The 50,112-nt window shown below is 71.4% G+C and carries 47 protein-coding genes (1 of these 47 cut by a window edge); 18 read left to right on the top strand and 29 right to left on the bottom strand.

Annotated features, from left to right (window positions below):
• A partial coding sequence (locus FOF48_RS36640; RefSeq protein ID WP_186002149.1) for a hypothetical protein occupies positions 1-489 on the top strand: 489 nt, incomplete at its 5' end.
• A gap of 545 nt (positions 490-1,034) precedes the next feature.
• Here FOF48_RS36640 and FOF48_RS31595 read toward each other — a convergent pair.
• Both FOF48_RS31595 and def read right to left on the bottom strand, forming a co-directional pair.
• Entirely contained in the window at positions 1,035-1,733 is a 699-nt protein-coding gene (locus FOF48_RS31595) for a sterol desaturase family protein (RefSeq protein WP_143907790.1), read from the bottom strand.
• A 39-nt stretch (positions 1,734-1,772) separates the two neighbouring features.
• The gene (gene def / locus FOF48_RS31590; protein ID WP_143907789.1) at positions 1,773-2,324 is read right to left on the bottom strand and encodes a peptide deformylase; all 552 of its coding nucleotides are present in this window, start codon (positions 2,322-2,324) and stop codon (positions 1,773-1,775) included.
• Between the two features lie 120 nt (positions 2,325-2,444).
• On the opposite strand from def, the gene FOF48_RS31585 reads away from it, so the two are divergent.
• The gene (locus FOF48_RS31585) at positions 2,445-2,927 is read left to right on the top strand and encodes a nuclear transport factor 2 family protein (RefSeq protein WP_143907787.1); all 483 of its coding nucleotides are present in this window, start codon (positions 2,445-2,447) and stop codon (positions 2,925-2,927) included.
• Between the two features lie 3 nt (positions 2,928-2,930).
• Here the strand turns inward: FOF48_RS31585 and FOF48_RS31580 are convergent, their stop codons facing one another.
• From FOF48_RS31580 to FOF48_RS31555, 6 genes are all read right to left on the bottom strand, one after another.
• On the bottom strand, positions 2,931-4,412 hold the full coding sequence (locus FOF48_RS31580) for a hypothetical protein (protein ID WP_143907785.1): 1,482 nt from the start codon (positions 4,410-4,412) through the stop codon (positions 2,931-2,933).
• Positions 4,413-4,514: 102 nt separating this feature from the next.
• Entirely contained in the window at positions 4,515-5,042 is a 528-nt protein-coding gene (locus FOF48_RS31575; protein WP_143907783.1) for a hypothetical protein, read from the bottom strand.
• 36 nt (positions 5,043-5,078) lie between these two features.
• A complete protein-coding gene (locus FOF48_RS31570) occupies positions 5,079-5,696 on the bottom strand; it encodes a DUF2378 family protein (protein ID WP_255442886.1) in 618 nt (205 codons plus the stop codon).
• 45 nt (positions 5,697-5,741) lie between these two features.
• Positions 5,742-6,854: a 3-oxoacyl-ACP synthase III family protein gene (locus FOF48_RS31565; protein WP_143907781.1), complete on the bottom strand. Its 1,113-nt coding sequence runs from the start codon at positions 6,852-6,854 to the stop codon at positions 5,742-5,744.
• A gap of 479 nt (positions 6,855-7,333) precedes the next feature.
• Entirely contained in the window at positions 7,334-7,849 is a 516-nt protein-coding gene (locus FOF48_RS31560) for a hypothetical protein (protein ID WP_143907779.1), read from the bottom strand.
• Between the two features lie 131 nt (positions 7,850-7,980).
• Positions 7,981-8,586 carry a vegetative protein gene (locus FOF48_RS31555; RefSeq protein WP_370456615.1) on the bottom strand — a complete coding sequence of 202 codons (606 nt, stop codon included), beginning with the start codon at positions 8,584-8,586 and terminating at the stop codon, positions 7,981-7,983.
• Between the two features lie 166 nt (positions 8,587-8,752).
• Here FOF48_RS31555 and FOF48_RS31550 point away from each other — a divergent pair, with 166 nt between their 5' ends.
• From FOF48_RS31550 to tkt, 3 genes are all read left to right on the top strand, one after another.
• Entirely contained in the window at positions 8,753-9,601 is an 849-nt protein-coding gene (locus FOF48_RS31550) for a MoxR family ATPase (RefSeq protein WP_143907777.1), read from the top strand.
• Between the two features lie 19 nt (positions 9,602-9,620).
• Entirely contained in the window at positions 9,621-10,826 is a 1,206-nt protein-coding gene (locus tag FOF48_RS31545; protein WP_143907774.1) for a VWA domain-containing protein, read from the top strand.
• Between the two features lie 142 nt (positions 10,827-10,968).
• Positions 10,969-13,029 (top strand): transketolase, encoded by a 2,061-nt coding sequence (gene tkt, locus FOF48_RS31540; RefSeq protein ID WP_143907772.1) that lies wholly within the window; start codon positions 10,969-10,971, stop codon positions 13,027-13,029.
• Positions 13,030-13,192: 163 nt separating this feature from the next.
• Here the strand turns inward: tkt and FOF48_RS31535 are convergent, their stop codons facing one another.
• The 4 genes from FOF48_RS31535 to FOF48_RS31520 form a co-directional block, all read right to left on the bottom strand.
• Positions 13,193-14,698, bottom strand: a complete 1,506-nt coding sequence (locus tag FOF48_RS31535; RefSeq protein ID WP_143907770.1) for a hypothetical protein — start codon at positions 14,696-14,698, stop codon at positions 13,193-13,195.
• Between the two features lie 208 nt (positions 14,699-14,906).
• Positions 14,907-15,503 (bottom strand): GNAT family N-acetyltransferase, encoded by a 597-nt coding sequence (locus FOF48_RS31530; protein WP_143907768.1) that lies wholly within the window; start codon positions 15,501-15,503, stop codon positions 14,907-14,909.
• A gap of 11 nt (positions 15,504-15,514) precedes the next feature.
• Positions 15,515-16,411 (bottom strand): tRNA pseudouridine(55) synthase, encoded by an 897-nt coding sequence (locus tag FOF48_RS31525; RefSeq protein ID WP_143907766.1) that lies wholly within the window; start codon positions 16,409-16,411, stop codon positions 15,515-15,517.
• Positions 16,408-17,517: an AAA family ATPase gene (locus FOF48_RS31520; protein ID WP_143907764.1), complete on the bottom strand. Its 1,110-nt coding sequence runs from the start codon at positions 17,515-17,517 to the stop codon at positions 16,408-16,410. The genes FOF48_RS31525 and FOF48_RS31520 overlap by 4 nt, the downstream gene beginning before the upstream one ends.
• Positions 17,518-17,894: 377 nt before the next feature.
• Between FOF48_RS31520 and FOF48_RS31515 the strand changes: the two genes are divergently transcribed.
• From FOF48_RS31515 to FOF48_RS31505, 3 genes are all read left to right on the top strand, one after another.
• The gene (locus FOF48_RS31515; protein ID WP_143907762.1) at positions 17,895-18,713 is read left to right on the top strand and encodes a hypothetical protein; all 819 of its coding nucleotides are present in this window, start codon (positions 17,895-17,897) and stop codon (positions 18,711-18,713) included.
• A 167-nt stretch (positions 18,714-18,880) separates the two neighbouring features.
• Positions 18,881-20,059: a hypothetical protein gene (locus FOF48_RS31510; RefSeq protein WP_143907760.1), complete on the top strand. Its 1,179-nt coding sequence runs from the start codon at positions 18,881-18,883 to the stop codon at positions 20,057-20,059.
• Between the two features lie 232 nt (positions 20,060-20,291).
• On the top strand, positions 20,292-21,860 hold the full coding sequence (locus FOF48_RS31505; protein WP_143907758.1) for an LVIVD repeat-containing protein: 1,569 nt from the start codon (positions 20,292-20,294) through the stop codon (positions 21,858-21,860).
• Between the two features lie 7 nt (positions 21,861-21,867).
• Here the strand turns inward: FOF48_RS31505 and FOF48_RS31500 are convergent, their stop codons facing one another.
• The 6 genes from FOF48_RS31500 to FOF48_RS31475 form a co-directional block, all read right to left on the bottom strand.
• Positions 21,868-23,901 carry a response regulator gene (locus tag FOF48_RS31500; RefSeq protein ID WP_143907756.1) on the bottom strand — a complete coding sequence of 678 codons (2,034 nt, stop codon included), beginning with the start codon at positions 23,899-23,901 and terminating at the stop codon, positions 21,868-21,870.
• A complete protein-coding gene (locus FOF48_RS31495) occupies positions 23,898-26,711 on the bottom strand; it encodes an ATP-binding protein (RefSeq protein ID WP_143907754.1) in 2,814 nt (937 codons plus the stop codon). Before FOF48_RS31495 ends, FOF48_RS31500 begins: the two co-directional genes overlap by 4 nt.
• On the bottom strand, positions 26,712-27,086 hold the full coding sequence (locus FOF48_RS31490; protein ID WP_143907752.1) for a response regulator: 375 nt from the start codon (positions 27,084-27,086) through the stop codon (positions 26,712-26,714).
• Between the two features lie 69 nt (positions 27,087-27,155).
• Positions 27,156-28,757: an ATP-binding protein gene (locus FOF48_RS31485; protein WP_143907750.1), complete on the bottom strand. Its 1,602-nt coding sequence runs from the start codon at positions 28,755-28,757 to the stop codon at positions 27,156-27,158.
• Positions 28,758-28,972: 215 nt separating this feature from the next.
• Positions 28,973-29,413, bottom strand: coding sequence for a helix-turn-helix domain-containing protein (locus FOF48_RS31480; RefSeq protein WP_143907748.1), 441 nt, complete (start codon positions 29,411-29,413; stop codon positions 28,973-28,975).
• A 60-nt stretch (positions 29,414-29,473) separates the two neighbouring features.
• Positions 29,474-29,851 carry a helix-turn-helix domain-containing protein gene (locus tag FOF48_RS31475; RefSeq protein ID WP_143907746.1) on the bottom strand — a complete coding sequence of 126 codons (378 nt, stop codon included), beginning with the start codon at positions 29,849-29,851 and terminating at the stop codon, positions 29,474-29,476.
• Between the two features lie 231 nt (positions 29,852-30,082).
• On the opposite strand from FOF48_RS31475, the gene FOF48_RS31470 reads away from it, so the two are divergent.
• The 3 genes from FOF48_RS31470 (at position 30,083) to FOF48_RS31460 (ending at position 33,370) form a co-directional block, all read left to right on the top strand.
• Positions 30,083-31,282 (top strand): serine/threonine-protein kinase, encoded by a 1,200-nt coding sequence (locus tag FOF48_RS31470; RefSeq protein WP_143907744.1) that lies wholly within the window; start codon positions 30,083-30,085, stop codon positions 31,280-31,282.
• Between the two features lie 115 nt (positions 31,283-31,397).
• Positions 31,398-32,717 carry a serine/threonine-protein kinase gene (locus tag FOF48_RS31465; protein WP_143907742.1) on the top strand — a complete coding sequence of 440 codons (1,320 nt, stop codon included), beginning with the start codon at positions 31,398-31,400 and terminating at the stop codon, positions 32,715-32,717.
• 242 nt (positions 32,718-32,959) lie between these two features.
• The gene (locus FOF48_RS31460; protein ID WP_143907740.1) at positions 32,960-33,370 is read left to right on the top strand and encodes a hypothetical protein; all 411 of its coding nucleotides are present in this window, start codon (positions 32,960-32,962) and stop codon (positions 33,368-33,370) included.
• Positions 33,371-33,512: 142 nt separating this feature from the next.
• Here FOF48_RS31460 and FOF48_RS36635 read toward each other — a convergent pair whose 3' ends face one another.
• Positions 33,513-33,932 (bottom strand): STAS/SEC14 domain-containing protein, encoded by a 420-nt coding sequence (locus FOF48_RS36635; RefSeq protein ID WP_161666289.1) that lies wholly within the window; start codon positions 33,930-33,932, stop codon positions 33,513-33,515.
• A gap of 169 nt (positions 33,933-34,101) precedes the next feature.
• Between FOF48_RS36635 and FOF48_RS31450 the strand changes: the two genes are divergently transcribed.
• A complete protein-coding gene (locus tag FOF48_RS31450; protein ID WP_143907738.1) occupies positions 34,102-34,785 on the top strand; it encodes a hypothetical protein in 684 nt (227 codons plus the stop codon).
• 24 nt (positions 34,786-34,809) lie between these two features.
• On the opposite strand, the gene FOF48_RS31445 is transcribed toward FOF48_RS31450, so the two are convergent.
• Entirely contained in the window at positions 34,810-35,223 is a 414-nt protein-coding gene (locus FOF48_RS31445; RefSeq protein ID WP_143907736.1) for an STAS/SEC14 domain-containing protein, read from the bottom strand.
• A 366-nt stretch (positions 35,224-35,589) separates the two neighbouring features.
• Between FOF48_RS31445 and FOF48_RS31440 the strand changes: the two genes are divergently transcribed.
• The 3 genes from FOF48_RS31440 to FOF48_RS31430 all read left to right on the top strand — a co-directional run bounded on the left by FOF48_RS31440 (position 35,590) and on the right by FOF48_RS31430 (position 38,745).
• Positions 35,590-36,543 carry an ArsA-related P-loop ATPase gene (locus FOF48_RS31440; protein WP_143907833.1) on the top strand — a complete coding sequence of 318 codons (954 nt, stop codon included), beginning with the start codon at positions 35,590-35,592 and terminating at the stop codon, positions 36,541-36,543.
• A complete protein-coding gene (locus FOF48_RS31435; protein ID WP_143907734.1) occupies positions 36,540-37,649 on the top strand; it encodes an ArsA-related P-loop ATPase in 1,110 nt (369 codons plus the stop codon). The genes FOF48_RS31440 and FOF48_RS31435 overlap by 4 nt, the downstream gene beginning before the upstream one ends.
• 115 nt (positions 37,650-37,764) lie before the next feature.
• On the top strand, positions 37,765-38,745 hold the full coding sequence (locus tag FOF48_RS31430; protein ID WP_143907732.1) for a CBS domain-containing protein: 981 nt from the start codon (positions 37,765-37,767) through the stop codon (positions 38,743-38,745).
• A gap of 56 nt (positions 38,746-38,801) precedes the next feature.
• Here FOF48_RS31430 and FOF48_RS31425 read toward each other — a convergent pair whose 3' ends face one another.
• The 4 genes from FOF48_RS31425 to FOF48_RS31410 form a co-directional block, all read right to left on the bottom strand.
• Entirely contained in the window at positions 38,802-39,602 is an 801-nt protein-coding gene (locus tag FOF48_RS31425) for a Rieske 2Fe-2S domain-containing protein (RefSeq protein ID WP_143907730.1), read from the bottom strand.
• Positions 39,599-40,174, bottom strand: coding sequence for a YceI family protein (locus FOF48_RS31420; protein ID WP_143907728.1), 576 nt, complete (start codon positions 40,172-40,174; stop codon positions 39,599-39,601). The genes FOF48_RS31425 and FOF48_RS31420 overlap by 4 nt, the downstream gene beginning before the upstream one ends.
• A gap of 78 nt (positions 40,175-40,252) precedes the next feature.
• Positions 40,253-41,047, bottom strand: coding sequence for a hypothetical protein (locus FOF48_RS37635; RefSeq protein ID WP_143907726.1), 795 nt, complete (start codon positions 41,045-41,047; stop codon positions 40,253-40,255).
• A 205-nt stretch (positions 41,048-41,252) separates the two neighbouring features.
• Positions 41,253-41,672 carry a nuclear transport factor 2 family protein gene (locus tag FOF48_RS31410; protein ID WP_235685909.1) on the bottom strand — a complete coding sequence of 140 codons (420 nt, stop codon included), beginning with the start codon at positions 41,670-41,672 and terminating at the stop codon, positions 41,253-41,255.
• Between the two features lie 501 nt (positions 41,673-42,173).
• On the opposite strand from FOF48_RS31410, the gene FOF48_RS31405 reads away from it, so the two are divergent.
• Both FOF48_RS31405 and FOF48_RS31400 read left to right on the top strand, forming a co-directional pair.
• Positions 42,174-43,031, top strand: coding sequence for a GNAT family N-acetyltransferase (locus FOF48_RS31405; protein ID WP_186002147.1), 858 nt, complete (start codon positions 42,174-42,176; stop codon positions 43,029-43,031).
• Between the two features lie 101 nt (positions 43,032-43,132).
• On the top strand, positions 43,133-43,909 hold the full coding sequence (locus tag FOF48_RS31400; protein ID WP_143907720.1) for a hypothetical protein: 777 nt from the start codon (positions 43,133-43,135) through the stop codon (positions 43,907-43,909).
• Between the two features lie 11 nt (positions 43,910-43,920).
• Here the strand turns inward: FOF48_RS31400 and FOF48_RS31395 are convergent, their stop codons facing one another.
• The 4 genes from FOF48_RS31395 to FOF48_RS31380 form a co-directional block, all read right to left on the bottom strand.
• Positions 43,921-45,396 (bottom strand): hypothetical protein, encoded by a 1,476-nt coding sequence (locus tag FOF48_RS31395; RefSeq protein WP_143907718.1) that lies wholly within the window; start codon positions 45,394-45,396, stop codon positions 43,921-43,923.
• A gap of 156 nt (positions 45,397-45,552) precedes the next feature.
• The gene (locus FOF48_RS31390; protein WP_143907716.1) at positions 45,553-46,662 is read right to left on the bottom strand and encodes a LysM peptidoglycan-binding domain-containing protein; all 1,110 of its coding nucleotides are present in this window, start codon (positions 46,660-46,662) and stop codon (positions 45,553-45,555) included.
• 103 nt (positions 46,663-46,765) lie between these two features.
• Positions 46,766-47,788 (bottom strand): cytochrome c, encoded by a 1,023-nt coding sequence (locus FOF48_RS31385; protein WP_255442881.1) that lies wholly within the window; start codon positions 47,786-47,788, stop codon positions 46,766-46,768.
• Entirely contained in the window at positions 47,785-48,363 is a 579-nt protein-coding gene (locus FOF48_RS31380; protein ID WP_143907714.1) for a cytochrome C oxidase subunit III, read from the bottom strand. Before FOF48_RS31380 ends, FOF48_RS31385 begins: the two co-directional genes overlap by 4 nt.
• Positions 48,364-48,522: 159 nt before the next feature.
• Between FOF48_RS31380 and FOF48_RS31375 the strand changes: the two genes are divergently transcribed.
• Positions 48,523-50,079: a glycosyltransferase family 87 protein gene (locus FOF48_RS31375; RefSeq protein ID WP_143907712.1), complete on the top strand. Its 1,557-nt coding sequence runs from the start codon at positions 48,523-48,525 to the stop codon at positions 50,077-50,079.
• Here FOF48_RS31375 and FOF48_RS31370 read toward each other — a convergent pair.
• Positions 50,076-50,112, bottom strand: the 3' end of a protein-coding gene (locus FOF48_RS31370; RefSeq protein ID WP_143907710.1) for a cbb3-type cytochrome c oxidase subunit I. The gene runs 1,697 nt beyond the window's last position; the window shows 37 of its 1,734 coding nt (coding positions 1,698-1,734); its start codon lies off the right edge, out of view; the stop codon is at positions 50,076-50,078. The two genes, FOF48_RS31375 and FOF48_RS31370, sit on opposite strands and share 4 nt — an antisense overlap.

The following is a 50,112-nucleotide window of genomic DNA, read 5'->3' as shown; positions in this document are numbered from 1 at the left end:
TTCCGCAATCCATTACTTCTTGGGCTTGCTATTTGGTTTTCAAAGACCGAGCCGCTTGTCCTGCCTCGCGACTTTTGTTACCGTTGCTTCGTCCCGCTTGCCAGTTTCTTTCCGACCGGCGGGGCTGCAGCTTCTATTTCAGTCCGCATCCGCCGTCAACTTCGCTTTTGCGTCCTGCGGGCTTCTTCGTTTCCCCGGCGCCGTCCAGTGACTTCCGCCGGTTTCTCGAAGGGGAGCGGCTTCTACTTCTTCGCCAGCATCCCGGTCAACCGCTTGTTGTCAGCTTTCCTCACCGCATTTCGTCCGAGTGCTGCCTTCCGGACTTCTTCGGTGGGGCGCGGCTTCTACCTCTTCGCCGCTTCCGCCGTCAACTTGCTTGTTGACTGCCCTATTTTCTTGTCGGAGATACACCTCTCCTCGAAGTACCTTCCGCGCCAGTGCGCGGGCTTCGAAGCGAGGGGCGCGGCTTCTACCACCGCCGCCTTCTGAGTCAACCCTTTCGGCTTGGCTCGTGCTGATGATCGGCGTCCGCGTTTGCTGCCCGCTTCCGTCGAGGGGCGCGGCTTCTACCACCGCCGCGTCTACTGTCAACCGCCCTGCCGTTGCTTCCCATTCCCGTCCAACACCGCCACCTGCTCCGCCTCCCATGAGGCGGCAACCCACACCTACACCATCAACGCCCGCTGTGATCGATGTCGATTCATGCTGCTTCCCGCACAGCTGTCCGACCTGCTGCCTTCGGATCCATCTTGGGCGGGACACGGCCTTCACTTCGCCGCGTTCAGGGTCACCACCTGCTTCGACCCTTTTTGCTTCATCCCCGTGCGCTCGTTCCGAAGCCGTGAGGCGCCGGTCCGTTGCGCGGGGGGGTCCACTGTCTAACGCTTCGGTTCCGTGCCGTCAAACCTTGAATGATCCGGGCCTGATCATTCCTTCGGCACCGCCGGGGATATGCGCACGCCGTCCCCAGGTGTGAACCCCTGTCTCCCGCCTTCTTCTTTCCGCCTTATCTCCCTCGGCGTGCCGCCTGCCCCTCACTCGGTGGGGCGGCGCTTCGTTAGGGGGGCTCCTCGCCAGCGCGTCCCAAAGAGCCCGTCTCCGAGGGGAAACGTGATGTTGAAGTTGTGGCGGCCCATCCGGCTCGGGTCGTGATGGACCTGGTGGTGCCTCCGGAGAAACGGGATGCCAGGCAGCTTTGCGCTCCAATGGTCGCCTGGCAGGTGCGTGGCGAAGTGCACCCACTCGTACGCGAGGTAGTACCCCAGCGCCGTGGCCCCGAAGAGCCAGCCCGCGTTGGCGGAGATCAGCAGGAAGCAGAGCGCTCCCAGCGGCGCGGCGACAGCGCCCAGGAAGAAGAGGAGCAGCACGGGCGGGAAGAGCACCATCTTGAAGTCCCGGCTGGACTCGTAGGCCATCGCTTCGTGGGTGAAGAAGCGGTGGTGCTGGGCGGTGTGGCGCTCGAAGAGGAGGCCCAACCCCCGTCTCCGGTGGTGCATCGGGCCCCGGTGGCCCAGGAATTCGACCGTGTTCGCGAACACGACCGCCACGGGGACCCCCAGCAGCTCCCAGAGGTGGGGGGCCTCCACCCGGCTCAGGGCCAGGGAGACTCCCCCGAGACAGACGAGGCTGGTGAAGGCGAAGTGGGCCCACCCCCTGTAGCCCGGTCCGATGGCCCGGGCCCGGTACTGCGCTCGGAAGGCCTGGACCAGGCGTGGGACGGGGGGCGGCGCCATGCGCTCGAGCGTAGCGCGCCCCTCTCCACCGCCGTCCAGCTAGGAGCGCTTCGAGCCCTTCCCCTCCGGGCCTGATTCCGGCGCCTCGTCCTTCCGGCGCGCGAGCGACTTCTGCAGCTTGCGCATGCGGTCCAGGATGAGCGTCCGCTTCAGGCTGGAGAGGTGGTCCACGAAGACGTGGCCATCCAGGTGGTCGATTTCGTGCTGGAGGACGTGCGCGAGCCGCCCTTCCGCCTCCAGTTCGTGCCACTGGGCCGTCCTGTCCTGGTAGCGGACCTTCACGCGCTCGACGCGGGGGCACTTCTCCCACACGTCCGGCACGGACAGGCAGCCCTCCTCCAGCTTCACGCTCCCCTCCTTGGATAGCAGCTGGGGGTTCACGATTTCGAACTGGGTGCCGTCCTCCCTGCCGACGATGGCCACCCGCAGGGGCACGCCGACCTGGTTGGCGGCGATGCCGATGCCCTTGGCCTCCGCCATGGACGCCGCCATCTCCTGGAGGAGCGTTTCGAGCGCCGGGCCAAAGTCGATCACGGGCTGGGTGGTCGTGGTGAGAACCTTGTGGGGCCAGATGACGATGTCGCGAGCCATGCGCCCGTACTTTGCCACGCGTCCCCCCCGTTGCTGAGCACTTCCGGCCAGTCCCGGTCCGGCGGCGGACGGCCTCCGGGCCTCGAGCGCGGCGCCCGGCGGTTCTGCTAGACGGGCGGGATGCACCCGCACTCCCAGCTCATCACCGACTTCTATTCGGCCTTCCAGCGGCGCGACGCGGACGGCATGGCCGCCTGCTACCACCCGGACGTGGAGTTCAACGACGAGGTGTTCCAGGGACTGCGCTACGCGGGCGCCACCTCCATGTGGCGCATGCTGCTGGAGCGCGGCCGCGACCTGGAGCTCACCTTCAGCGACGTCCAGGCCGACGACCGCGCCGGCCGCGCGCACTGGGATGCGCGCTACACCTTCAGCCAGACGGGCCGGAAGGTGCTCAACCGCATCGACGCGTCCTTCGAGTTCGCCGACGGCAAGATCATCCGCCACCACGACCGGTTCCCCTTCTGGACGTGGTCGCGGCAGGCGCTGGGGCCCGTGGGACTGGTGCTCGGGTGGACGCCGCTGCTGCACAACAAGGTGCGCGCCCAGGGCGCCGCGGGCCTGCGCAAGTACATGCGCGAGCGCGGCATCCAGGGCCCCTGACGCTCACCCGCCCAGGTCGAGCTGCCTCAACATCACGGGGCCACGGGCACCCTGACGTGCCAGGGTGGCCTCGCAGCGCACCTCGCCCATCCAGTCCGTGTAGCGCAGCGACGCCGTGCCATCCGCGTGCAGCCACAGCGTGGCGTGACCGTGATTGCCTCGGTCCTGGCGCACGCCCGTCCACTCCGGGAAGCGCGGCCGGGATTCGAAGAAGCGCACCGGCGCCACCGGGTGCTCCGGCGCGTCCTGCCGGGCGTAGGGGAAGCCTCCGTGGCCCAGGCTCGCGCCAAGGAAGGGCAGGCCCGGGGCCCGGTCATACAGCGCGCCCCCTCGGGCGCCGCCCCAGCACCAGAGGTCCACCCATTCGCGCCCCACCACCAGGGCCTTCAGGTCCTCCGACACGAGCGGAGCCAGCCGGACCGGGTCCTCTGGCCCGTAGGGCGCCGCGTGGCTCAGCAGGATGTTCATCGCGCCTCGCCTGCGGCCCTCCGACAAGCGCTGCTCCAACCACTGCAGGAGCGCGGGCTCGCGGTGGCGGCCCTCCTCGAACCAGGCGGTGTCCAGGCCGATGAGCTGGAAGCGCTCCGCGGCCAGGCAGAAGTAGCTTCCCTCTTGAGGGTGACGGGGGCCGGCGCCCCGCCGCTCATCCAGGTAGCGGAAGTAGGCCCCCGCTCCCGAGCGCATCTCCGGCGCCGCGTTCAGGGTCAGCAACGTCGTCGTCGCGAGCAGCGGCTCCAGGGGGCGTGCCACGTGCGCGTCGAACTCTCCCTGGCGGCCCGCGTAGAAGACGCCGCCCAGGTGCACCGCGCAGTCCAGGCGCTCGCCCCGCATCACCAGCTGCCGGGCGAGGTATCGCGAGGCGTACTCGCCCGTGCCGAAGTCCGCGAAGAGCGCCACCTCCACCGGGTGCCCCCGCTCCGGCTCCCGCAGCGGGTACACGAAGCGGCTCTTCGCCCCGAAGTGCCAGCGGAACGGGGCCTGCCGCGCCGCCGCGCCCTGCTCCAGCCACACCGGGCCGCCGAACAACAGCCACCCGCGCAGGTCCGCCCCCGGCTCGAAGCGCGTGCGCGTGGGGTCGATGGGGATCTCCTCCGTCCTCAGCGGGAAGGTGAAGTCCGCGGGCAGCCCTCCCGCGCCCTGCCGGCCGTGCCGCCCGGCCGCGTCCAGGCGCTCCTCCAGTTGGCCCGGGTCCGTGAAGAGCAGCTCGAGCTCGTGTAGCACCTCCACGAACGCGCCCACCGTGACCCTCGCGCCCAGGCCGCTCTCCGTCCAGCGCAGCACGTCCTCCGGCTCCCGCAGGAAGGCCGCCTTGAGCGCCTCCAGCTCCTCCGGCCCCAGGATGGGCAGGTCCGTGTCCACCAGGGGAACGGAGTCCGCCCGCCGCTTCGCCGGAGCCTCGGCTTCATTCGCGGGCGGCGCGGCCTTCGCGCCCGCTGGCGGACGGTAGCCGAGCGACTCGTAGAGTGGATTCCACCTGCCTTCCATGCGTCCCCCTCGCGATGCCATCGGATGCCCAGGGACGCATTCTCCCAGGCAACCCCGACATTCCCGCGCACCCCGGGGTGCCGGGAGGGGCCGGCTCGCCGCTCAGGGGTTGGGGGTCCGGAAGGTGTACAGCGTGTAGTACGAGCCGGTGGCGAAGCCGGGCAGCCTGAGCGGGTTGAACACACTCAGGTTGGACAGCACGCCGCCCACGAAGCCCGGCGGTACCTCCACCAGCTTGAGCGCGCCGCCGGCGAGCACCACGCCCGCCTGGGGCTGGTCGTTGCTCACCAGCGTGCACACCCCCGACGCGGTGAAGCCACCCACCGGCAGGAGGAAGCGCGCGTGGAAGGGCACCTGCGTGCCCGGGGTGAAGGCCCGGTCCGTCAGCCGGAAACAGGCCGTCGCCGTGCCCACCCTTTCGTAGCCGCCGTCCGTCACGGCCCTGCCGTCCACCACGCGATGGACGGGCACGTAGAGGCCCGCGCCCAGCTTCACGGTGGGCTCGAAGGGAGCCGCCGCGCACACCGCCTCATCCGGCGGCGTCGCGGCGTCCTCCTGCGAGCGGAACGCATACACCCACTCATCTCCGGACTGCAGTCGCACCGGGGCCCCTGCCTGTTCCCGCGACATGTTCGGCTCCATTCCCAGGTGAGGGGCGTGCTCGGGTCACTGCCAGGACAGCGCGTACTCCGTGTCCACCGTTCCGGTCTGACGGCCCTTCACCTGCACGCCCCGGGCGCCCAGCGCCTCGATGACCGCCTGGAGCACGCCCTCGTGGTACGCGGGCGGCATGAAGTCGCGCTTCATCAGCAGCCGGCCCGCGCGGTCGCCCTGCCACTCCACGCTGCGCTCGCCATAGCTCACCGCCGCGCGGTAGCCCGTGGGCAGGTTCGACACCAGCCGCTTCGGGCTGTCGCCCGCGAGCAGCAGCAGCGTCTTGCCCGCGGCCGACGACAGGAAGTCCGTGGTGGCCTGCGTGCCCATCTTGCGCAACATCGCGTCGAAGCCGCCCAGCTGCGGCCCCATCAGCTGCGCTCCCGCGAACGACAGCTTCAGGAAGCCCGACACCGGGTAGTTGAAGAAGTCGACGAACTTCTTCTCCGAGGACGCCGCCAGACACTTCTCCACGGCCGCGTCACCGCCCAGGATGCGCACCGCGTTCAGCGCGCCGTTGAAGAACATGCCTCGGGCCGTGTCATCCGGAGTCGCCAAGGCCAGGCGTTTGTCCAGGTCCTGGGCCACGGCCGGATCCAAGCCGACCACTTCCTTGCGCTGCTCACTCATAGAGGGGAAAATCTCCGGGGGGGAGGAGATGAACACCCGTGCGCGCTACAGCCGCACGAGCTGGGCGCCATAATGAACGTTGGCGCCCACCGCCGCCACCACCACCAGGTCCCCACTGCCGAGCGCCACGCGCCCGTGCTCCAAATCGTCCGCCAGCAGAATCAGCATCCCCGCCGCGGACGTATTGCCAATGCGATCCACGTTGCAGGCCACGGCCTCCTTCGGAAGACCCGCGCGGGTCACGAATGAATCCATCACCCGCTTGTTGGGCTGGTGGAAGTAGTAGCGCTTCACCTGCGCGCGCAGCTCGGGCGTCGTGAGCACCGTGTCCAGGCACTTCTGCATGTACTCCGGGTAGCTGCGCGCCACCTTGAAGCCATCCACCACGAAGGCCATGTCGGATGGGCGCGTGCGACCTGGCTGGTAGGGCAGCTTCAACATGCCGCCCCCCCGGCGCGTCACCAGCTCCGCGTACGCGTTGCCAGAGAAGGAGGAGAGGATGCCCGGGCCGGCTTCGTCGCCCTCCTGCCTGCGCAGCACCACCGCGCCCGCGCCGTCCCCGAAGACATACATGGACAGGTAGGCATTGAGCGCCTTGGGGCGACCCGGCGTGGGCGGGAGCTCGTCCGTGTAGACCTCCCGGTTGAGCAGCGGCGAGGTGAACGCCGAGGCCACCACCGCCACCGTGCGGAAGCGGCCGCCCTCCATCATCTTGCGCACCAGGTCCAGCACGTAGGGCGTGCCGCCGCAGCCGTCGTCCACCACCAGCGCGAACGCGTCCTCACGCAAGCCCAGCCGCTCATGCAGCGCCATGGCGTCGTGGTTGAAGTGCGGCGCGTCCGGGGTGCACGTCACCACGAACAGCGCGTCCAGCTCCTTCGCCTCCACCCCGCCGCGCGACAGCGCCTGGCGCAGCGACAGCTCACACATGTCCGTGTTCGTCGCCGGGTAGAAGCGGCCCAGCACGTCGTCCGGCGGGGGGATGGCCCGGCCCGTCTCGTCGTCGAAGTCCCAGAGGAAGCGGCGCTCCCGGATGCCAATCTTCTCCTCGATGCGCTCCGCGGACCAACCGGGGATGGCCCGTGCGATCCGCTCGTTGCTGATGGTCCGCGCTGGGACGAAGGAACCCGCGCCCACCACACAAACCCGTTCGGTCATTTCCGTGGCCTCGTGATTTCACAGCCTTGCCGGACGGGATGGATTCCCTGGCAAGGATGGATAGAGCACGTTCCAGGCCAATTCCTAAGCCCTTGGAAATACGGAGTTTCTCTGGCTGGCCACGTCAATCGTGAAGTACAGGCCAGGACAGAAGAGCCCCCTGAGCCTGATAAATCCGTGGGATGCGCAACGCTTCAAGAGTGAAGCAAACCACGTGGAATGAATCACACGCGAGGTGGGGCTTCACTTCGAGTGACCGCCGAAAGCACGCGCGGTGTCTACTATTGGCTGAAGAATGTCAACGGATTGCTGAGCGACAAGGGTCCGCCGCTCCGGAGCGGCGAGCGGCGGACTTCGACGACGGGCCCGCCGCGCCTCCCCCCCGTTTCAGCAGGTCGCATTGGGCCCCGCCCTCACTACGCGGGGCGCGCGGAATTGGATTTCAGCCCGTGAGTCACCCGAACGGATGACCCGGCTGTTCAGAAGGGGATGTTGTCGTCGTCGTTGGGCGGCGGGATGTCGCCGTCGTCCGGCGGATTGCCGTAGCCGTAGCCGCCCCGGCCTCCGCCACCGCCGCGGGGCTCGCCCCCCCCGCCGCCACCCTCGCCGCGCTGGCGGGCGATCTCCGCCTCGATGGAGGCCAGGAGCTGACGCTCCTTGTCGTGCCAGCGCGACTTGCTGGGGTCCGCCAGCGAGCGGCGCGCGCCGTTCGCGTAGAACTCCAGGTCCTGGAGGCTGGCGCCGTAGACGGGCGCGCCCTTGCTGCGGCCGTAGTTGGGGAGAAGCATGCCGTCGCCGCCGCCGCCACCGGACGGCGCGCCCGAGGACGCGGGCCGGCGGGCCGCAGGGGCCGCCACCGGCGTGGCGCTCATGGACAGTTCGCCCAGTTGCAGCGTGAAGCCTTCGCCGTTCCTGTACGCCGTGCCTACCCGGACCTGCTCCACCTGACCATCGGGACGGCGGACCGCGACGGTGACTGGATATTGCTCGCTCATGCGGCCCGGATTCACACCGGCGCGGGCCTGCTGTCAACCGAAGGAAGCACCGCGTGTCCGTCCCGGGGTCCGCACGGTGGGCCGCCGCTCGCGACCCACCACGCTGGCAGCCCCATGGACGACTTCGTTCGTCAGGTCAGGGACACCAGACCGCCACTGGAGCCCTTCTTGCGCACCCAGGCCTTGGCCTTGGGCGGCGCGGCGGGAGCGGCGGGCTTCGCCACTTCCTTCAGCGCCTGGCTTCCCGCGCGGCCGCGCGGGAGCGTCACGTCCTGGACCGACTGCGGCCGGGCGCCATCCACCCACGCGTCCGGACGGCGGCCCGTGCGGATGAGCAGGCGCAGCTTCTGGTAGTGCGCCGAGCAGTAGCCCTTGGAGCGGCTCTGGCGCTTGCAGCCGATGACGGCGCAGGCCTGGCTGCCTTCCGCGGCGGCCGCACGCGCGGCCGGACGTCCCGCACCCTTCGCGGGCGCGGCCTTCGCGGAGCCCTTCACCGGCGCGGCCTTCGCGGCGGCACCCTTCGCGGGCGCGGCCTTCGCGGAGCCCTTCACCGGCGCGGCCTTCGCGGCGGGCGCGGCCTTCGCGGACGGCGGGCGGCCCGGACGGCGGCGCGCGACGGGCTCGGGCGCCAGCGTGGGCGTGCGCACGCCAGCGACGGAGCCCAGGCGGCTGGACAGCGGCGCCAGGCGGTAGGTCACGTCGCGAAGGGCATCCAGCGCATCCAGACCCTTGGCCATACGGGCCACGGCCTTCTGAACGGGAGCCAGTTGCAGTTGCAACTCGCGCCGGACCATGTCGCGAAGTTCGGTCTCAAGGGAAAGTGGGGCCATGTGGGGCAGGATATACACCCAACCGCCCGGGGCGGGAGAAACATTGCCGCCCGGAATGTTAAAGGAACCCATCATGACTCCGGTTCCCACTCCCGTCCGCTTCCGCGGCACCGACTCCTACCTCACGAGCGAGGGCCTGCAGGCCGCCGTCAACTGTGCCCTCACGCTCCAGCGCCCCCTGCTGGTCAAGGGCGAGCCCGGCACCGGCAAGACGCTGCTGGCGGAGGCCATTGCCCAGGGGCTGGGATTGAAGCTGCTCACCTGGCACGTGAAGAGCACCACGCGGGCCCAGGATGGGTTGTATGTCTACGACACCGTGCAGCGTTTGTATGACTCGCGCTTCGGCGACGGGGACGTGCGCGACATCCGGCGATACATCCGCATGGGGCCGCTGGGCGAGGCCTTCGCCGCCCCCGAGCGCGTGGTGTTGCTCATCGACGAGGTGGACAAGGCGGACCTGGAGTTCCCCAACGACCTGCTCCACGAGCTGGACCGGATGCGCTTCCGCATCTCCGAGACGAACGACGAGGTCGTGGCCCAGCACCGCCCCGTGGTCCTCATCACCAGCAACAACGAGAAGGAGCTGCCGGACGCGTTCCTGCGCCGGTGCGTGTTCCACTTCATCGACTTCCCGGAGCGCGAGCTCATGCAGCGCATCGTGGAGGTCCACCACCCGGGGCTGGACGCGGCGCTGGCGGAGCAGGCGCTCAAGGTCTTCTACGAGCTGCGCGCGATGACCCGCCTGCGCAAGCGGCCCTCCACCAGCGAGCTCATCGACTGGATCTCCGTGCTCAAGGCCAACGGCGTGATGGAGTTGAAGCTGGAGGAGCAGCTGCCGTTCCTGGGCGCGCTGCTCAAGAAGGAGCAGGACCTGGTGGCGGTGGCCGAGGCGTTCGGACGCGGCCGGCGGACCCGCGCGTAACGGCAAAGGACCCGGGCCCATGTTCCTGCCGTTCTTCTATGAGCTGCGAAAGCGCGGGGTGAAGGTGGGCGCGCAGGAGGCGCTCGCCCTGGCCGGCGCGCTGAAGGCCGGACTGCATGACAGCAGCCTGGATGGCTTCTACCACGTGGCGCGCGCGCTCCTGGTGCACTCGGAGACGCAGCTGGATGCGTTCGACCAGGCGTTCCTCGCGCACTTCCAGGGCGTCGCATCCAACGCGCTCAAGCTCACCGAGGAGCTGTTGTCCTGGCTGGAGGAGGCGAAGGAGCGCACGGACCTGAGCCCGGAGGAGCTGGCGCTCCTGGAGCAGTGGGACCCCGAGGAGTTGCGAAAGCAACTGGAGCAGCGGCTGAAGGAGCAGACCGAGCGCCACGACGGCGGCACGCGCTGGGTGGGCACGGGCGGCGCGTCTGCCTTTGGCAACAGCGGCATGGCGCGGCAGGGCGTGCGCATTGGCGGCACGGGCGGACGACAGGGTCAGGCGCTGTGGCAGGCCGGCGCGCGCAAGTACGCGGGCTACCGCGACGACGTGGTGCTGGACACGCGGCAGCTGGCGGTGGCGCTGCGCAAGCTGCGGGCCTTCGCGCGCGAGGGCGCCGCGGAGGAGCTGGACGTGGACGAGAGCATCTCCGCCACCGCGAAGAACGCGGGCGAGCTGGAGGTGGTGACGCGTCCGCCGCGCCGGCCCAACACGCGCGTGGTGCTGTGCATGGACGTGGGCGGCTCCATGGACCCGTACGCGCACCTGGTGAGCCGGCTGTTCAGCGTCGCCAGCCAGGCCACGCACTTCAAGGAGCTGCGCACCTACTACTTCCACAACTGCGTCTACGGGAAGCTCTACGCCACGCCCCAGCTCACCGGTGGCATCACCGTGCCGGAGCTCACCGCGCAGGTGGGGCGGCACCACAAGCTGGTGATGGTGGGCGATGCGTCCATGGCCCCGTACGAGCTGGGCATCCGCACGGATGCCAACGGCCAGTACCGGCAGGAGGGGCTGGACGGGCTCACGTGGATGATGCAGCTGGCGCAGCACTTCGAGCGCAATGTGTGGCTCAACCCGGAGCCGCGCGGGTCGTGGCGGACGGGCACCATCGCGACCCTGGCGACGGTGTTCCCCATGTTCACCCTCACCGTGGAGGGGCTGGGTGAGGCGGTGAACCACCTCACCCGGGGCAGGACACCCCGCGGGGCGATGGCTCGGCGGTAATTCCCGGGAGCGCCAGTGTCCCCTGCCTGACCGCCGGGCATACACCGCCGCCGGGCCGGTCCCGGGGGGCGTGTTTCGTGCGGCACGGCGCTTCCAGTTACGGCATGGTGCGCCCGCGACGCAGTCCGGCGAGGGAGGCCGCATGACGACCGAGAAGATCGATACCCAGGCAATCAACACCATCCGCACGCTGTCCATCGACGCGGTGGAGAAGGCCCACTCGGGCCACCCGGGCGCGCCCATGGCGCTGGCTCCCGTGGCCTACCAGCTTTGGCAGCAGGAGCTGCGGTACGACCCGGCCCAGCCCCTGTGGCCGGACCGCGACCGCTTCATCCTCTCCAACGGCCACGCGTCCATGCTGCTCTACAGCCTGCTGCACCTGGCGGGCGTGAAGCGCGTGGGCAAGGACGAGCGGGTCACGGACGTCCCCGCCGTGTCGCTGGAGGACATCCAGAAGTTCCGTCAGCTGGACTCGGCCACGCCGGGCCACCCGGAGTACCGCTGGACCACCGGCGTGGAGACCACCACCGGTCCCCTGGGCCAGGGCGTCGCCAACAGCGTGGGCATGGCCATCGCCAGCAAGTGGCAGGCGGGCCACTTCAACCAGCCGGGCTTCGAGCTGTTCACCCATGACGTCTACGCCCTCTGCGGCGACGGCGACATGATGGAGGGCGTGGCGTCCGAGGCCGCGTCGCTCGCCGGCCACCTCCAGCTGCCCAACCTGTGCTGGATCTACGACAGCAACCACATCTCCATCGACGGCAGCACCGACCTGGCCTTCACCGAGGACGTGGGCCGCCGCTTCGAGGGCTACGGCTGGCGCGTGCTCCACGTCACCGACGCCAACGACCTGGAGGCCCTGTCCAAGGCCTACCGCTCCTTCAAGGAGCAGCGCGGCAAGCCCACCCTCATCATCGTCAACTCGTTCATCGGCTTCGGCTCGCCCAAGAAGCAGGGCTCCGCCAGCGCCCATGGCGAGCCGCTGGGCGCGGACGAAATCAAGGGCACGAAGAAGAACTACGGCTGGCCCGAGGACTCGCAGTTCCTGGTCCCCGACGGCGTACGCGAGCGCTTCCAGGAGCGCATGGGCGCCCGCGGCAAGGGCCTGCGCGAGGCGTGGGACGCGTCCTTCGCGGCCTACCGCGAGAAGCACCCCGCGCTGGCGCACGAGCTGGAGCGCATGCTCAAGCGCGAGCTGCCGGAGGGCTGGGACAAGGAGCTGCCGGTGTTCCCCGCGGACGCGAAGGGCATGGCCACCCGTGAGTCGGGCGGCAAGGTGCTCAACGCGCTGGCGAAGAACTACCCGTGGCTGGTGGGTGGCTCCGCGGACCTGAACCCGTCCACGAAGACGTACCTGTCCGCCTCCACGTCCATGAAGCCGGGCGAGTACGCGGGCCGCAACATCCACTTCGGCGTGCGCGAGCACGCGATGGGCTCCATCGTCAACGGCCTCAACCTGAGCCACGTGCGCGCGTACGGCGCCACGTTCCTCATCTTCAGTGACTACGAGCGCCCCGCCATGCGCCTGTCGTCGCTGATGGAGCTGCCGGCCATCCACATCTTCACGCACGACTCCATCGGCCTGGGCGAGGACGGCCCCACGCACCAGCCGGTGGAGCAGCTGGCGTCGCTGCGCGCGGTGCCGGGCAACGTGGTGATGCGCCCCGGTGACGCCAACGAGGTGACGGAGGCGTGGCGCTACATCGCGCAGCAGCAGCACCACCCGGTGGTGCTCGTGCTGTCGCGGCAGCCGGTGCCCACGCTGGACCGCACCAAGTTCGCCCCCGCGTCCGGCGTGGCCCAGGGCGCGTACACCCTGCTGGAGGCCGAGGGCGGGACGCCGGACGTCATCCTCATCGGCACGGGCACGGAGGTCGCGCTGGTGGTGGAGGCCGCGGAGAAGCTGAAGGCCGAGGGCGTGAAGGCGCGCGTGGTGAGCATGCCGTCGTGGGAGCTGTTCGAGCAGCAGCCCCAGGAGTACCAGGACCGCGTGCTGCCCCCGTCCGTGAAGGCGCGCGTCGCGGTGGAGAAGGGCGCGGCGTTCGGCTGGGAGCGCTGGGTGGGGCTCGCGGGCAGCGTCATCGGCATGCGCAGCTTCGGCGCTTCGGCGCCCATCAAGGCGCTCCAGCAGAAGTTCGGCTTCACCGTGGAGAACGTGGTGAAGGAGGCGCAGGCCACCATCGCCAAGGCGAAGAAGTACTGACGCGCCTGCCTTGAAAATGAGAGGTGCCCCGAACCCTCCCCCGAAGGTCCGGGGCACCTCTGGGTTCACCGCCGGGCGACCGGCGGGAACGACCCGGGATGCGTGTGGCTGTCTCCCCCTCGCTTCAAATCCCCCCACTCCCCAACGAGACCGGCGGTGCCGCTCAGGCCGCGATGAACAGCGGGCGCGGCGGGCGCGGGTTGCTGACGAACTTCATCTCGTTGATCATCTTCTTGAAGTCTTTCGGGTCGATGCCGGTGGAGCCGCTGGCCTGCGCGCGGGTGGCGTACTTCTCGTAGGTGTCCACCACCTTCTTGGCCTCCGGCGTGAGGCGGTCGTAGTTCATGCGCGCCCACTTCATCGTGTCGGTGAACTCCGTGCCCGCCGCCTGTCCGTCCAGGTCGCCGGCGCCCTTCTCGATGGCGGCCGTCAGGTCGCTGCCGGAGATCTTCCCGCTCTTGGCGTCCAGTCCCTCCAGCGCGTCGCGCATGGAGCTGTCGTGGAAGGTCTGGAAGCGGCCCATCGCCTTGAACATGGCGTCCGCCTCCTTCTGCGTCAGGCCGTCCGGGCCGGCCTTCTTCGCGGCGGCCTGATAGGTCTTCAGGACCTCCTTCGCCTCCGGCGTCAGGCGGCTCTCGTTCTTCGCGGCCCACTTCTCGAACTCCTTCAGTTCGGAGGTGGTGGAGTGGGCATCCGTGTCGGAGATGCCTTCGCGGATGGCCTGGGTGAGGTCCTCACCGGAGATGGGGCCGTGCTGCTTGTCGAGCGCCTCCGTGGCCTTGCGGGCGCTCACGTCCCCGGAGCCCACGCGGCGCATCTCCTTGTTCAGCGCGGCGGTCTCCTGGTCCGTGAGGCCGCTGCGGCCCTGCGCCTGCGCCGCCTTGGTGTGCTTGCGGTAGACGTCCAGGACCTCCTTGGCCTCCGGAGACAGGCGGCTCTGGTTCTTCGCGGCCCACTTCTCGAACTCCTTCAGCTCCGCGCCGGCGGCCTGGCCGTCGTGGTCCGCGGTGCCGGTCTGGATGGCGCGGGCCATGTCCTGGCCGGACACCGTGCCGCCGTGGGTCTTGCTGTCCAGGTTGGCGAGCGCCTTCTTCGCGCTGGCGTCCCCCACGTCGCGCATCTCCGCGAGCATCTTCTTGAAGTCCCCCTGCGGGATGCCGGAGTCGCCGCGCGCCTGGGAGAGCGCCGCGTACTTGGAGTAGATGTCCATCACCTGGCGGGCCTCCGGGGTGAGGCGCTCGCGGTTGTTGGCGGCCCAGTCCGCGACGGTGCGGTACTCGCTGGAGGCGGCCTGGCCGTCCAGGTCCCCGACGGCGGCCTCGATGCTGTCCGCGAACTGCTCCGCGCTGATGGGGCCGGACGTCTGGCCCAGCTTGTTCATCTCCACCAGGGCGCCCAGGTCCTTGGGCTGCCAGTTGTCGGAGGCCGGCTTCACGCAGCCGCCGCCGCTGGCGGTGAACTGATCATGCGGGTGCGCCTTCAGGTCCTTGATCTGCGCCTTCAGCCCCTCCAGCTGCGCCTTCATGTTGTTCAGCGTGGCCGCCATCTCCGCCTCCTTGCGGCTGGCGGACGCGGGGCCCATCAGGCTCTGGAGCTCCTTCGCGCCGAGGGCCGGCTTGGAGTTGAGGGCGGAGGAGAGGGCGGTGGAAGCGGTCTGGGTGATGGCCATTTTGGATCTCCGGGAGGAGCGGCTTCCGTCGCGGAAGCGGTCATGCCGGGACCTATTGCGCGCGTCGTGCCAGCCCTGCCCCCCTGGCGACCCTCCGTGATTCCATGAGGTTACGCGGCGACAGCTTGAAATCCGGGGTGGTGACAACCGTCACCACCGGTGATGACAGTCATCATCCCCCCCACCCCCGGGGTGGTGACGGCGGACATCACTTCCCGCGCGGGGGCTTCAGCGGCTTGCGCACGCGCTGCTTGCCCGCGGGCCGGTCCCCGACGTGGACGTAGCCGCGCTTGAGGAAGAAGGAGAGCGTGCCCGTGTAGGCCATGCCGTTGGAGATGCGCGTGGCGCCCCGGGGCGGCTTCACCGGGTAGGCCTCCAGGGTGCGCGCGCCTTCGCGGCGCAGCGCGGTCTCCACGGCGGCGAGCAGCGCGGTGGCCACGCCCTGGCCGCGCCAGTTCCGGTGGATGAAGAAGCAGGGCACGGAGGCGACGGCGTCCGCGTCATCGCACTGGAAGCTGGGGGCCCGGTCCAGGCGCGAGAAGGAGCGGCGCGGGCCGAAGGTGGCCCAGCCCACCGGCGCTCCGTCCGCGTAGGCGAGGACGCCCTTCGCCTCGCCGCTGGCGACGAGGGCCTTGAAGCGGCGCTTCGCCTCCGGGCCGCGCACGTCGTCGTAGCGTTCGCCCTCCGGGATGCGCCAGTACATGCACCAGCAGCCGCCACAGGCGCCGTTGGGGCCGAAGAGCTTCTCGAGGTCCGGCCAGTGCGCCGGGGTGAGTTCGACGGTCTTCAGGTCGGGAGCGGCCATGGACGCCCGTTCTAGACGCCGCCGCGCAGCTCCGTCTCGGGCCACAGGGCGCCGTCGCGCGCGGTGAGCAGGAAGGTCAACCGTCCCTGGTGGAAGCCTCGCACCGGCGCCTGTGGCTCCGGGAAGCCCGGCGGTGGGCGCCAGTCCGGGGGCTGGAGGGGCACGCCAGCGATGGACTGGCCCTGACGCAGGGCCCCCACGTCCTGGTCGGTGAGCGCGCGGGTGGAGGCCCAGGGGAGCAGGTCGCGGCCGTGCAGCTCCACGCGGCGGCCGGGGCCCGGGTCCCTCCACGGTCCGATGGCCGTGCGCTTCAACGCGGAGAGGTGCGCGCCGCAGCCGAGCGCCCGCCCCAGGTCCCGGGCCAGCGACCGCACGTAGTAGCCGCCCCGGCAGGTGAGCTCCAGGACGCTGGCGCGGGGCAGGTCGTGCGCGAGCCAGCGCGCGGCGTGCAGATAGACGCGCGACGGGGGCAGGTCCACGGGCTCGCCCCGGTGGGCCTTGCGGTAGGCGGGCTCGCCGCCGAGCTTCTTCGCGCTGGTGGCGGGCGGCACCTGCTCCGTCCACCCGAGGAACGGGCGCAGCGCTTCATCCAGGCGCTCGGGCGTGAGCGCGGACGCGTCCCCCTGGTGCACGGGGCGGCCGAGCAGGTCGCCCGTGTCCATCTCCGTGCCCCACTCCACGCGGGCCTCGTAGACCTTGGGCGCGGCGTGCAGGTGCTCGAACAGGTGCGTGGCCGGGCCCACCAGCATGAGCAGCAGCCCTTCCGCGAAGGGGTCCAACGTGCCGCCGTGGCACAGCGCCGTGCGGCGCCCCGGCCGCGTCTCCAGCGCCTCCTCCTGGAAGGCGCGCACCACGGAGAAGCTGGTGGGGCCCACGGGCTTGTGCGTCAGGTAGAGGCCGGGTGTCATTCGTCGTCCCTGTTCCGCCGCACCGTCGTCGCGCCCTGCTGCTTCTCCAGGTGCACGGGCGAGATGCCGGCGCCGTCCGCGATGACGCGCGCCAGGGGCTCCGCGTGCGTCGTCACCCAGACCTGGCTGTACTCCGACGCTCTCACGATGAGCCGGCCCAGCGGCTCCAGCAGCTCCGGGTGCAGGCTGGTCTCCGGCTCGTTCAGCGCGAGGAACGGGGGCGGCCGGGGACTGAGCAGCGCCGCCAGCAGGCACAGGTAGCGCAGCATCCCGTCCGACAGCTCCGCCGCCGCCATGGGCCGGAGCAGGCCGGGCATGTGCAGGAACAGGCTGAAGCGGCCCTGGTCCTCGCGCACCTCCAGCCGCGCGCCCGGGAAGGCGTCGTCGAGGCCCTGCTCCAGGGCGCGCTCGTCCCCCACCTCCCAGATGGTCTGGAGCGCCGCCGCGAGGTCGCGACCGTCGGACGCGAGCACCGGCGTGCGCACGCCCACCTGCGGGTGCCGGGGCAGCGCGTCCGGATCCGTGCGGAAGTGGTGGTAGAAGCGCCACGCGCCCAGCGTGCGCCGCACCTCCGCCAGCCGGGGGAAGCGGTGCGGCTCCGCGAGCTGATCCATCACCGACTCCGACGACCACAGCTCCGTGGGGAACGCCACGCGCGTCCCGCTCGAGTCACGCAGGAAGGCCGTGCGGTCCTTGCGCTCCATCAGCACCACGCGCTGGCCCCCCGAGTGCGCCCAGAGGTGCTCTTCCTTCACCTCCGGATCCAACAGGAACATCGTGGGCGGCGGCTCCAACTGGGACGGAGACCCGGGTACCACGCCGCATTGCAGCTCGTAGGTGAGGTCGTCCAGGTCCACCGTCACGCGCAGCCGCACCGGCTTCTTGCCGTCGCGCGGGCCGGCCCACATCACGCTCGGCGTGCCGCCCTCGTCCGCCAGCGTGCGCGCCAGCCGCCCGTCCGCCGCCGTCGCGAGCAGGTACAGCGCGCGGTACAGGTTCGTCTTGCCGCTGCCGTTGGGCCCCACCACCACGGTCACGGGGCCCAGCTCCAGGTGGAGCTGGCGCACGGAGCGGTACCCAGCGATGTCCAGACGCGTCAGGGGCATGGTGTGTCCCCAGCCTACAACGTCACCCGCGATCATCGATGCAAGGACTTGGATGCCTTAATGGGTGGGGTGGACGCATGCGTGGAGGTCCGGAACACCCAGGGCACTCCCAGCCCCGTGCTGCGCGCCGTCACCGCACGACGCGCAGCATGAGCCCCATCAAGCATCGCGCCGCGTCGTCTTGCTGAATGTTTACAGGCGCACTGTCCGCACACTAGGGTCCCGGGCAAATGCTGCAAGCGCGAGTGGTTCGTTTGTTCGTGCTGGCGGCGATCCTCGCGTTGCCTGGAATTGCCCGCGCGCAGGTCGTCGTCGGCCTCTATCCGGTTCAGGGAAAGCTTGAGCCTGGGCTCCTCAGTGACGCCGAAGGGCTCATCGTGTCTGGAGTCCGAGCCAGTGACCGGCGGCGTGGGACGTTCATCCTGCGCGGCCCCGTGCCCTTGAAGGCGGCGTGCGCGCCCAAGGTCACCACGGAGTGTCTGGCCAGACTCGGACGGGGAGGCGCCATCATCTACGCCGAGGCGGCGATGGATGACGGGGCCGTCTCTGTCTCACTCTCGCTCATCACCGGCCAGCAGCAGCGCACACCTCCCGTCCGCTTCCGCTTCACCCCCGGGTTCCTCGACATGAGACCCGCCAACTTCGCGGTGGAGCAGCTCGAGAAGGCCCTCGCGGAGCTGACGCAGCCCGCGGTCTCGAACAGCGCCGCTCCCGCGGATGCGCCCACCGCCCCCCAGGCCGAGGTTCGCCCCACCGCGGAGCCACGGCCCGCTCCCGTCGCCGCCACGCAGACGGCCGTCGCGACAGAGGACGCATCGAAGGCGGAGGCCCCCGAGCCCACGTTCTACGAAGGGCTGAATGAACAGGCCGCGCCGAGTTCGTCCAAGTGGATGCGGACCACGGGCATCTACGCGTCGATGGGTGGCGCGGTGCTGCTCGGCACGGGCGGATTCTTCGGGCTGCGCAGCCGCGCCATGAACAAGGACCTCTCGCGCCGGTACTCCGAAGGAAGCCTGGTGCCGGGAGACCGCTCGAAGTTCGGCCAAGTGAAGACATACAACACGCTGGCGAACACCCTGATGATTGGTGGCGGGATCGTCGCCCTCACGGGGCTCACCTTCTGGGGCTTGTCTGGCGTGTCATTCGACTCGGATGGACAGGGCGGCGGAAACATCAACGTGCGGGGGCGGTGGTGATTCGTTCATTCGTGATGTGTGGCGCGGTGCTCTTCCTCGCGTGTACGCAGGTCCCCGAGGGGCTCTGCGACACCGCGTCGGACTGTCTGGCGGGCTTGAGCTGCCAGGAGGGGGTCTGTGTCGGCTGTGGCGGGGACGGTGAGTGTCAGGCGTGGGAGGCCTGTGGCGTGGACCGCCGCTGCGCGCTGCGCGAGGGCAGGTGCGCAACCCAACTGGGCTGCAAGGCTTGGGAGTCCTGCTCGGACGACCACACCTGCGTGGTCGCGGCGGGCCGCTGCACGACGGCGGCGGACTGCCAGGCGCACGAGTCCTGTGATGACACGACGAAGCGGTGTGTCCTCCAGCCCAACCGGTGCAACACCACCGCCGACTGCGGCAGCGGGTCGCTGTGGGGTGTCTCCTGTGCGGCCAACAACCAGTGCCTGGACGCGCGACCTCCGGCCGGGAACGACATTCTTCTCTTGGGAACCCTCTCGGAGGGTGCGTGTTACATGGATGCCGTCTCGAGCATCCTGACCCCCACCCAGGTACAGGTGGGCTTCGGGTGCGGCACGGTTGGCTTCAAGCTCGCCCCCAACGGCCGCATCTACTACATCGATCGAGATGCCTCTCCGGACCAATTGAAGATCTTCGTTCCCGACTCATTCAAGAACGAGAAGGGCATTCGTACCTATCCCTCGGATCCCGCCCGGAACGACATCGTGATTCCGACGCCGAAGTGCGGCACGGGCAACGTCGTCGAATACCTCATGCAGGCAGGCACCGGCGGCATCGCGTATCGCTGCGCCGACACCATGAACAGCTCCCGCGAGTACTACACCCTCCAGGGAGCCGTCTTGACCTCCGCGTACTCACCCGTCGCCTGGAACGCCGATGACTTCATTCTCGCCTACCGCGACTCCTATACAACCATGTTTGTACTCACCCCGGACCGCACCGCCATCCAAGTCACCGGGCTGCCCACGCGCCCGCCGATTTCGATAAGTGCGCGCGCCCATCCAACGGGCTTCTTGTTCGCGACCTTCGATTACCTGCAGGGCGGGCCCGAGCAGTTGTGGCACATCGACCACCAGGGGGTCGCGACGCTCAAGGGCACGTATGGTGATTTCCCCCGTGAGGCACCTTGGCGCACCGGCGGGATTCTGGACAGCGAGGGTGCGCTCTACTCCATGAGCAGTATCACGAGCCCCAAGTTCGTGGATCTCATCGTCAAACGGGCGTTCGACGGCTCCACCGGGACGGTGGTCTACTCCGAAGCGTCCGCTCCAGAGGACGTCAACTACACGTCGAACTTCACGCGGTTGTTCAACCTCATTCACGCCTCGACGCTCTTCTCGGGCCCATAGTCCTTGGCGGAGGCCCGGGGACACACGTCCCCGGGCCTCTGTACTGTGTTTCTCCCCTTGAGCAGGGTGCCATGGTGAGCACCCACGTGGTGCGTTCACCGCTTGAGACCACCGTCCCTGTCGTGGACACGCCCCCGGGGCTGCCCATCTTCTCCGAGCCGTGAGGTAGACTCGCAGGACCTCGCGCGTCGGCCGTGGACCGCGAAGCCCCTGCGCCGGAGTCACCTTCCCGATGAAGTCTTTCGCACGCCTCCTGGGCACGGGGCTGTTCGCCTGCGCCCTGTCCCTGTCCGGCTGTCATGACACCGACGCCCAGGTGCCGGATGACGGCCCCCCGGACGAGAGCACCGCCGTCGAGCTCACCGACTACGTCGACGTCACCCCTGACGTGCCCTGCATGGATGCGAACTTCGCGTCGCCCCGCGCGAACTGCGAGGACCCGGGAAGCTTCAACCTGTCCCGCTGTGACATGGCCGCGGTGGGCGCGGTGGAGCCCTCCGGCATCTACCGGGCCATCCTCCGCTACAACTCGGAGAGCATGTTCGGCGCCGGGTTCCGCCTGGACACCTCGCCCACCTTCCTGAACCGGCCGCTCGTGCGCAACCAGGTGAACAGCCAGGGCTTCTTCATCACCGGCCAGCTCACGACGACCACGAACAAGGTGCAGCGGTACGCGCTCGCGGGCTGCCGCGTGCCGGAGCCCGGCCGCATCACCGGCTGCTTCGTGCGCTGCACCGACGGCGTACCCGAGTACTCCGGCACCTTCGACGCCCGGCGGATGAACTGGGACGCCCAGTCCTCCGGGTCCGCCGCCATGCGCCTCGTCTCCGAGTCCGCCGTCCCCCTGGGAGACTCCGTGGATGTCTACGTCACCCAGGGCCACGCCTACGTCGTGTCCCTGCCCCGAGGAAAGGAGCCGGGAGGGCTGAGCGTGTTCAACGTGACCGACCCGGCCCACCCCACGCTCGTCACCACCCTCAGCCTGCCCAATGACAGTTATTGGAACGGCGTCTGGGCAAAGGACAACGCGCTCTACATCGCCAGCGGCGACTCCGGCGTCATCGTCTATGACATCACCCAGCCTGCGGCGCCCCAGTACATCCGCGCGCTGCCCGGCGGCGCCATCGACGTGCACACCGTGTTCGTGGACGGCGACCGGCTGTACGCCATGTCCCCCGCTCCCAATGGGGAGACGCTGATCTTCGACGTGGCCGCCCCGCTGGAGCCCCGGCTGCTCGGCCGCGTCTCCGTGCCGCGCACGGACGTGACCAGCTACCCGCACGACGCGTTCGCCTATCAGGACCGGCTCTACATCAACCACTCCACCTTCGGGTACACCGTGGTGGACGTGACCCGGCCCGACGTGACGCCCGTGCTGGGCCGGTATGCCTTCGCCGGCCAGTACAGCCACGCGAACGCGGTGGGCACGTTCAACGGGCGCACCATCGCCTTCGAGGGCGGAGAGCGCTTCGGCGCGCACCTGCGCGTGCTGGACGTCACCGACCCGGCGCGCATCCGCCTCATCGCCCAGGTGAAGAAGCGCGCGCAGACGTCCATCCACAACATGGTGCTGAACGGCACGCGGCTCTACGTCGCCTGGTACCACGAGGGCGTGCGCGTCTTCGACGTGGCGGACCCCGAGCACCCCAAGGAAGTGGCGGCCTTCGACTCCTTCGTCGAAGCGCACCCGCGCAGCACCGACAGCCTCTACCAGGGGGCCATCGGCATCCGGGTGCCGGGGGACGGCTACGTGTACGCGGTGGACCTGTCGCGCGGGCTGCTCGTGCTCCAGGAGCCGTGACGGGCGGTCACTCCGTCTCGATGCGGTCGCGGCCGTTGGACTTCGCCCGGTACAGCCGGGCATCCGCGACGCGCAGCAGTTCGTCCAGGGTGGTGCCGTCCCGCGGCGCCACCACGAGCCCCGCGCTGAAGGTGACGGAGAAGGTCTCGCCCGCGTCGCCTTCGAAGGCCATGCCCGCCAGCTCCTCCGCGGTGCGGGAGAAGATCTCCTTCGCGCTCTCCAGCGACTCCCCCAGCAGCGCGACGACGAACTCCTCGCCGCCCCAGCGGGCGCGCAGGTCCTCGCGGCGGAAGCGCGCGCCCAGCAGGCGGCCCAGCCGCATCAGCACGCGGTCCCCGGCGAGGTGGCCGTGCTCGTCGTTCACCTTCTTGAAGTGGTCCACGTCCAGGAAGCACAGCGCCAGCGGCTTCTCCGCCCGGCGCGCCTCCGACAGCCGCGCGTTCACCGCGTCCACGAAGGGGCGGCGCAACATCAGGCCGGTGAGCGCGTCGCGCTCCGTGCGCTCGCGCGACAGCCGCGCCCGCTCCAGGCGCGCGTGCACGCGGGCGCGCAGCTCCTCCTTGAGCACGGGCTTGGCCAGGTAGTCGTCCGCGCCGGCCTGGAACGCGGCCAGCCGGAACTCCAGCCCCACCTGCGCCGTGACGAGCAGGATGGGCAGCTCCTGCCACTCCGGCGTCAGGCGCAGGATGCGACACAGGTCGAAGCCGCTGGGCCCGGGCATCTGCACGTCCAGCAGCAGCAGGTCCGGGCGGTGGCGGGCCAGCGCGTCCAGCAGGCCGTAGGGGTTCTCCAGCCCCACCACCTCCACCGCGTCGCTCACCAGCGCCTGGGAGAGGGCCCGCACGGCCTCCGGGTCGTCATCCACCACCATCACCTTGGCGCGCTCCTGCCTGCGCGCCGTCACCAGCCGCTCCGCCGCGGTGGCGAAGTCCTGCTGGGTGAAGGGCCGGGGGAGGAAGAGCGAGGCCCCCGCGTGCGCGGCGTGCACGCGCTCCTGGAGGCCGCCCCCCGTGCTGGAGAAGGCCAGCGGCAGCGACTGGTGGCCCTCCAGGCTCCGGAGCGCGTTCGCCGTGGCGAGCCCCATGGGGCCCATGTGCAGCAGCGCCCCGTCCACCCACTGGCGCGCCACCACCGCGCAGGCCTCGTCGGGCGTGCCCGCCGTCACCACCCGCACGCCCTCCTTGTCGCCCATGCGCCGCGCGTCCGCGAGGATCTCCGCGTCCTCGTCCACCACCAGCAGCGTGCCCATGGCGGAGACGACCGCCGGGTCCGGCTCCAGCTCCGGCTCCAGGACGGGCATCACCACCACGGCCTCCAGCGCGCGGAAGCCCGCGTCCACCGCCGCCCAGTCCAGCGCCAGCGGGGTGCCGGCCCGCACCGGCTGGAGCACGTCCTCCAGCTTCCCCGCCGCGACGCTCACGTCCCGGAAGCCGTAGCTGCCCGCGGTGCCGTGCAGCTTGTGCACGACGGCGTAGGCCTCCTCCATGACCGAGGCCTCGCCGTGGCGCCCCCGGCCCAGCAGCGCCTGGAGCGTGGCCAGCCGCTCCGGCAGCTTCGCGCCGTAGTCCGCGCTCAACTGGGCGAGGCTCGCCGCGAAGGCGTCCTCCGGGTCCAGCGCCTCCGGCTCCCGCGGCTCCGCGGGCGCGGGCGGCGATTCGGCCAGCGCGAAGAGCTGCTCCAGCCACACCGCCAGCTCCTCCGGCCGGTAGGGCTTGTGCACCACGCGCGCCACGCCCAGCTGGCGCGTGAGCAGCTCGTGGCTCTTCAGGTCCTTCCAGAAGGCGGACGCGAAGAGCACCGGCAGCGCGGGGCGCGTCTGGCGCAGCTCCCGGATGAAGTCCGCGCCCGTCATGCCCGGCAGCAGGCCGTCCACGATGGCGGCGTCCACCGGCTCCGACAGGAGCACCTGGCGCGCCTCCGCGGCGGAGCGCGCGGGCGTCACCTGGTAGCCCTTGTCACGCAGGAAGGTGCAGACCAGGGTCTGGAGGTCGCGGTCGTCCTCCAGGAAGAGCAGCGTCTTGTCGCTTCGCGCGGTGCTCACGGCATCGCCTTTCGGGGCTCGGCCGCCGCGACGTCGCGGCGGGAAAGCAGTCCATTGAGCAGCTCCCGCACCGAGGCCACCAGCTCCTCCTCCGAGGAGCGGGCCTTCGTCAGGTGGCGGGTGATGCCCAGGGTGAGTTGACGCTGGTCCGTGCGCGACAGCTCGCGCCCGGTGAAGACGATGAGGGGCGTCGCGCGGCCCTTGCCCTGGCGCAGGATGTCCACCACCTCGAAGCCATCCAGCCGGGGCAGCCCCACGTCCAGGACGATGAGGTCCGGGGGCGTGTCGCGCGCGAGCGCCACCGCGCTCTCTCCGTCCGCCGCCTCGATGCACAGCGCGCCCAGCCGCTCGAACTGCGCGCACAGCACCCGGCGCGTGGTGGCGTCGTCGTCCACCACCAGCACGCGCGCCTGGCCCGGCTGGCGCATGGCGTAGCGCAGCGTCTTCAGCAGCCGGGCCTCGTCCACCGGGCGGGGCAGCCAGTCCACCAGCAGCGGCGTGCCCACGCCCGCCGCCCCCTCCTGGGAGCGCCCGGACAGCGCCAGCACGGGCAGCTCGCGCGTGCGCGGCTGTTCACGCAGGCGGCGCATCCAGTCCAGCACGTGGCCGTCCGGCATCTGCGTGTCCACCACCAGCGCGTCCGGGGGCGCGGCGTCCACCGCCTGCATGGCCTCCGTGAGCGTGGAGGCGCGCACCACGCGGTAGCCCTCCTGGGACAGCAGGCTGCGCAGGAGCGCGGACAGGTCCGCGTCCGCGGTGACGATGAGCACGTTGTGGCGCGACTCGTCCCGGGGCAGCGGCGCGCTGGTGCCCGACACGGGCGCCGGGGCGCGCAGGCCCTCCAGGGTGAAGTGGAAGGTGGCGCCCTGGCCGGGGGGGCTCGAGACCTCGATGCGGCCGCCGTGCTGCTCCACGATGGCCTGCGAGATGGCCAGGCCCAGGCCGGTGCCGCCCTTGGAGCGGGTGTCGGACGCGTCCAGCTGCTGGAAGCGGCCGAAGAGGCGGGAGAGCTTCTCCTCCGGGATGCCGGGGCCCTGGTCCGTGACGCTGAAGCGCACCCGGCCGTCCGCCGCGAGGCTGGACGCCACCACCACGGAGGCGCCCGCGGGGGAGAACTTGATGGCGTTGGAGACCAGGTTGGTGAGCACCTGGATGAGCCGGTCGCGGTCGCCCTTCACCTGCGGGGCGCCCTCCACGTCCGAGCGCAGGGACACCTGCGCGGTCTCCGCCATGCCCTGCACCCCCGCGAGCGTGGCTTCCACCAGCTCCTGCGCCGTCTGGGGTTGGAGCTTCAGCTCCAGCATCCCCGACTCCATCTTCTCCAGGTCGAGGATGTCGTTGATGAGGCGGATGAGCCGTTCGGTGTTGGTGCGCGCGATGCGCACCATGTCCAGCGCCTGCGCGGGCAGCTCCCCCACGATGCCGTTCTCCAGCAGGCCCAGCGAGCCGCGGATGGAGGTGAGCGGCGTGCGCAGCTCGTGGCTCACGGTGGAGACGAACTCGTTCTTCATCCGCTCCACGGCCTTGCGCTCCGTGAGGTCGCGCACGAAGACGGTGGTGCGCGGGGGGCCATCCGCGTGCACGCGCGCGAAGGTGAGCTCCGCGGGGAACACGCCGCCGTCGGCGCGCAGGCACGGGCTCTCCACGCGCGACGCGGGGCCGCGGGCCTGCTGGAGCGCGGCGTGGACGGCGTCGCGCTGGGCGGCCGGCAGCGACGCGGGCAGCGCCAGCGACAGGAAGTCCTCGCCCACCGCGCGCGCGGACGGCAGGCGGAAGTGGGTGACGGCGGACGGGTTGAACTCCGCCACGCGGCCGGCTTCATCCAACACGACGATGCCGTCCGGCGACGCCTCCAGGATGGCGGCCTTGCGCGCGTCGCTGACCCGCGCCTCCGCGCTCGCGGCGGACAGCGCCTGGGTGCGCTCCTCCACGCGCGCCTCCAGGCCCCGGTTGAGCTCCCCCAGCGCCGCGGAGGCCCCGGCGAGCCGCACCAGGACGACCAGCACGTAGCCCACGAGCAGCAGGGACACGCCGAAGAGGACGATGCGGGTGCGCTCGGCGCGCGACTGGGACTCCTCCTGGAACTGGAGGTAGTTGGTGATGAGGCGCTCGGCCTCGCTGCTGGCGCTGTGGTCCAGCAGCGCCTGGAAGGACGCGTCCGCCGAACGCCGGAGCGTCATCAGCTCCCGCGACCGCGCCTCCAGGTCCTCCAGCGCGGCGCGGTGGGCGGGGGCCAGCGGCGGCGCGCCGTGGGCCTGGGCCAGCTGCTCCAGCGAACGCTCCACCCGCGCGCCGAGGTCCCCCCCCTGCGCGCGGGAGGCGGTGAGCACGTCCGCGCCCAGCGTCTCCACCTGCTCCCGGAGGGGGCCCGGGGGCAGCGCGGCGGCGACGGCGAAGACAGCGCGGGGGAAGGACTCGCGCAGGGTGGTGAAGCGGTCATCCTTCGCCCGGGCCTCCGCCAGCAGGGTGCGTGAGTCCTCCAGCACGCGCAGGTAGTCCGCCAGGACCGCGAGGAGCGAGCGGCGGCCCTCGTCCGACAGGGAGCCGGGCATCGCCTCCAACAGGCGCGCGCGGGCGGCCAGCGCGTCGAAGGCGCCCCCGGAGGAGCCATGGGCCTCCCGCATGCCCGTGCGCTGGCGGAGCACGTCCAGCTCCAGCTCCGCGGTGGCCACGCGCAGCTGCCGCAGCTGGGTGCGGTAGCGGTCGTGTTCGGCGGTGGAGCCCGGGCGGCCCAGGACGAACAGCGCGCACAAGAGCACCAGGGCGCCGGCGGCCAGCGCGGTGGAGCGTTTGGAGAGGCGAGGTTCCATTCAGGGCACCAGGCGGCGGATTTCCTGCGGCAGCGTCATGGGGTCGAACGGCTTGCCGATGACGCCCACCGCGCCCAGCTCCAGGTAGCGCGCGACCTCCTGCTTCTGGATCTTCGCGGTCATGAAGATGATGGGGGTGTTCGCGGTGGCGGGCTGCTCGCGCAGCCGGCCGAAGGTGGTGGGCCCGTCCATGCCGGGCATCATCACATCCAGGAGGATGAGGTCGGGGCCTTCCTGGCCCGCCTTCTCCAGGGCCTCCGCGCCGGAGGCCGCCAGCACCGTCTTCCAACCGCCCACGCGGCTGAGGCTCAGCTGCCCGATGGTGCGGATGTCGTCCTCGTCATCCACGAGCAGGACCTTCTCGATTTTCGCCATGACGGGAGAGTGCTCCAGGGGGTGGGGTTTGGATCGCGTTACGGAGGAGGGGGCCCGGATGGATCTCCGTCAGGGGGTGGGGCCCGGGTCGTGGGCGGTGTCCGGGGCAGGTTCGCATTCGGGGAGGTCGAAGGAGAAGCGCGTTCCCGCGCCGGGGGCGGTGGTGAAGCGCAGGGTGCCGCCCATGCGGGACACCAGTCCATGGGCGATGCTCAGGCCCAGGCCGGTGCCGGAGCGCTTGCGGGTGTCGGAGGCGTCCGCCTGGGCGAACTTCTGGAAGACGCGGGCCTGGAAGGCCTCCGGGATGCCGGGGCCGCGGTCCTGCACGCCCACGCGCAGGGCGCCGGCCTCGCGGGTGAGGGAGAGGGTGACGCGCTCCCCCCGGGGGGAGAACTTGATGGCGTTGGACAGCAGGTTGGCGAGCACCTGGATGAAGCGGTCCTCGTCCACCCGGGCGTGGGCGTGGGGGGCGTCCACGGCGACCTCCAGGCGGACGCCATATTCGGCGGCGTAGCCCTGGTGGGCCTGGAGGGCCAGGGTGAGCAGCGGGGCGACGGGGGTGGAGGCCATGTGGAGGTCCAGGCCGCCGGACTCCATCTTCTCCAGGTCCAGGATGTCGTTGATGAGGCGCAGCAGCCGTTCGCTGTTCTTGTGGGCGATGCCGACCATCTGCTCCACCTGGGAGTCCAGGGGGCCGGCGATGCCGCCGCACAGGAGCCCCAGGGAGCCGCGGATGGAGGTGAGCGGCGTGCGCAGCTCATGGCTCACGGTGGAGATGAACTCGTTCTTCATGCGCTCCACGCGCTGGTGTTCCTCGGCCAGGAGGCGGGCCTGGGTGACGTCGCGGGCGACGGCGTAGAGCAGGCCCTCTTCCGGATCCGGGACGGCGTTCCACTGGAGCCAGCGCCAGGAGCCGTCGCGGCAGCGGGCGCGGTGCTCGAACTGGAGGACGGGGGCGCCTTCGCTGGCGCGGGCCAGGTGCCTCGCGGTGCTGGCGCGGTCCTCCTCCAGGGCCAGGTCCACCAGGGAGGAGCTGTAGAGCTCCACGTCGGAGAAGCCGAGGGTGCGGTTCCAGGCGCGGGACAGGCGCAGGAAGGTGCCGTCCATGGCCGCGATGCAGAGCATGTCCACGGAGACTTCGAAGAAGCGCTCCTGCTGCTCCAGGGCGGCGCGGGCCTCGCGCTCGTCGAGCGCGTTGAGCTCCACCTCCGCCCAGCCCGCCATGTCCACGAGCGCGGCGCGGTCCGCGTCGGAGAAGTCGCGAGGCTGAGAGTCGATGAGGCAGAGGGTGCCCACGCGGCTGCCGTCGCCGGCGCGCAAGGGGTGGCCGGCGTAGAAGCGCACGAACGGGGCGCCCAGCACGAGCGGGTTGTCGTGGAAGCGCGGATCGCGCAGCGCGTCCGGCACGACGAAGGTGGCGGAGGAGAGGATGGCGTGGCCGCAGAAGGACAGCTCGCGCGGCGTCTCCAGGGCGGACAGGCCCTGGCGGGCCTTGAACCACTGCCGGCCCTCGTCCACCAGGGACACGAGCGCGATGGGCACACGGAACAGGTGGGACGCGGCGCGCACGATGCGGTCGAAGCGTTCGTGCGGGGGCGTATCCAACAGACACAACGAGCGCAGGGCCTGGAGGCGCCGGGGCTCATCCGCGGGCGTCGGGGGAGGGAGCATGGCGTACGCCCCGTGCTACCCCACCCGTCTGGCATTGGGGAGGGGGGCTCGCACGAAGGCACGCCCTCGGGTCCGCGGAGCAGGCGAGCAGACAGGAAATGGGTGGTGGGACTGCACGTCAGGGCTCTTGAAATCGCGTTGGGTTTCGGATTGCTGACATTGCGTCAAGACAACCGCGCCTCACCGCGCTCGACGAGGTGCCGTGACGCCGTGCCCTACGTCCGGCGCTTCCTGCCCGGAGCCGGGGTCTTCTTGCGGGCGCCAGGCGCGGAGGGCCTCGCGGGCATGACCGACACCACCGTGCGCACCACGCGCGCCACGGCCTTCAGCTCGCGGGGCTCCAGCTCGCGCAGCGTGCGCAGCAGGCGCCTCAACTCCAGCGAGTCCTCCTGACGCGGCGTGGCCCTGGGCGACACCGGCGAGGGTCCCTGCCCCACGCCCAGCAGCACGTCCGCGGACACCGCCAACACGTCGCACAGCCGCCGGAGGTTCTGCGCCCGGGGCAACATCCGCCCCCGCTCCATCCGGCTGTAGACCTCCATCGCGATGCCCACGCGCTCCGCCACGTCCGCCTGCGTGAGTCCCAACCGGATCCGCGCGTCGCGGGCGGCGGCTCCAAAGACCGTGTTCAGCTTCTCGTTGACCGGGGCGGGCATCCCCCAAAACCTTGCACCTCTCCCCTCACATGCAAGTTTTCAGGCCCGCCCCGCCGCCCTTCAACGCTCACGCAATGCCAGCGCACCCTGGATGACGAGCCCCATCGCCTTCAGCGCCTCCTCGTCCAACGGCCGCAACACACGCACCAGCCGCCGCAAGGCCGGGGAGTCCTCCTCGCGGTCCGCCAATGCCAGCGTGCGCGCCTCCTCCGGCGGCGTGGGCCCGTCCAATCCCAGGAGCGCGTCCGCGCGGATGCGCAACACCATGCTCAACCGGCGCAACGTCGTGGAGCTGGGCAACACCCGCCCCCGCTCCATCCGGCTGTAGACCTCCATCGCGATGCCCACCTGGCTGGCGACGTCGCCCTGGGTCAGGCCCTGCCGCTCGCGGGCCGCTCGCGCCACCGCGCCCACCGTGATGGCCAGCTCCTCGTTCATTGCCGCTCACCACCCCTCACCGGACCATGTCTCCCAGGACGTCAGGTGTCCGGCAGCCTACCTGACACGGCAGCCACACTACCCCAAGGGACATCCGCCATGCTATGGACCTCCCAGGTCCTACCGCCCCTCTTCACGCATGCATCCTCCCACCCACGTTCTCCCTCTCCGATTGAACCCCTCACATCTTCCCGGCGCCCGCCATCCCCGGGGCCCGGGCGGTGCCGCGCCATGAGCACCGGCATCGGGGGACATCCGCTGCTGCTGCGGCCCCAGGAGGTCGTGGGCAGCTTCAAGCTGGTGAAGCGCCTGGCCACCGGCGGCTACGGCACCGTGTTCCTGGCGGAGAGCGGCGGAATCCCCGTGGCGCTGAAGTTCGCGCTCCACGGCCCGCAGGACTCCGAGGAGGGCTCGCACGTGGACGCGCGCACCCTCAAGGAGGTGAGCGTCCTGCACCGCATGACCCATCCCAACGTGGTGGCGCTGCGCGGCTACCACCGCTGGCCGCACCCGCGCACGGGCTACCTCTTCCTGGTGATGGACTACGTGGAGGGGCCCACGCTGTCGGACTGGGCCGTGGAGGCGCGGCCCACCGCCCGGCAGGTGGCGCGGCTGTTCGCGGAGCTGGGCCTGACGCTGGACTTCATCCACCGCGCGGGCGTGCGCCACCGCGACATCAAAGGCAGCAACATCATCGTGCGCGCGTCGGACGAGCGCCCGGTGCTGGTGGACTTCGGCTCCAGCGACCACGCCTGCGCCCCGGCCATCACCGACGGCCGGCCCCCGCCGGGCACGCCCAGCTACCGCAGCCCGGAGCTGCTTCGCTACTGGCTGAGCCACCCCCAGGGCATGTCCCGCTACGTGTACCAGCCCACCGACGACCTCTACTCCCTGGGGCTCGTGCTCTTCCAGGTCCTCACCGGCGACTTCCCCTACCCGCCGGACGTGCCGGCCGCGGCGCTGCTGGGCGGGATCCAATCCATCAAGGGCCGCTCCGCCCGGGCCCTCAACTCCCGCGTGCCTCGCGCCCTCGATGACATCTGTGAACGCCTGCTGCGCCAGGACGTCCACCAGCGCTACCAGATGGGCGCGGACCTCTACGCGGACCTGAGCGCCGCCCTGGAGCAGGCCACGTCCAGCTGGGACCTCCCCCTGTTCAACGCCCCGCCCCTCCACGATGCCGTCACCGAGGAGTCCGACGCGTACTTCGACGGCAACGAGGAGGCCCGCGAGCTGCGCCGGTGGGCCCGCGCCCCCGAACGCCGCGCCCCGGGCGCCGCGCCCCACTCCAGCGACCCCACCCCCGCCCCCACGGTGGGGCTGGCCGCGCCGCTCCCGCCTCCCCGGTCCTGGCCCCAGGCCCGGTGGCTGGCCTTGCGGCGGTGGTGGGCCCGGGGGCTGCGGCGTCTGGGATTGCGCCGGGACCGCTGAACCCCTGACGTCCTCCGCCTTCCAAACAACCCTGGAGGTTTTCCCCGCGACTGGGTTTGTGCTACCTGCGGGGTCGAGCGATTCGCGCTCGACCTCACAGGTTGAAAGGCAGGACATGAAGACGCCCGATACGACGACGGAGGAGATCCCCGGCGTGCCCCGCCGGCCGCGCGTGCTGTTCACGGTGGGAGGCACGGCCTTCGAGTTCGTCCGCAAGCTGGAGGTGCGCTCCACCGGGGAGCTGCTGATGCTGGCGCGGCGGCGCTACCGGGGCGGGATGGGCGGCCCGGTGGTCATCAAGCGGCTGCGCAACCCCTCTGGCTTCGTGGAGCGGCGGCGGCTGGTGGAGGAGGTGGAGCTGACGTACCGCCTCAACCACCCGGGCATCGCGAAGGTCTATCACCTGAAGGCCTACCGGGGCGTGCCGCACGTGGTGATGGAGTACGTGGAGGGCCGCTCCCTGGACACGGTGCTCAACCTGGTGGCCATGCGCCGCAAGCCCATGTCCCCGGCCTTCGGCGCGTGGGTCGTCTCCGAGGTCGCGGAGGCCCTGCACCACGCGCACACGCTGCGGGATGAATGGAACCGGCCGCTGGGCATCGTCCACCGCGACGTGAGCCCCCGGAACCTGCGCCTGGGCGTGCACGGCGAGGTGAAGCTCACCAACTTCACCGCCGCCTTCTCCACGCTGCCCGGGCGGGAGATCACCAGCCGCCCGCTGGTGAAGGGGGACGTGGCGTACGCGTCACCCGAGGCGCTCCGGCGCGAGCCCGTGGACGCGAGGAGCGACCTGTTCTCCCTGGGGCTGGTGCTCCTGGAGGTGCTGACGGGGACGCATCCCCTGGCCCACGGGGACACGGCGCCCCCGCCACCACCGGACCTGCCCCCGGTCCAGGCCCAGGGCCCCACGTGGATGCCCCTGACGGAGGTGGCGGCGCGCATGGCGCTGGTGGGCCCCCAGGAGGTGGCGGACCTGGCGCGCGACGTCCCAGCGGGCCTGAGGGCGGTGGTGGTCCGGGCGCTGCGCCAGTCCCCGGCCGACCGCTTCGGCACGGCGGCGGAGCTGGCGGAGGCCCTGCGCGAGTGGCTGCGCGAGCACGCCCCCACCTACGGACGGCAGGCCTCCGCGGAAGAGGTGGCGGAGGCCGCGCGCGAGGCCACCGGCCGGCGCAACCAGGCGGAGCTGCTGGAGGGCGGGCTGCACCCTCGGGAGCTGACGGCCGAGGAGGCCGCGATGGCCTCCGAAACCGCCGAGCCCGCGCACCCGCCGCCCTTCCTGGCCGGTGACGACGTGACGCCGAGCGTGCACGACGAGCCCCTGCCCGTGGAGGACCTGGATGAGCTGGCCGGGCTGGACGAGGAGGCCCCCGAAGAGGTCTTCGAGGAGTCCTTCGAGGACGATGACCTGGACGACGACGGCCACGAGCCGGTGTGAGCCCAGGCCAGCTCCCACGCCAATCCAGACATCGGCGCGCCGTCACCCAACCCCATCCATGGCATGACAGTCTTTGGGCCCCCGGGCCCTGTCCCTCCCTGCTTCCGCGTGTCGCCCTGATGCCACCCACGGGAGGGCCATGACGCCTGGCTGCTCGCCCTGCGGCCCCGCGGGAACGCTCGGGCGCAGGTTGCCGTTCGCGGGGGGCGATGACGAACCTCCTTCGACGGAGGGAACCCACCATGGCCGACAACGACAAGCGCCCCGTACCCCCGCAGCCCGCCGAGGACTACTACGGGCGCCCGACCGACCCGCGACATGGCGAAGAGGCTCCCCGCGAAGCGACGGAGCCGAAGGCGCCGCCGCGCCCTGACTCGGAGGAGGAAGAGGAGGAGACGCGGCCCCCGCGCCGCGAGCTGACCGAGGCCGACGAGAAGGGCGTCCACCTGCGCACCGAGGACGACGACGACGACCGCGACCTCCGCCTCCACGACGACGCCAGCGGCCTGCACCTGTTCGACCCGCGCGAGCGCACGCCCGGGGCCATGCTCGACGACATCCCGGATGGCGACGGCCCGCGCAGCGACGCGGGCACCAACCCGCTCTCCGACGTGTATCGCTATGGCCACCCGGACCGGTGCCTGGATGTCTGAGCCGCGCAGGCTCCCGGCCCCCCGCCCCTCCTGACGCCGAGGAGGAGCGGAGCCACCGGAGGCCGCCCTGCGCGGGCCAGGGCGTGGGCACGGGATGCCCGTCCTGGCCCGCCTCCGCGCTCCACCGGACGACGGCCGCGTGTCACCCGGTGCGGCGCGGGGCGTGCTCCTGACGGTGCGTGTCCACCCACGCCTCGGCCTGCGCCATCGTGTCCACGAAGACCGTGTCGAAGCTGGCCGTGTGGCCGGTGAGCAGCATCGCCACCGACATCGCCTTGCCCACCACCCGCTGCGTCAGGTCCGACCCGACGTACACCACCGAGCGCATCCACTCCGCGCGCACGTTGTTGGCCAGGTACTTGCGGGACTCGGCCGGCAGCTCGGAGCCCGGCACCTCCGCCACCAGGTAGAACGGCCCCTGCGCCGCCATCTCCTCGTAGACCCGCAGCGCCCACTTGGCGTCCTGCAGCCCCACCATGCCCGTGTATCTCGTGTGCAACACGTCCGGCGCCATCATCCGGATGCGGTGCGCGCCACACGTCCATTCACGCAGTTGATCCATTCGGTCCTCCCCCCGGCGTCACTGGACGAACCCTACGCCGACCCCCGCCACCCCAGGGAAGCGCCCCCTGGCGAACCTGCACCTTGGGACAAGGCGCGGCTGTCCATTGGATGTCAGACCCTCACTGTACTGTGTACCCATTCCGACAGCCTTCCAGAGGGGGAACACCGTGCCGGAAACCCGTGAACTGCCGCGCGTCTCGGTCAACAAGCTGGGGGAGTACCTCATCGCGACGCCTGCCCGCCGGAAGCGCATCATCCACGACCAGAAGCACCCGCCGGAGGCCCAGTATCTGCGCTACCCGGAGGCGTCCCACGCCATCACGGAGTTCCTCTGCCGGGGCCTGGACCTGAACGTCCTGCGGGAGGCCCAGCGCCGCTTCGCCTGCGCGGTACCCCAGACGGAGTTCGAGGCGCAGCGCATGCAACTGTGCTCGGAGGCGCTGGAGCGCTTCGCGGACCTGGTGCCCTGGCTGGACCTGGATGACGCCATCATCAGCGCGGTGGGCGCGGAGCCGCCCGTGCTGGAGATGGCCGGCGTCACCATCAGCGTGCGCCCGGAGGTGGTGGTGCAGCGGCTGGACAAGCAGGGCAACCCGCGCGTGGGGTTGATGAAGCTCTACTTCTCCAAGACGCACCCGCTGGACGAGCGGAGCGGCCAGTACATCGGCACGCTGCTCCAGCGCTTCGCGGAGCAGCACCTGTGCCGGCTGGGCCCCGCGGACCACCGGTTGATGACCGTGGTGGACGTGTTCGCCGGGTCGCTGTTCGTCGCGCCGCGCGCGCACATCCGCCGGCTGGGCGACGTGGTGCTCGCGTGCGAGGAGATCGCCGAGCGCTGGGCCGTCCACTGACGGCCTGGGTCCCCCGCGCCGGCTTCAGGGGGCTTGAAGGCGCCGGTGGGCCTCCAGCCACGCGCGGGCCTGGGCCTCGGAGTCCACGAACTCGGCGTCCAGCTTCGTGTCCCCGGAGAACTGGAGCGCGACCACCAACGCCCGCAGGACCTCGCGGTGCGTGCGCTTCGCGCCGAAGAAGACGACGCCGCGGAACCACGTGGGGCGCACGTGTTCGGCCAGGTACTTGCGTGGCGCCACCGACAGCCCCTCGGAGCTGCTCAGGTCCACGACGAGGTAGAGGCGCTTGTCGGGGCCCGCCTCCAGATCATGGAACACGTCCACGAGCTCACGCACGTCCGTCTCGGAAAACGAACCCCGGACCTTCGTCCAGAGGATGTCGGAGGACTCCAGCGAGACACGCTGTGTCCCGAAGACCCACTCCCGCAGCACCGCCATACCCTCTCCCACGCAGAGGGCCGCAGGGTACCTAAAACCACAGGGACGCCACCAGTCCGTGGCCCTCTCTTTCCCGGAGGATACGGACCCGTGGGACCTGTCGGGTCCTCCGCGCGCGCGTGGACGGCGGGCGCGGCGCGGCCTCGCACGTCGCGTCATGACCCACGGGCGGTGGACCCCGGCGCCCCTCCACCCATGCGCTCCGTGGGGGTGGGGACCTGACGGGTCGCCGGCGGAAGCCGCTATGATTGCCGGCGAGCGGCCGTGCGGACGACCGTTCCTGGGCGCATCACCGGGTGGTTGTCGGGACGCGCTTCCTTGCTCACTGTGTAGGGTCGCGCCCGAGGCGCGGGGGATGGGAGCGTGGTGCTGGAGTCCTTGTGGAGCAGACGCGCCGTGCTCGTGTCGGGCAAGGGCGGCGTGGGGAAGACGACGGTCTCCGCGGCCCTGGCCCTGGCGGCGGCCCGCACGGGCCGTCCGGTGCTGCTGGTGGAGCTGTCCCCGGACGAGGGCGGCCCGTCCGCCCTGGCGAGCCTGGTGGGCGCGAGGGAGGCCGGGCCCCGCGTGGTGCCGGTGGCGCCGAACCTGTCCTTCGTGCGCCTGTCCGCCCAGGAGGGGCACCGGCTCTTCCTGGAGGAGACGCTGCCCGTGAAGTGGCTGGCGGAGGCCGCGCTGCGCTCCAGGGCGCTGCGGCGCTTCCTGGAGGCGGGCCCCGCGCTCAAGGAGATGGGGCTGCTGTTCCAGATGCTCGCCCTGCTGCGGCGCAAGCACCCGGACGGCCGCGCGGTGCACCCGCTGGCGGTGGTGGACCTGCCCGCCACCGGCCACGCGCTGGCGCTGGCCACCCTGCCCCGCAGCATCCTGTCGCTGATGCCGGGCGGGCCCGTGGGCCGCGCGGTCCGCGAGGGGTTGGACCTGCTCCAGGACCCTTCGCGCACCGGCGTGGTGCTCACCACGCTGCCAGAGCCCCTGCCGGTGAGCGAGACCCTGGCGCTGGTGGAGGAGCTGAAGGACGTGGGCCTGCCCCTGTCCGCCGCGGTGCTCAACCGGATGCCGGAGGACCCCTTCACGCCGGAGTCGCGCGCGGCGCTGGAGCGGCTGCTGGAGACGCACGGCCCCCACCGCGGCCAGCGGGCGCTGGAGCGGCTGGAGCGCGCGAGGGAGGCGCGGCGGCGGCTGGCGGCGGGCACGCCCGTGCCACAATGGGGGATGCCGGAGCTGGCGCTGACGGGCATGGCGCTGGTGGAGCGGCTGTCGGAGCTGCTGGTGTCCCCACTCGAAGGGGCCGCTGTCCCGAGCGGCCAGGAGGCCACGCCATGAGCCTGGACGGCTTGCTGCGCGACAAGCGGATCATCGTCCTGTGCGGCGCGGGCGGCGTGGGCAAGACGACGACGGCGGCGGCGCTGGGCGTGGCCGCGGCCCGCGCGGGACGCCACGTGCTGGTGCTCACCATCGACCCGGCCCGCCGGCTGGCGGAGGCGATGGGGCTGAAGGAGAACGGCTCGGAGCCCACGTCCGTGCCCCCGGAGCGGCTCTACGCGGACGGCGCCCGCGGCGCGGGCCGGCTGGACGTGTGGATGCTGGAGCCGCACATCGTCTTCGAGCGCATGGTGCGCCGGCTGTCCGCCACGGAGAGCGCCGCGCGCGCCGTGCTGGAGCATCGCCTGTACCGCTTCCTGTCGGAGCTGGTCGCGGGCGTGCAGGAGTACGCCGCCGCGGAGGCGCTGGACGGCTTCCTGGCGGAGGGGCACTACGACCTCATCCTCCTGGACACCCCGCCCAGCCGCCACGCGCTGGACTTCCTGGACGCCCCGGGCCGGCTGGCGCGCTTCCTGGACGACCGGGTGGTGTCCCTCTTCGGTCCGGATTCGGGCCGCGCCGGCCGGCTGTGGCAGGGCGCGCAGGCGCTGGTGGGCAAGGTGCTGGACGGCATCTTCGGCGACGGCTTCGCGCAGGAGATGCGCACCTTCGTCGCCGCCTTCGGAGGCCTGTTCGCCGGCATCCGGCTGCACGCGGACCGGCTGCGCCAGCACCTGTCGTCGAAGGACGCGGCCTTCCTGCTCGTCACGTCGCCGGAGGCCGCGGCGCTGCGCGAGGCCGCCTTCTTCCAGGAGGCGCTCCAGGCCAAGGGCCTGCCCTTCGCGGGCTACGTGCTCAACCGCAGCTGGGCGCGCGAGGACGGCCTCGCCCCGGCCGCCAACCTGAAGTCCCACGCCCGCGGCGCCGCGGACACCGACGCGGTGCTCGCGCTGGAGCACCTGGAGGGCATGGAGGACGCGCGCGCGAAGGCCCACCGGTCGCTGCTGGCGAGGCTTGCGGAGGGGCTGCCCCGGGGCGCGCTGGCCATCGCCGCGCCGGACGCGGGCGCGGACCTGGAGGACTTCCGGGGACTCGTGCACCTGGGCGACGCGCTCACCGTCGCCTGACGCGGCCGTCCTCGCGAAGGGCGGGCGGACGAGCGTCGCCGCCCACGGCTGGCTGGAGCTTTGCGCGCCCCGGCCGGCTTCCCATGTTCGTCAGGCGAGGAGGCCTGCGACGCACATGGGCACCAAGGACCACGGCAACGGCAACGGACGGCAGGACCTGGGGCGCTCGGACATCTCCACGCCGCCCACGGAGGCCATGGCCACGCACCGCGCCCCGGACGTGGCCCCCCCGGGCTCGCGCGAGCGCGCCGAGTCCGACGTGAGCGGTTGGAACCCCGCGCGCGACGAGGAGCCCGCCGCCCGCGAGGGCCGCTTCCACCGCGCCGCCGCCTGGCGCCTGGGCCAGGTGCGCACCGACGTGGACGACACCGGCGCGTGGCGCGCGGACCGCGACGGCGAGCACGGCGGCGCGGAGGGCCCCTACGGCCGCGACGACCGGGACGTGCGCTTCGCCAACGGCGAAGGCCCCGACCGGACGATGGGCGAGGTCCCCGACTACGAGCTGCGCGGCCAGCGCTCCGACTACCGGGAGTGGGACCGCACCGGCTACGGCGGAGAGGAGCCCCTGCTGCGCGACCGCCCGGCCCGGGACCCGCGCGCGGCCCCCGCCCGACCGGCCGCGTCCTCCCAGCGCCGCTGGAGGCGGGAGCGGCTCACCGCGCGCGACGTGATGACCCGACAGGTGCGCACCGCCCACCGCGGCAGCACGCTGCGCGAGGTGGCGCGGTTGATGCGGGACGAGGACTGCGGCGCCGTGCCCATCGTGGACGCGGAGGGCCGGCTGCTGGGGCTCGTCACGGACCGGGACCTCGCGCTGCGCGCCTTCACCGGCCCGCGCTCCGTGGACGGCCTGCGCGCCGGGGACGTGATGACGGAGGACCTGCAGGCCGTGATGCCGGAGGAGGACCTCCACGGCGTCATCGACCTGATGGGCCGCAGGCAGGTGCGCCGCGTGCCCGTGGTGGAGCCGGATGACCGGCTGGTGGGCATCATCGCGCTGGGGGACATCGCCCAGCGCGCGGACCAGGACGAGGCCTTGCAGGACGCGCTGGCTCGCATCTCGTCGCGGCGCTCGTTCTGGAGCCGGTTGCGCTGAGCAAGGCCCTGGGAGCGGGAGGCACGCGGCCTCCCCTCCGCCATGGGCCCCTCGCCTCAGGGGATGGTGACGACCACCTCGGACGCGCCCGGCGCCACCGTGAACGTCTTCAGGTCGCTGGTGGCCGGGCCCTGCGTCACGGTGCCCGTCTTGGTGAACGTCGACGCGTGGCAGGGGCAGAGCAGCTCGTCGAGGCTGGCCTCGAAGCCCACTTCGCACTGCTGGTGCGGACAGATGGAGTCCACCGCCGAGTACGTGCCGTCCGCCAGCTTGAAGATGAACACCGTCTTGCCGTAGCCGGTGGGCTTCCCGCTCACCATGCCGCCCGCGTTCTGCAGGTCGGGGAACTGGGCGAAGGTGAGGGTCAGCTTCCCGTTGACCACGGCGGGGAAGGTCTCGTCACCGGCCTTGAGCGAGATGCTCAGCACCTGCGTGCCCGCGTTGTACGTGGCCACGTACGTCTTCAGCGGCACCGTGGCGGGCGGGTGCGTCACCTTGCCGTCGGTGGCGAAGCGGGACAGGTGGCAGGGGCACACGGCCTCCGTGCCGTCGAAGCCCATGGGGCAGCCCACGTGGGTGCACGTGGCGGACAGCACCGCGTAGGTGTCCGCCGACGGGTGCACCACCAGCAGGTTCTCCTGACCGGAGCCGCCCGGGAAGCGCAGCGTCACCGCGCCGCCCGTGCGGGACAGGTCCGGGTAGCGCTGCACCACCAGCGCCACGATGCCGTCCTCGCCCGGCATCGGCACATCCAGCACCGGCGCGGGGTCGATGTCCGGCGCGCACGCCGGCAGCCCCGCGACCACGGCGCCCGTTCCCAACACTTTCTTGAAGAAGTCCCGGCGCGACGAGCTCACGTGCCCTCCTGGAAGACGAGGTGGGGCTCCAGCACCAGCTTGTCATCCACCTTCACCAGCAGCAGCGTGGGGCGCTCGATGTTGTAGCCCTCCAGGCTGATCTCGAAGGCGCCGTCCGCGGTCACCTGCTTCGCGGAGTCGAACTTCACCGTCATGGGGACCTCCACGTCCTTCGTCACGCCGTGGAAGGTGAGCTTGCCCTTGAGCTTCACCGGCACGGAGCCCGGGAAGGTCGCGGGCGCCTTCACGCCGGTGGCCACGGCCTTGAGCTCCACGAGCGGGAACTTGGACGCCTCCGTCACCTCCAGCATGTGCGTGTCGCGGTTGGAGTTCTGGGAGTCGAAGTCCTTCACCTGGGCGCGCACGGCCACCTGGAGGGTGCCGTCCGGCTTCAGCACGGCCTTGCCCTCGCTGGGAGGGGCCTTGCCGGACACCTCGTGCAGCTTGTGGATGAGCTTGTAGGTGAGGTTGCTGGAGTCCTTCTTCACGGAATACATGCGGACCGCGTCCTGCGCGGCGGCGGGGAGCGCGAGCAGCAGGGCAGCAAGCGGGGCGAGTCGACAGGCAATCACGGCGTCCTCCAGGAAGGGATACAGCTGCCTCCACATAACGACCTGCGCGCGGAGACATTCACGACAGGGAGTCTCACGTCAGAAGGTGAGCGTGACGATGCCCGCGGCGACACAGCCCAACGTCGCATAGCCCACCACCTGGTGCGCGGTGGCGAGCTTCGGCTCTCGCAGCTCTCCGTAGCTGTCCGTCGCCAGGATGCCCAGCACCGCCTGGGTGATCATCCCCGCGGTGGCCAGGCTCATGAAGATCTTGTGGAACGTCACCGTGTCCCACTGGAACGCGCGCTCCACCGGATCCGGCGCCAGGACGCCCAGCGTGGCCACCGTGGCGAACAGCACCGACGTGCCGATGACGACGCCCCGGTGCCAGGCGAGCAGCGAGCGGTCATCGCCATGGCCCCGGAACGAGCGGTTGAACTGGATCTGCCCCAGCACCGTGGCCGCGGTGAGGCCGCCCGCCATCGCGAGCCCCAAGCCCTGGTGCAGCTTGAGCATCGTCCGCCGCGTCTTGAGCTGGCCCTCCAGGTTCGGGTCCAGCAGGCCCGCGGACGCCTCCGACTCCGGCGTCAGCAGGTCGAAGTCCAGGCCCGGCTCCGACGCGGCGCCCGGGGTGGCCGTGGAGCCCGGCTCCTGCGTGGCGGACACCGGCGGCGTCACGTCCGGCGTCACCGGCACCGGCGCGGCCGGCGAGGAGGTCGTCTGCTCCGCCATCTCCTGCGTGGACGACGGGGTCGAGGAAGAAGCCCTGCTCTTCACGGGCTTGCGCTTGGCCGCCGCGATCAGCACGGGTGCATCCGGCGCGAGGGCCGCGCTGGCGGGGGAGGCCGCCAGGAGCAGGACGGCCAGCAGAGGGGCAATGACGCGGGTCATCATGGGATTCCCAAGGAGACGACGCGGCCCGTCGAAGTGGGCCGCCACCGCTCCACGCTACCCCGGCTCGCGGCCCCGGTGCACGGAAGTGCATGTGGGCTCTGGGTCTAGGAGAACCCTTGTCTGATGAACCCTTGTGACAGCGGCGCAACCAGGGCGGATGACGCCTGCTCACCCTCCGAGGGCCGCCTGAAGTCGTGCACGCCGCTCATGCGGGTGTGGTCGCGGGCACTTCTGAACGGGGCGCGGTCCCCTGGGCCAGCTCCAGGCCCAGGGCGTGCGGATCGAAGTAGGCGAAGAAGCGGCGGACGCGGTCGCCATCCCATTCGATGATGGAGACACCCTCGTAGGCGATGGCGGCCCCGTTGTGCGCGGTGCCCTGCGTCTCCCATTCGAGGGCCACGCGGTCGCCGGACTCAATCACGTTGCGGAAGGTGGAGCGCACCTGACCGAGCGTGCCCTTGTATTCGGTCCAGAAGCGCCGGGCGCCCGCGATGCCGGAGAAGACGCTGTGTGAGGCCACGTTGCTCACCCGCGCGTCGTCGGTGAAGAGGGCGACCAGCGGCTCGATGTCGCCGTGCTCCTCCAGGTTCCGCAGTGCGTCCACGAAGCGCTGTGCTCGTTCCATCGGCATCGCGTGTCCTCGCTCTTCGAAGTGGAGTAGGGATATGCCCGGGAAAGGTGCGCACGCGGGGGAGCTGCGACCTTCTTCTGGCGGCTGCCCCCTCGTACCCCGTGCGAAGGCAGCCCCCCTTGCCCGCCGCTGGCTCGCAGGTGAAAGAGGAGCACATCCATGTCGCAGGAAGCCCACCGCACCCGGCCTCCGACCGAGGAGGAGTCCTCTCCGACGCCTACCGCACCACCCCGGGTCAAGCGGTCGTGGCAGGAAGCCGAGGCCGCCCTGCTGGCGGGTCCTCCCGGGCCAGCGTCAGCCCAGCGAGGGTGGCGGGAAGTGGATACCGACCTCGGAGAACTGGCACCGGAGCGAGCGCTCGCGGAGAGAGCGTGGCGAAAAGCCGAGGCCGCCCTGCTGGCGCGCTCACCGGCGCTAGCGCGGGTGACGACTCCAGAAGAAGAAAAAGCCAGGGAAGGCCGCCGCCCTCCGCCCCGGTCGCGCCAAGGCGCCGGAGTGGGCAGCACGGTCTTCCTGCTGCTGACGGGGCTGTACCAGCTGCGCCGGCTGATGCCGCTCGCGGACGTGGCGCCATGGGACTTCTCGGCGCTGTTCGCGAAGGGCTACGGCACCCTGGCCCTGCTGGTGTTGTTTCCCACGCTGATGGCGCTGTGGGGCATCATCAGGGGCGACCCGACGCGGCAGGAAAAGGGCTCGATGTGGCTGCTGTTCCAGTCGGTGTGCTGGGCGGTGGTGGGGCTGGTGGTGCTCTTCCAGGGCGAGTTCGTCGCGGCGCTCCTGATGCCCTGGCACCTGACGCTGGTGTCCGCCATCCTGATGACCCCGACGACGGGGCCTCGAGAAGAGGCGCCGGTGCCGCCGAGCGCCCCACTTCAACCGCCCACCGTGCGGCCCGCGGCGCCTGAGGACCGTGCCGCTGTCGCGTCGCTCCAGTCCACGGCCGTCGCCCGGCGCCCCTCGCTCTTCGCCCTGGAGCCCGGCGCGGAGTGGGACGAGCGCCACCCGGTGTTGGTGGCGGAGGAGGACGGCCGCGTCATCGGGTGCGCCTCCACCAGCGCCTACAGCTTGCGCGAGTGTTACGCGGGCGTGGCGGACTTCCACGTCTTCGTGGCGAAGGAGGCCCGGGGCAGGAACGTGGACACGCTCCTGCTCGAGTCCCTGATGAAGGCCGCGGAGGCCCGGGGCATTCACAAGCTCACGACCTGCGTGCTCGCCGGCAACACGCACGCGCTCGAGCGGTTCGAGAAGTTGGGCTTCACCCGCGTGGGCGTCCACGCGAAGCACGCGGAGCTCAACGGGACGCGGCACGACGTGGTGGTGGTGGAGAAGGTCCTGTCCGCGAGCGTGCGCTGAGCCGCGCCACGGAGACGGCCTCTCCCTCGGAGTCCAGGCGGAAGGGGGGCCCTTGCTCCCCACCCATCCGGCGGAGGATGACTGTCGCCCAGGAGCACCCCATGTCCCAGGAAGCCACCCGTTCCGCGCCGCCCTCCACCGGAGACGAGCCGTCCGAAGGCGCGCTCGCGCCCATCGCGGCGGAGGCGTTTCCTCCGCTCGCGCTCCTGCTGGAGGAGGCGCGCTCCCCGGGCAGGGTGCCCGCGGACGTCGACGCGCTCATCGTGGGACTGGGCCGCCCGCCCTCGGCGGACGAGTCGCTCCGGGAGCGGGCGGACCTGCTCCTGGGGCTGCTGGACCGGAGCAACGAGGTGGGGGACCACGTGGGCTCGGGCGGGATGAAGGTGCGGCACGCGGCGAAGGAGGCCCTGCTGGCCCTGGGCTACCCGTACGCGATGGAGCTGCCGCCGGAGCTGCTGGAGAAGGAGGGGCTCTCCCTCAAGGAAGAGCCCCAGAACGCGGGCAAGATCGTCATCGCGGCCCTGTCCGTGCTGTACCAGTCCGGAGCCCTCTTCCTGCTCCAGCAGTTGGGCAACTCCTTCAAGATGAGCGACGACACGTTCCTCTCCGTCACGGGCGGAGGCATCTGGCTCGTGACCTTGTGCGCCGTCCTGGGCCACCTGGAGCGCTCTCGGGACCTGCAGATCCTCGGCTCGGTGGGGCTGTGGGCGATGGCGGTGGGCTGGGGGCTGTTGAGCATCCTGGGCGCCCTGCTCACGGGCGGCATGGCGCTCATCTTCCTTCCCTGGCACCTGGCCCTGTGGACCGCCATCGCGCTGCGCCCGCAGCCCGCCCCACAGGAGTCGCCGGATCCACCCGCCCCCCGGACCACGCCCTGACCTCGCGGTGCTCACCCCCGCGAGTCCTGGGCCCACTCCTCGCGCGTCCAACCCTGCCGTTCATAGAGGGCCCGGCGCTCCGTGGGCAGCGCGTCCCAGGTGAGGCCGGGATCCAGGTCCTTCGGGCGGCTGAAGAGGCCGGGGACATCGCTCCGGACGGCCTGGGCGGCGCGCTCGGGGGTGAGGCCGCGCAGGCCGTAGCCGAGCTTGAGGCCCGCGTGGTGCTGGCCGCTCTTGTCTGAGACCGCGAAGGACACGCCGCCACCGAACTCCGCGGTGCTGGGGTTGAGGGTCGCGTGCGCGCGGGCGTGCGGTCCCGCGCCCAGGGACAGCTCCACCTTGCCCTCCGAGTCGCGGCTCACGCTGGCGATGCCCAGGTCCACCTGGAGCTGCGTCTCCACCTTGCCGTGCGCATCCGTCATCACCTCCAGCCCCAGGGGTCCCGCCTTCGTGGCGACCCCCGCCTGCGCATGGACGTCGACAGGGCCGCGCGCGGAGGCGCGGGCCTCGGTCTTCAGGTGGAGCAGGTCGTGGGACGCGCTCGCTTCGGCGGAGAGGAAGGCCCCGGCGGGCTTCTCTCCGGAGAGGACCTGCGCGCGGGCGGTGACGGCCTCGTAGGCCTGGACGAGCGAGCGCTGGGGGCGGCCCAGGCCGGCCTTCCATTCGGACTCGTAGCGCTCCCTTTGGGGGTCGGACCAGGCGAGCCCGAGCGACGTCTCCCGCAGGTCCAGCGCCTGAGGCGGACCGAGCGCGCGCAGGGCTCGGAGGCTGTCGGCCCGCGCCACGGCCTCGCCGTAGCGCAGCAGGTAGGCGTCATGGGCGACGACGGCTGCACGGCCCGTGTCGGTGGCGTGGGCATTCACCGCGTCCCGCAGCGCCCCCGGCAGCTTCGGATCATTGGTGAAGACCTCGGGCCGGCCGGGCAGGCCCAGCGGCCCCGAGACACCGCCCGGACGCCGCTGGAGGACGCCGTTCGACGCGGCCTGCTCGAGGAAGGCCTGACGGGACGTGGCATCCATCCGGGACACGTACGTGGCGAGCAGGCCCTCGCGGTCCATGCGCTCCAGCGTGGCGCGGTACGCCTCGCGCGGCACGGTGCCCAGCGCGGTGTGCGCGGCCTGCACGTCGCCGCCGGTGAGGAAGGGGTTCGTCAGGCTCCGCGTCAGGTGCGACCGGAGCGTGGCGTAGACGTCCTCGGGAACGGGAGCCGAGGGGGCCCGCGTCCGGCCCCCCAGCGCCGCGAGCTCCCGGGCGGACACGGCGGGCCCCGGGGCGGTACCCGGGGGAAGGGGCTTGGGCGGAGCACCGGGGGGACCGTCGTAGGTCCGCAGCTCGTTGCGCGCGGGCGGGGCGGCGCTGCTCTCGCTGACGGAGGACCGGCGGGCACCGGCGGGGCCCACGCGTGGCTCCGGCGTGGGGGCTCCGGGTTCGGGGAGCGTGGGGTCGGGAGGAAGAGGGCTGCTACCGGGGACATCGATTCGGGACATCGGGCTCGCTCCGAGGAAGGAGGAGCCGGTCCGCGATGCAGCCGGTGCGCCACCGTCAGGTGCCTGGAATCACGGCACCCCACCACGGCCAGCCGCCCTGACGCGGGACCCAGGTCCCGCGCGACAGACGGCCCGCGCGCGAACGGGGCGTCGCGCTCAGCCCAGCACGTCCTGCGCGCGGCGGTAGTACATCTCGCGGCTGGCCAGGCCGTTGTAGCCGCCGTTGATGCGGCGGGTGACCTCGCGGAAGTTGCCCGCGTCCGCGTAGCTGTTCAGGTTGCGCGAGTTCCAGTACCAACCCGCGATGCGGAACGCGACGTCTGGATCCTTCGCGCGCTCCGGGTGGCCCTCCAGGTCGATGCCCAGCGCCTTGCCCGCCGCGCGGTAGTTCGCGCGCCCCGTGAGCTGGATGGGCCCGCGTCCCTTGTAGCGCATGCCGTCGCCCGGCTGCGTGTTGCCCAGGTCCTTGCGGCCCTCGTACGCGGCGCCCGAGGCGATCTCCTCCATGTAGCGCAGCTCGCCGCTCTCGTGCGCCAGCTGCGCCAGGAACATCTCCTTGCGCCGGGGCGTGTTGATGTTCGCCTCCGCCATCGCCTTGTTCAGGTGCGGCAGGTACTGCTCCGCCTTCGCCTGCGACAGGTTCGGCATGATCCGCCGCAGCTGCGCCACCGACACCCCACCCTTGCCGCCCGACGTGCCCGGCGTCCCCCCGACCCCGCCCGTCGTCGGCGGCGGATTCGACGTGCCCGCGCCCCCGCTGCGGCCCGGAATCGTGAGCTTCTGGCCCACGTAGATCTTGTTCGGATCCGCGATGTGGTTCGCCTGCTGCAACGCGCCCACCGACGTGCCGTACCGGCCCGCGATGCCGCTCAGCGTGTCGCCGCTGCGCACCGTGTACGTCGCGCCACCCGTCGGCTTCGACGGCACCGGCGCCGCGCCACCACCGCCACTCGCCCCCGGAATCGTGAGCTTCTGGCCCACGTAGATCTTGTTCGGATCCGCGATGCGGTTCGCCTTCGCCAGCGCCGCCACCGTCGTGCCGTGCCGGCCCGCGATGCCGCTCAGCGTGTCGCCGCTGCGCACCGTGTAGCTGCCGCCCTTCGAAGGCGCCGCCTGGAACCCATCCGGGACCGTCAGCCTCTGGCCCACGCGGATGAGGTTCGCGTTCGCGATGTGGTTCGTCTTCTGAAGCGAACCCACCGACGTGTTGAAGCGCTGCGCCAGCCCGCTCAACGTGTCGCCGCTACGAACGGAATAGGTCGTCACGGGTGAAACTCCGGGAAAAGAGGTAATCAATGCCCGGATTTTCGCGATGTCTGGGAATTTGTTTCCCAGAAAGACCTACTTTTCAGGTAACTGCATCAATCCATCAGGGTTGCACCTTGGAGTCCCGCAGCTGCTGCTGGAGGTCGCGGGCGGCGTCGGTGTCGTGCATCGCGACGAGGGTCTGCACGTAGTAGGCGAGCGCCCAGAGGTTCTCCTCCGGGATGGCGCCCTTCCACGAGGGCATGGCGGCGCCGCCGACGCCGGCGGCCATGACGCGGTAGAGGTCCTCGCGCTGGGCCTGGGCGGTGTAGGGCTGGCCCTCGACGCGGGTGCCCTGGGGCCACACGGTGCGCAGGCGGTGGAAGAGGAAGTCCGGGGGCAGCACCTTGGCGAACCGCGTGGCTTCGCCCTTCGCGTCCACGGTGAGCGAGTAGTCCGAGTCCCTGGGCAGCGCGGTGTACGGATCCGCGTTCGCCAGGTTCACCTTGCGACCCGTGACGCTCTCGGTGAGCGCGGCGAGCTCGGCGCGGGGAAGGTAGGCGACGTGGCAGCTGGAGCAGCCCGCGTTGCCCTTGCCGGCCACGTGGTAGACGGTGCGGCCGCGCGCCACGGCCTCGGCTTCGCGGCCCTTCCAGGGGTCCTCGGACAGCGCGAGCGCCGCGCCCGGAGGCTCCTGCGTCCAGCGGGGGCTGAAGGTCTTGAGGTACTGCACGACGGCGTCCACGTCCGCCGGGGGCACGTCCCACCCGAACATCGGGGTGCCGTGCAGCCCCCTGCGCAGGGTGCGCTTCAGCGCGTCGTCGGTGGGCAGCTCGCCGGCGGCCACGCCTCCGAACTTGAACAGGCCCTGGTGGAAGTTGCGCGGCGGGGGGCGCATGCCCGAACCCGCGGGGCCCTGGCCGTCGCCCTTCTCGCCGTGACAGGACGCGCAGTAGTGCGTGTAGACGTCGTAGCCGCGCGCCAGCGTCGCGGCCGGAACCGTGGCGCCGTCCGCGAGCTTCAGCGGCTCGAAGGTGGGCGCCTCCCGGCGGCAGGCGGGGGCGAGCGTCCCCAGCGCGAGCACGGCGAGCACGCGGAGCGAGCGCGAGACGGAGGACGTTCCAGGGAGGCAGGGAGTGGGCTTCATGGGAGGTACACCACCGCGAAGAGGACGCCGTACATCACCGTCGAACACCACCAGCCGGGCAGGGCCCGCCGCAGCGGGGCGCGGACATCGCCGCCGCGCAGGAAGCGAAGGGCGGCGCGCAGCAACCCGCCGAGCACCACCGCCAGATGCGCGGCCTGCACCGCCGACAGGCCGTACAACGCGGAGGCGAAGACGCCGCCGTCCGGAATGCGCAGGTCGCGGTACCACCACAGCACGTGCAGCCAGGACGCCTGCGCCGCGAGGAACCCCGCCCCCGCGCCCAGCGCGCCCAGGAACACGCGCCGGGCCCGGCGCGGCGCGGGCCGGAGCGCGACGTGCAGCAGCGCGCCGCCGGTGAGCAGCAGCCCCCCCGCCAGCGAGGGAACGAGGTATCCGGGCCGCGCGGAGGCCGGAGGCCAGAAGCCGCGCAGGCGATAGAAGTCCGCGGCGAAGGCCACCGCGCAGAAGAGCATCGCCGCCGCCGCGTGCGCGAGGACGACGCCGAACCAGAGGTTGGCCTCGTCGCGCTGGAGGGACGCGGAGTCCAGCGTCCCGCTGGGGTCGTTCGTGCTCACGGGGGAGGACTCTCGCATGCCTGGGCCCGGCGGAAAGCACCAGGAAGCCGGGCAGTCCCCCGCCCCTCGGAGCGGTGCTCCGAAGCCGGTGCGCGCCGCCGTGAAAGAAGCCCGCGTGCGGCCGGGCGCACCGGTAGTAGCCTCCCAAGCTCCATCCCGATGCAGCCCGCTCCCACTCCGCTCGCAGCGCCGTTCTCGTCCACCGCTCCGCGCGCCTCGCGGGGCCGGGACCTCTGGCCGTTGTTGCTCATCGCGCTGGGGGCCTGGGTGCTTCGCGCGCTGGCGTTCTTCCACTCCGGCCCGCTGGGCTACCCGATGGACTACGACGAGGGCGTCTACTTCTCCGCCGCGTCCCTCCTGCTGCGCGGAGACCTGCCCTACCGGGACTTCATCTTCGTGCACCCGCCGGGCGCGCTCCTGCTCTGGGCCCCCGGCGCCGCGCTCACGCTGGGGTTCGACGCGGCCACCGCCTACGGTGTCACCCGCCATGCCGCCGCCGCCGTGGGCGCGCTCTGCGTGTTCCTCGCGGGCCGCGTCGCGTGGCGCGCGTGGGGGCCGCTCGCGGGCTGCGTGGCCGCGCTCGCCTATGCCGCGTATCCGGAGGCCGCCCTCGTCGAGCGCGGCGCCTTCCTCGAGCCCCTGCTCAACGTCCTGTGCCTGGGCTTCGCGAACCTGTGGCTCGCCTCCGCCACCCCTTCGCGCGGACGCGGCATCGGCGCGGGCGTGCTGCTGGGCCTCGCGGTGTCCGTGAAGCTGCCCGGAGGAGCCTGGCTGGTCGCCGCGCTGCTCGCCCGTCCATGGAAGGAGTCGCGCCGCGACGCGCTCCTGTGCGTGGTCGCCGCGCTCGCCACGTTCGCCGTCGTCGTGGGCCCGCTGGCCGCGCTCGCGCCTTCCGAGTTCCTCCGCGACGTCATCTCCTTCCAGGCCCTGCGCCCCCCGGATGGAGAGTCGGACCGCGGGCTGCGCCTGCACGACCTCTTCCACGAGCGCCGGCTGGGCGAGGTCGTGCTCGCCCTCATCGGCCTGGGCGCGGCCGGCGCGCGAGCCCTTCGCACCGACGCCGAGGGCCGCCCCACCTCCCGCTTCTTCGCCTGCGCGTTCGTCCTCGGCGTGGCCCTGTTCCTCGCGTCGCGGACCTACTGGAACCAGTACAACGCGCACCTCGCCGCGTCCGAAGCCGTGCTCGCGGGCCTGGGCGCCGCCGTGTTGCATGCCTTCAGCCAGCGCTGGGGCCGCACCGCGTCGCGCGCCGTGGCCGGGCTCGCCCTGGCCGGTGCGTGCCTGCCTGGTGCGTGGCACGTCGTCGAGAGCGCCCTGTGGCAGGCCCCGGACGTCGTCGCGCTCGCGCGATACCTGCGCGCCGAGGTGCCCCCCAACGCGTGCCTCTTCGCGTTCGACCCGGGATGGGGGCTCGCGGCCGGGCGGCTCCCCACGGGCGCCACGCCCGTGGTGGACAGCTACGCCACCATGCTCCAGGACGCCATGAGCACCGGCGACCGCTTCGAAGACACCGCCGAGGCCCTCTCCGCCCCGGAAGCACAGCAGGCCCTGCGCGTCATGCTGGACGCCTGCCGCTTCGTCGTCCTAGGGCCACGGGGTGACTGGCAGCTCACGCCGGAGAGCCGACCCTGGTTCAAGCAGCGCTTCGTCCGCCGCTTCCCCACGGGCGATACCGGCGGCGTGGACCTCTGGGAGCACCGCCCTCCGGAGCGCTAGCCGGCGCCCTCCACCCCGGGCACCGGAGGCGCC

The organism is Corallococcus sp. Z5C101001, from assembly GCF_007352635.1.
GTDB lineage: Bacteria > Myxococcota > Myxococcia > Myxococcales > Myxococcaceae > Corallococcus > Corallococcus silvisoli.
This window is presented reverse-complemented; position numbering and strand designations above follow the sequence as displayed.

Excerpts from the sequence above, each read along its gene's own strand:
- FOF48_RS31580 (WP_143907785.1), bottom strand. The coding sequence starts at position 4,412 with ATGGAAGGCAGGTGGAATCCACTCTACGAGTCGCTCGGCTACCGTCCG.
- FOF48_RS31560 (WP_143907779.1), bottom strand. The coding sequence starts at position 7,849 with ATGAGCGAGCAATATCCAGTCACCGTCGCGGTCCGCCGTCCCGATGGT.
- FOF48_RS31575 (WP_143907783.1), bottom strand. The coding sequence starts at position 5,042 with ATGTCGCGGGAACAGGCAGGGGCCCCGGTGCGACTGCAGTCCGGAGAT.
- FOF48_RS31400 (WP_143907720.1), top strand. The coding sequence starts at position 43,133 with ATGTCCCAGGAAGCCACCCGTTCCGCGCCGCCCTCCACCGGAGACGAG.
- FOF48_RS31495 (WP_143907754.1), bottom strand. The coding sequence starts at position 26,711 with ATGGAACCTCGCCTCTCCAAACGCTCCACCGCGCTGGCCGCCGGCGCC.
- FOF48_RS31530 (WP_143907768.1), bottom strand. The coding sequence starts at position 15,503 with ATGGCCGCTCCCGACCTGAAGACCGTCGAACTCACCCCGGCGCACTGG.
- FOF48_RS31490 (WP_143907752.1), bottom strand. The coding sequence starts at position 27,086 with ATGGCGAAAATCGAGAAGGTCCTGCTCGTGGATGACGAGGACGACATC.
- FOF48_RS31435 (WP_143907734.1), top strand. The coding sequence starts at position 36,540 with ATGAGCCTGGACGGCTTGCTGCGCGACAAGCGGATCATCGTCCTGTGC.
- FOF48_RS31525 (WP_143907766.1), bottom strand. The coding sequence starts at position 16,411 with ATGACACCCGGCCTCTACCTGACGCACAAGCCCGTGGGCCCCACCAGC.
- FOF48_RS31545 (WP_143907774.1), top strand. The coding sequence starts at position 9,621 with ATGTTCCTGCCGTTCTTCTATGAGCTGCGAAAGCGCGGGGTGAAGGTG.
- FOF48_RS31470 (WP_143907744.1), top strand. The coding sequence starts at position 30,083 with ATGAGCACCGGCATCGGGGGACATCCGCTGCTGCTGCGGCCCCAGGAG.
- FOF48_RS31410 (WP_235685909.1), bottom strand. The coding sequence starts at position 41,672 with ATGGAACGAGCACAGCGCTTCGTGGACGCACTGCGGAACCTGGAGGAG.
- FOF48_RS31520 (WP_143907764.1), bottom strand. The coding sequence starts at position 17,517 with ATGCCCCTGACGCGTCTGGACATCGCTGGGTACCGCTCCGTGCGCCAG.
- FOF48_RS31565 (WP_143907781.1), bottom strand. The coding sequence starts at position 6,854 with ATGACCGAACGGGTTTGTGTGGTGGGCGCGGGTTCCTTCGTCCCAGCG.
- FOF48_RS31595 (WP_143907790.1), bottom strand. The coding sequence starts at position 1,733 with ATGGCGCCGCCCCCCGTCCCACGCCTGGTCCAGGCCTTCCGAGCGCAG.
- FOF48_RS36635 (WP_161666289.1), bottom strand. The coding sequence starts at position 33,932 with ATGGATCAACTGCGTGAATGGACGTGTGGCGCGCACCGCATCCGGATG.
- FOF48_RS31550 (WP_143907777.1), top strand. The coding sequence starts at position 8,753 with ATGACTCCGGTTCCCACTCCCGTCCGCTTCCGCGGCACCGACTCCTAC.
- FOF48_RS31385 (WP_255442881.1), bottom strand. The coding sequence starts at position 47,788 with ATGAAGCCCACTCCCTGCCTCCCTGGAACGTCCTCCGTCTCGCGCTCG.
- FOF48_RS31570 (WP_255442886.1), bottom strand. The coding sequence starts at position 5,696 with ATGAGTGAGCAGCGCAAGGAAGTGGTCGGCTTGGATCCGGCCGTGGCC.
- FOF48_RS31505 (WP_143907758.1), top strand. The coding sequence starts at position 20,292 with ATGAAGTCTTTCGCACGCCTCCTGGGCACGGGGCTGTTCGCCTGCGCC.
- tkt (WP_143907772.1), top strand. The coding sequence starts at position 10,969 with ATGACGACCGAGAAGATCGATACCCAGGCAATCAACACCATCCGCACG.
- FOF48_RS31555 (WP_370456615.1), bottom strand. The coding sequence starts at position 8,586 with ATGGCCAAGGGTCTGGATGCGCTGGATGCCCTTCGCGACGTGACCTAC.
- def (WP_143907789.1), bottom strand. The coding sequence starts at position 2,324 with ATGGCTCGCGACATCGTCATCTGGCCCCACAAGGTTCTCACCACGACC.
- FOF48_RS31535 (WP_143907770.1), bottom strand. The coding sequence starts at position 14,698 with ATGGCCATCACCCAGACCGCTTCCACCGCCCTCTCCTCCGCCCTCAAC.
- FOF48_RS31485 (WP_143907750.1), bottom strand. The coding sequence starts at position 28,757 with ATGCTCCCTCCCCCGACGCCCGCGGATGAGCCCCGGCGCCTCCAGGCC.
- FOF48_RS37635 (WP_143907726.1), bottom strand. The coding sequence starts at position 41,047 with ATGATGACCCGCGTCATTGCCCCTCTGCTGGCCGTCCTGCTCCTGGCG.
- FOF48_RS31445 (WP_143907736.1), bottom strand. The coding sequence starts at position 35,223 with ATGGCGGTGCTGCGGGAGTGGGTCTTCGGGACACAGCGTGTCTCGCTG.
- FOF48_RS31430 (WP_143907732.1), top strand. The coding sequence starts at position 37,765 with ATGGGCACCAAGGACCACGGCAACGGCAACGGACGGCAGGACCTGGGG.
- FOF48_RS31460 (WP_143907740.1), top strand. The coding sequence starts at position 32,960 with ATGGCCGACAACGACAAGCGCCCCGTACCCCCGCAGCCCGCCGAGGAC.
- FOF48_RS31480 (WP_143907748.1), bottom strand. The coding sequence starts at position 29,413 with ATGCCCGCCCCGGTCAACGAGAAGCTGAACACGGTCTTTGGAGCCGCC.
- FOF48_RS31375 (WP_143907712.1), top strand. The coding sequence starts at position 48,523 with ATGCAGCCCGCTCCCACTCCGCTCGCAGCGCCGTTCTCGTCCACCGCT.
- FOF48_RS31585 (WP_143907787.1), top strand. The coding sequence starts at position 2,445 with ATGCACCCGCACTCCCAGCTCATCACCGACTTCTATTCGGCCTTCCAG.
- FOF48_RS31395 (WP_143907718.1), bottom strand. The coding sequence starts at position 45,396 with ATGTCCCGAATCGATGTCCCCGGTAGCAGCCCTCTTCCTCCCGACCCC.
- FOF48_RS31465 (WP_143907742.1), top strand. The coding sequence starts at position 31,398 with ATGAAGACGCCCGATACGACGACGGAGGAGATCCCCGGCGTGCCCCGC.
- FOF48_RS31475 (WP_143907746.1), bottom strand. The coding sequence starts at position 29,851 with ATGAACGAGGAGCTGGCCATCACGGTGGGCGCGGTGGCGCGAGCGGCC.